This window comes from Streptomyces liangshanensis, from assembly GCF_011694815.1.
In the GTDB taxonomy this organism is placed as follows: Bacteria; Actinomycetota; Actinomycetes; order Streptomycetales; family Streptomycetaceae; genus Streptomyces; species Streptomyces liangshanensis.
Window position 1 is genome coordinate 5,691,156 of sequence record NZ_CP050177.1, and the last position, 57,671, is coordinate 5,748,826.

Consider the following 57,671-nt stretch of genomic DNA (forward strand, 5'->3'; position numbering starts at 1 on the left):
GCAGCTCGTCGAGAGGCAACCCGCCGGGCCCGGACGTGCCCGCGTTGTTGAAGAGCAGGTCCAGCCGCCCGTACCGCTCCCGCGCCGCCGCGAAGAGCGCGTCCACCTCCTCGGGGACGGTCACGTCGGTGGGGACGGCCAGCACCTCGGTGGAGGAGCCCGTGAGCGCCTCCGTCCCGGCCAGCCGTGACGCGGTCCGCCCCGCCAGGACCAGCGACCAGCCCGCGCGGCCCAGCGCGACCGAGACCGCGCGCCCGACGCCCGAGCCGGCGCCCGTCACCAGTGCGATCTTGTGCTTGGAGTTGATCTCCCGCATGGCGTTCATGGGCCCGCAGCGTAGTTGAGGTACAGATAGGCGAGGCACGTGGATCTCGTGGATCTCATCGCACCCGTCCCTGCCAGGACCGTCGTCAGGAGAGCCGACAGGGGAGGGGCACATGACCGCCGCACACCGCCACGCACCCGAACTCAGGGCCGCCGCCCAGCACCTCACGTCCCTGGCGCGCACCGGAAGCCTCCCCCGCCGCCGCGTCCTGAGCGGCGCGAGCGCCGCCACCGCCGCCGTCCTCGCGTTCGCCGTGAACCTCCCCGTCGCCGGTGTCGCGGGCGCCGCCGAGCTGGACGCCGGGAGGCTCACCGCCGACCCGTTCACCCTCGGCGTGGCCTCCGGCGACCCCCGCCCCGACGGCGTGTTCCTCTGGACGAGGCTCGCGCCCGACCCGTACGTACCGGACAGCGGCCTCCCCCAGGAGCGCGTCGCCGTGAGCTGGGAGGTCGCCCGGGACGCGGGGTTCGCCAGGATCGAGGCGCGGGGCGAGGCGACCGCGCACCCCGAGTTCCACCACAGCGTGCACGTCGACGTGCGGGGCCTCGACGCCGACCGCGTGTACTGGTTCCGCTTCCGTACCGGTCCGTGGATCAGCCCGGCGGGGCGGACCCGTACCGCCCCCGCGTCCGGCGCGCTCGTGAACCGGCTGCGGTTCGCCGCCGTCTCCTGCCAGGCCTACCACGACGGGTACTTCACCGCGTTCAGGCACCTCGCCGACGAGGACCTGGACGTCGTCTTCCACCTGGGCGACTACCTGTACGAGTACGCCGTCTCCGCCACCGGCGGCGCCCGCGACTACACCGACCGCACACTGCCCGCCGTCTTCAACCGGGAGACGGTCACGCTGGACGACTACCGGCTGCGGTACGCGCTCTTCAAGTCCGACCCGGACCTGATCGCCGCGCACGCCGCGCACCCGTTCGTCGTCACGTGGGACGACCACGAGACCGAGAACAACTACGCCGGCGCGATCCCCGAGAACGCCGTGTCCCCGGAGGAGTTCCTGCTGCGCCGGGCCGCCTCGTACCGCGCGTACTGGGAGAACCAGCCGCTGGCCCCCCTCATGGCGCCCACCGGCCCGGACGTGGTGCTCTACCGGCGGTTGGGGTACGGCCGGCTCGCCCAGTTCGACGTCCTGGACACCCGGCAGTACCGCTCCGACCAGGCGTACGGCGACGGCTGGCAGGTGCCGGGCCCGAAGTCCGAGGACCCGTCGCGCACCCTGACCGGCGAGACCCAGGAGCGGTGGCTGCTGGACGGCTGGAAGAGTTCGTCGGCGACCTGGAACGTCGTACCGCAGCAGGTGACCTTCGCCCGCCGCCGTACCGCCCCGACCGCCGGCTACAAGCTGTCGATGGACTCCTGGGACGGCTACCCGGCGTCCCGGCAGCGGCTCCTGGACGGTGCGGAGGCGGCCGGGCTCGCCAATCTGATGGTGCTGTCGGGGGACGTGCACACGGGGCACGCGTACGACATCAAGAAGGACTGGGACGACCCGGACTCCCGCACGCTCGGCACGGAGATCGTGGCGACGTCCGTCACCAGCGGCAAGAACGGCCGGGACCGGCCGGCCGACTGGGACACGTTCATGGCGGCCAACCCCCACATGAAGTTCTACAGCGGGCGGCGCGGCTACGTGACCGTCGAACTGGGCCTCACGCGGGCCCGGGCGGACTTCCGGACGGTGGACGTCGTCACGTCGCCGGGCGGCGCGGTGAAGACGGCGGCGTCCTTCGTGACGGAAGCGGGCAGCCCGGGCCTGTCGCCTGCCTGACCTCTGTTACGCAGCCGAAGCCGCAGCTTCCGGGAAGCGCACGCCGATCCGGTCCCGTACCGCGTCCAGCGTCCGCATCACGGCCAGCGTGCCCGCCAGCGGTACGAGGGGCGACTCCGTCTCCCCCGCCCGCAGGCAGCGCATCACCTCGGCCGCCTCGTACTGCATGCCCCACAGGCCGCCCGCGCCCGTCAGCCCCTCCTCCGTGATCTCCTCGGGCTCCGCGCCCGACCGCCGCAGGACGAGCCGGTCCGGCGAGAAGAAGCCCGCGGGAATCTCGATCCGGCCCTTCGTGCCGGTGACGGTGGCGGTACGGGGCGTGTCGGCCGTCACCGAGCAGGTGAGGAGCGCCGTCGCGCCCGCGTCCCAGCCCAGCAGGATCCCGGTGTTGAGGTCGGCGCCCTCGGGAGAGAGCAGGGCGTCCGCCTGGACCCGGTCCGGCTCACCGAGCAGCAGGTGGGCGAACGACACGGGGTAGACCCCGAGGTCGAGGACCGCCCCGCCGCCGAGCGCCGGGTCACGCAGCCGGTGTTCGGGCGGGAACGGGCCCTCCAGGCCGAAGTCCGCCTGTACGGTCCTGATCTCGCCGATCGCCCCGTCCCGTACGAGCTCCACCAGGCGCCGGATCACGGGGTTGCAGTACATCCACATGGCCTCCATCAGGAAGAGCCCCCGCTCCCCGGCCAGCGCCACCAGCTCGCCCGCCTCCCGGGCGTCGAGCGTGAACGCCTTCTCGCAGAGGACCGGCTTCCCGGCGGCGAGGGCCAGCCCGGCGGCGGCGCGGTGCGCGGAATGCGGGGTGGCCACGTACACGATGTCGACGTCCTCGTCGGCGACGAGCCCCGCCCAGGCCCCGTACGCGCGGGGTATGCCGAGCCGGCCGGCGAACTCCTTCGCCGAGGCCTCGCCGCGCGAGCCGACGGCCACGATCTCGGCGTCCGGCAGTTCGCCGACCTCGGTGACGAACCGTTCGGCTATCCCGCCCGTCGCCAGGACACCCCAGCGCACCGGCCGGTCGGCCGCCACCGGGGGCACCCGTACCGGCACCGGCCGTTCGTGTTCCGCTTCCCGGCCTGTTTCCGCTTCCGCTGTCATGTGCCGCCTCCGTCGTGGGTCCTGCGGGGAACGCGCGGGTCGCGCGGGGGTCCCGGATAAATCCGTCCTGATCACGCCGCCCGAGCTGAGAGCATAGGTGCGGATTCAACGACATGGAGATGCGGATGCCTGACGGCGGGCGGACCATAGAAGGACGAGACGGGCACAGAGCGGCGGGTCACCTCCTGCCGGGAGCGGCGGAGGGGGTGGCCGGGGGGAGGGCCGGGAACCCGACCGGGAGTCCGACCGGGACGGCCGTGAAGGTGCCGGCCCCGCGTCAGGCGCCTGACCGGTCGGCCGGGCGGCGCGGGGAAGCCGCCGTACCCGCCGCCCGCCGGGCCGGGATCCTCGTCACCCTCGTCCTGGGCGGGCTCACGGCCCTGCCGCCGCTCTCCATGGACATGTACCTCCCGGCGCTGCCCGACGTCACCGGTTCGCTCGCCGCGCCCGCCGCCACCGTCCAGATCACCCTGACCGCCTGCCTGATGGGCATGGCCCTCGGCCAGATCGTCGTGGGCCCCATGAGCGACCGGTGGGGACGCCGCCGGCCGCTGCTTCTCGGCATGGTCGTGTACGTCTTCGCCACCGCCCTGTGCGCCGTCGCCCCCAACGTCGAACTCCTCATCGGCGTCCGCCTCCTCCAGGGACTGGCGGGCTCGGCGGGCATCGTCATCGCCCGCGCGGTGGTGCGTGACCTGTACGACGGCGACGAGATGGCGCGGTTCTTCTCCACGCTGATGCTGATCTCCGGGGTCGCGCCGATCATCGCGCCGGTGATCGGCGGGCAGGTGCTGCGGCTCACCGAGTGGCGCGGGATCTTCGTCGTGCTCACGGTGGTGGGCGCGCTGCTCACGTTCGTGGTGTGGAAGTGGCTGCACGAGACCCTGCCCGAGGAGAGGCGGCACAGCGGGGGTGTCGGCGAGGCGCTGCGTACGATGCGGGGCCTGCTCGCCGACCGGGTCTTCATCGGTTACACGCTGGCGGGCGGTCTGGCGTTCGCCGCGCTGTTCGCGTACGTCGCCGCCTCGCCCTTCGTCGTCCAGGAGATCTACGGCGCCTCGCCGCAGATGTTCAGCCTGCTCTTCGGGATCAACTCCGTCGGGCTGATCGCGGTCGGCCAGATCAACGGCAAGCTGCTCGTCGGCCGGGTCAACCTGGACCGGGTCCTCGCCTTCGGGCTGACGGTGATCCTGTTCGCGGCGGTCGCGCTGCTGCTGATGACAACGGGCGTGTTCGGCACGGTGGGGCTCTTCCCGGTGGCGGCGGGCCTGTTCGTGCTGATGTCCGCGATGGGGCTGGCGATGCCCAACACCAACGCGCAGGCACTGATGCGCACCCCGCACGCGGCCGGGTCCGCGTCGGCGCTCATCGGCACGTCGTCGTTCCTGATCGGGGCCGTGGCCTCACCGCTCGTCGGCATCGGCGGCGAGGGGACGGCGGCGCCGATGGCCCTGGTCCAGGTGGTGAGCGCGGTCGGCGCGATCGGCTGCTTCCTGGGGTTGGTGCGTCCCTGGCAGCGGAGGTAGTCCGGGGCGGGGGCGTTCGCGCGGCGACTGTCCGGGGCTCCGGGTTCCGGCTCCGGGTTCCGGCCCCCGGCTCCGGTCCCGGGCTCAGGGGCGGTGCTGGTACGCGGTCAAGTGCGGGCGGTCCCGTGCGTCGGTCCAGGGGAAGAGGCCCATGCCCCCGGCGGTGCTGCCGCCCGGCAACCGGACGTTGGGGGCCAGTGCCACCGCCTCGGGCGTCGCGGCCGTCAGGTCCACCGCGACCGGGGTGCCGCCGCCCGCCAGCGCGTCCGTCACCGAGCGGGCCAGGGCCGCGCCGTACGCGGTGCCCTCGTCCGTGACGGCCGTCAGGGTCAGCGGCCCGGTGCCGTCCGCCGCCTCGAAGCAGTGGCCCTTCCCCGTCGCCAGGTCGAAGGCGAGGCGGCCGGCGATCAGGTAGCGGCCGGTGGGGGAGAGGGTGGGTTGCGGCTCGTCGACGGGCGCGAGCGCGGGCGTGCGGCAGCGCGTTCGTGCCAGCACCTTGCCGGTGGTCATGTCGTGGACGGCCCAGGTCTCGTGCGTGGCGGTGTCCTTGCCGCCCTTCTCGCCCTGCCACCGGGCGAGGATCCGGCCGGGGGCCACGGAGGACAGCACGCCGGAGGCGGGGGCCGTGCCCGCGGGGGCGACCGTACGGCTGAACCAGCCGCCGCGGACCCAGAACTCGGCCGCCCCGCCGACCAGTACGCCCCGCTCGGTGACGGCGCGCAGCTCGGTCAGCCGCCCGCACGCCCGGCAGTTCTTCGGCCGGCCGAGCGCTCCCGGCTCCACCCGGGACACCTCGCCGGTCGCCGGGTCGACCACCGCGCCGGTGGCCTTCCCGTCGCTGATCAGCAGGCGGGAGCCGGCGGCGGACACCACGGGGGCGGCGGGCCAGGGGACTTCGACGCGGCGCCGGGCGCCGGTGGCCGCGTCGTACACGTCGAGGGAGACGATCGTGTCGGTGGGGGCCGGGGCGGTGGCGCCGAGCTTTCCGTACGACCAGGTCACGAAGTACGCGCGGCTGTCGGCGCCGGTGACGGACAGCAGGCGCGGGGGGAGGCCGGGGGCGAACAGGGCGCGGGTGGCGGCGCCTTCCCAGCCGCGAGCGCCGGTCGCGGGGTCGAGGGTCCGTAGCCGGAAGCGGTTCTGCCCGGCGCTCTCCAGGTGGGCGAGGCGGGTGGCGGTACCGGATCCGGCGAGTGCGTAGGCGGGCGAGGCGCTGGTGATCTCCCAGCCGTGGGCGGTGTTGTAGGCGGGTGGGGTGGTGAGCCGGGTGAGGGGTGCGGTGCTCTTGCTCTCGCTCTTGCTCTTCGCTTCGACGCCGTCCGTCTGTGGGTGGTCGCTGTCGCGCTGGACCGCGAGGAGGACGAGGAACGCCACCACGATGCCGCCGGCCAGCAAGGACAGGCGTAAGGCCCGCTGTCTCATGGTCCCCCCGGAGTAGGTCGTCCGCGGGCCACGGGAGCGGCTGCGGGTCACTGATTGTCCTCAATCGCCGGACGGGCTCGATTGTGCCCGCTGCGGCCCGGATGCGCTGGCGCGGGCCGGTTGCCGGGGGTCGGGCAGGGGCCGCGTCCTGCACTGCATGTTTTACGTCGCGCGCAACCAGTTGTTGAGGGCAACCCCCATCACGCGACACAAAACACGCTCTACGTTCCGGACACGACCCCTGCCCGCCCCCCTTCCAGGCGCGCGTACAGGCAAATCAAGCCCGTCCGGCGTTTGAGGACATCTTTGACCGCAACGGTCACGCCCGACCGCAACCCCCTCAAGCCCGTCCGGCGATTGAGGACATCGGTGAGCCGCGCGGCATCGCGCGGGTGCGTACGATTTGGCGGTGAACGCCGAGACCCTCTCCACCACCGACGCCCTGCGCAAAACCCTCGCCGGCCTCCTGGACGGCCTCCCGCCGAAGCAGGCCGCGCAGGCCGTCGAGCGGCTCATCGCGAACTACCGGGGGACCACCCCGACCGGCACCCCCCTCCTGCGCGACCGGTCGGACGTCGCCGCCTACGCCGCGTACCGGATGCCCGCGACGTTCGAGGCGGTGCGGGCCGCGCTCGGCGCGCTCGCCGACGCCGCGCCCGGCTGGGCGCCTGCCGGTCACCTGGACGTGGGCGGCGGCACCGGCGCGGCGGTCTGGGCGGCGGACGCGACGTGGGCGGAGCCCCGTACCACCACCGTCCTCGACTGGGCCGAGCCCGCGCTGGCGCTGGGCCGCGAGCTGGCCGAGCGTTCCGGCCTCCCCGGGCTGCGTACGGTCGACTGGCGGCGCGCCAGGATCGGCACCCCGCTCGCGCTGCCCGACACCGACCTGATCACGGTCTCGTACGTGCTGAACGAGCTGACCGAACGGGACCGGGACGCGCTCGTCGACGACGTGGCGCGGGCGGGGCAGGCCGTCGTGATCGTGGAACCGGGCACCCCCGACGGCTACTTGAGGGTCATCGAGGCGCGGCGCCGGCTCATCGGGGCGGGGATGCGCGTCGCGGCGCCCTGCCCGCACGACGGGGCGTGCCCGATCGAACCGGGCACGGACTGGTGCCACTTCGCCGCGCGGGTCGCCCGCTCCTCGCTGCACCGGCAGGTGAAGGGTGGTTCGCTGCCGTACGAGGACGAGAAGTTCAGCTACGTCGCCGCGGTCCGCTTCGTACCGCACCCGGTGCGGGACCGGGTGATCCGCAAGCCGCAGATCCGCAAGGGCCAGGTGCTGCTGGAGCTGTGCTCCTCGTCCGAGGGGCTGCGTGGGGAGACGGTCACCAAGCGGCACGGCGGGCTGTACCGCGCGGCGCGGGACACGGCGTGGGGCGACGCGTGGCCCCCGCCCGGGCCCGGGGCCGACGACGCGGGGGAGCCGGACGACGCGTAGCGCCTCGGCGGGCATCCCTCAGCAAGGCCCGCCCCGTTGGACCCCGTTCGGGTGATTCCCGTGGCCGCGGGCCCCCGTCGCGAGCGGCGACATGGAGGGCCGCTACCCGTTGGTAGATTGACGCCATGGCCGACAGCAGGGCACCCGACCCCACCCGTCGCAGCGAACGGTCGCGCCGGGCGATCTACGCCGCCGCGCTCGCCCTGGTCACCGAGGTCGGCTACGCGCGGACGACCGTCGAGGCCATCGCGGCGCGGGCCGGGGTGGGCAAGCAGACGATCTACCGGTGGTGGCCCTCGAAGGGCGCCGTCCTCCTCGAAGCCTTCCTCGATCTCGCCGACCAGGCGGCCCGCGCCGCCGACGGCGGGGCGGGGCTCCACGGGATCCCCGACACCGGTGACCTGGCCGCGGACCTGAGACTGGTGCTGCGCGCCACGGTCGACGAGATGAACGACCCGGCGTTCGACCTCCCCTCCCGCGCCCTCGCCGCCGAGGGGATCGTCGACGCCGAGCTGGGCGCCGAGTTCGCCCGCAAGCTCCTCGAACCTCAGCTCCAGCTCTACGTGAAGCGGCTGCGGGCCGGTCAGGAGGCCGGTGACGTACGGCGGGACATCGACGTCCGTGTCGCCCTGGAGCTCCTCGTGGGCCCCCTCGCGCACCGCTGGCTGATGCGTACCCTGCCGCTCACGCACGCCTACGCGGACGCCGTCGCCGATCTCGCCCTGTACGGCCTCGCGCCCCGCCCCTGACCCGCGCCCGCCCGCCGCCCGCCCCCCGCCTGACCCGCTCGTGACCCGCCCTTGACCCGAGCCCGACCCGGGCCCGCCCCGCCGCCCGCGTGGGCCACCCCCGGATGGGGAGGGCGGCCACCAGGAAGGCAGGATGGTGCGACGATGGAAGAGGCCGCAGGGGCCGGCGTGAGGTGTGTGAGGGGATAGATGGGCGACGATTTCGGCCGCTACCGCGGCACGGAGAGCAGGATTCCCCAGTGGTTGCGCAGGCGTGCCAAGAAGAGCGCCGAAGCGCTCGACGGGGCGGCGGCGGACCGTGAGGCACTGCTGCTCGCCGTGGCCGACGCCGGTATGCCCGTCTCGCCCGCGGCCCACCCCGTCGGATACCGGTGTTCCTGCGAGCGGATCGGCTGTCCGACCCCGGCCAGGCACCCCATCTCGTTCGCCTGGCAGACCCAGTCGACCACCGACCGCCCCCAGATCGAGCGCTGGGCCCGCAACCAGCCGCAGGCCAACTTCATCACCGCGACCGGCATGATCCACGACGTGCTCGACGTACCGCTGGAGGCCGGCAGCCGGGCACTGGAGCGGCTCCTCGAACGGTCCGTGGACGTCGGCCCCGTGGCCGATTCCGGCGGCGACCGCATGCTCTTCTTCACCGCCACCCGGGGCACCCCGGAGGACGAGGACGAGTGGTGGCCCTGCGAACTGGACTGCCACCCCGAGACGATGGACGAGCACCCAGGGCTGCGCTGGCACTGCCGGGGCAGTTACGTCCTCGTACCGCCCGCCCGGCTTCCCGGCGACCTGGCGGTGCGCTGGCTCCGCGGCCCCGAGCACCCGCTGCCCGATCCCCTGACGCTGCTGGAGACCCTGACGGACGCCTGCGCGCGGTACGCGGGCGAGAACGGCGAACTGGACCCGCACGCGGTGGCCTGGCCCCTGGGCCGGTGAGCGACTCCGGCGCCCCCGGGCCGTGTGGGGTCCGGGCCGCCCGGGAGCCCTGACATCTGTCAGGGTCGCTCCTGCCCGCCTCTCTCCTACCCTTTCGCGCAGGACGCCCGGCACAGGGCGGAAGAGAAGGGGCAGGGCATGACAAAACTCTGGAAGGGCGCACTCGTCACCGGAGCGGCGGGGATCGCTCTGGTCGGCGGCGCCGGTCTCGCGACCGCCTCACCCGCGGCGGCCGCCGAGCGCAACGTGCTGCAATGCAGTGCCTGGGTCGCGGACGATCTCGCCATCGGCGACTGCTACAACCCCGGGACGCAGCTGCACGCGTTCTCCGTACGCGCCATCTGCGGCTGGGCCCCCGACGCCTACTCGAACTGGATCTACGTGAAGCCGGGCACGAGCGCCTCCGTCGGTGTGCGCTGCGGCCCGTTGAGCACCGGCGTCGGCGGCGTGGCGATCGAGTACGGCGGCTGAGCGATCCGGGACGCCCGGATCGGCGGCGGGGGCGGCGGACCACGGTCCGCCGCCCCCGCCACGTGACCGGACCCCGTGCCCGTACGCCCCGTTACGACCCCACGGCCCCCGTCACGCCCTGCAAGCGCCCTATGACGTCGACCTGCGCGGCGCCCGACCCGGTGCGGGGGACGGTCACCGCCTGGTTCGACATCCACTCCTTCGTCAGGGTGTTGGTCACCGTCGTGGTCATCAGCGCCTGAACGTCGGCGCTCACGCGCGGTCGCAGCCCCTTCGCCGCCGTCTGCCGGTCGAAGAAGCGCGAGGCGAAGAAGACCAGCGCGCCGCCGTCCTTCGTCGCCAGACCCAGCGGGGCGAAGTCCCCGTCCTTCAGGGGCTGGTCGACGTACTGCTGGGTGAACCCCGGTACCCGCGCCACCTTCTGACGCTCCGTCCGCCACCCGTCGGTGTGCGGCCCCGGCGCGAAGTGCGCGGGCTCACCGGTCTTCAGGTACGAGGTGTACTCGTCGCTCAGCACGTTCGGCGCCACCGCGAGGGCCTTGTCGTCGGGGCGTATCGCCTCGCCCCAACCGTCGCCGTCCGTCTTGAACACCGGTACCGCGCCCGTGGCGATGATCGTCAGGTACGCCACCTCCCACGCGCGGTCGGGGCCGTTGCGTACGAACACCAGCAGCCAGCGGTTGTCCTGCGGCCCGTTGTCGACGTCCCGGTTGCTGTCGGTGTCCGCGAGGAAGAACCGCGGCCACCCCGCCTTCTTGGGGATGGTGAACTTCGCGTCGGTCAGTTCCAGCGGTACGTGCCGGGGATTGCCGTCCGGGTCCGTGACGCTCCGCGACCTCAGGCCCGCCTGGTTGATCGCGCCGAGCGCTCCCGTGACCTGCCCCGCGTCCAGCTCGGGGTCGTACGCCCGGTCCGCCGCGTTGTACGCGTCGGTGAAGACCTTCAGCGCCCGCGCGGCCTCACTGCGCTGCGCCGTCGGTACGACCGCCAGCTCCCCGTGCACCGTCACGCACCCGCTCGCCGTCAGTGACAGCGACGTGACCGCCGCCAGCCCCACCACTGCCCGCATCGGCCTCATCATCGGTCGCCTTCTGCTCCTCGGCCCCGGCCCCGCCTCCAACTGACCGTCCGAACCATACCGGGGCCAGGAACAGCGCGAGTGTCGGGATCAGGTAGACGAGCCACACGACGAGCTGGACCACGGTGGGATCGGGCTGGAAGTTGAAGACGCCCTTGAGGAGCGTCCCGTACCAACTGTCCGGCGGGATCGTGGAGCTGATGTCGAAGGCCTTGTCCGACAACCCGCCGATGTGGTCGGCCTCCTGGAGGTCGTGCACCCCGTACGCCAGCACACCCGCCGCGACGACGACCAGCATCCCGCCGGTCCAGGTGAAGAACTTCGCCAGGTTGATCCGCAGCGCGCCCCGGTAGAAGAGCCAGCCCAGCACGACGGCCGTACCGAGCCCCAACAGCACGCCGATCAGCGGCTCGTACGTGCCGTCCTGCGACGCGCGCACCGACGCCCAGACGAACAGCGCCGTCTCCAGGCCTTCCCGCCCCACCGCCAGGAACGCCGTCGCGACCAGCGCGCCCGTGCCCATCGCCAGCGCCGCGTCGAGCTTGGCCCCCAGGTCCGCCTTGAGGTGGCGGGCCGTGCGCCGCATCCAGAAGACCATCCACGTCACCAGGCACACCGCGAGGATCGACAGCGAACCCCCCAGCGTCTCCTGCGCCTCGAACGTCAGCTCCTGCGCCCCGTACTCGAGCCCGAAGCCGAAGGCCAGCGCGAGCACCACCGCGACCGAGATCCCGATCCAGATGGGCCGCAGCGCGTCACGCCGACCCGTCTTCACCAGGTACGCCACAAGGATGCAGACGACGAGACTGGCCTCCAGGCCTTCTCGCAGACCGATCAGGTAATTGCCGAACACGGTGGGTCCCTTCCGCTCTCTCTGCCGCTCAGGAGACCAGCGCCCGGCCCCACCAGTCGCCCGTGTCCCGGACGCCCGGCGGGACCGCGAAGACCGCTGAACCCACGTGCTGGATGTACTCGTTGAGCGCGTCGGAACGCGCCAGTGACTGCTGTACGGGGATGAACGCGTCCCGCACGTCCCGCTGGTAGGCCAGGAAGAACAGGCCCGCGTCGAGGCGGCCGAGCCCGTCCGTACCATCCGTGAAGGAGTAGCCGCGCCGCAGCATCCGCACCCCGTGGTGCGCGTCCGGGTGCGCGAGGCGCACATGCGCGGTCGGCAGCATCGCCTTGAGGTTCGGCTTGTCGTGCTCGTGCGCCTTGCCGACCGGCGCGCCCTCGCCCTTGTCCCGGCCGAAGATGTCCTCCTGCTCCTGGAGGGAGGTGCGGTCCCAGCTCTCGATCCGCATCGAGATCCGGCGCGCGACCAGGTAGGAGCCGCCGGCCAGCCAGCCGGCCCCGTCCTTCGCGGACACCCAGACGTGCCGGTCGAGCGCGGCCGGGTCCGCCCCGTCGATGTTCTCGGTGCCGTCCTTGAACCCGAAGAGGTTACGGGGGGTCTGGGCACCCGGCGTCGTCGACGACGTCTTGCCGAAGCCCAGTTGGGACCAGCGCACCGCGACCTTGCCGAAGCCGATGCGCGCCAGGTTGCGGATGGCGTGCACGGCGACCTGCGGATCGTCCGCGCACGCCTGCACGCACAGGTCGCCGCCGGTGCGCGCCGGGTCCAGGTTGTCGCCGGGGAACCCCGGCAGGTCCACCAGCGCGTCGGGCCGCCGGTCCGCGAGGCCGAACCGGTTCTCGGCGAAGAGCGAGGGGCCGAAGCCGACCGTCAGCGAGAGCCGCGACGGCTTGAGCCCCAGCGCCTCGCCCGTGTCGTCGGGCGGCGCCTCGGCGACCCCGCCGTACGCGCCCTCTCCGATCGTCCGGCCCGCCGTCATCCGCTCGGCGGCCCGCGTCCAGTCCTTGAGGAGCTGGACCAGCTCGGCGCGGTCCTTCGTCGTCACGTCGAACGAGGCGAAGTGCAGGCGGTCCTGGACGGCGGTGGCGATGCCCGCCTGGTGCGTCCCGTGGAACGGGACCGCCGCGCCGCTCTCCGCGGCGGGCTCGATCCGGTCCCCGCCGCGCACCGCCGCGACGGTGCCCCCGGCCGCGACGGCACCGAGCGCGAGCCCGGCCCCGCCCCAGCCGAGGAGGGCACGCCGGGAGGGCGCGGCGCCGCTGTCGGCGGCGTCAGTGGCGCTCCCGGCACCGGCGGCGGTCCCGGGGCCCGCCCCTTCGGTGGCCTCCGGGGAGCCCTCGGTGGTCTGGTCGTCCACGGCGTGCCCATCCCCTGCTCGATGCATGACTTCGTGATGACGTGATGACGTGACGAGGCCGACTACTTGACGACGGCGGCGGCGAGCCGGGAGAGCGGCTCCGCGAGCGCGTTCACCGCGTCCGACAGCTCCTTGCGCTGCGGCTCGCGGACCGTGTCGTACGAGACGAACTCGCCCGAACCGGCCCCGCCCGCGCGGTACTTGTCGAGCAGCGTGTTCAACGCGGCGAACTGCTTGCCCAACTCGGTCACCAGCGCCGCGTCGTTCTTCACCGCGACCGGCTTGAGCAGCTCGTACGACTGCTGCGCCCCCTCGACGTTGGCCTTGAAGTCGACCAGGTCGGTGTGGCTGTAGCGGTCCTCCTCGCCGGTGATCTTGCCGGCGGCGACCTCGTCGAGCAGTTCCTTGGCGCCGTTGGCCATGGAGGTCGGCGTGATGACGGCCGTGCCGACGCGCTTCTGCCAGTCGGCCAGGTCCTTGTCCAGCTCGTCCGCGAGGCCCGGGGCGTCCGGGCTCAGCTTCTTGTCCTGCCAGAGTTCCTTCTCCAGCCGGTGCCAGCCGGTCCACTTCTGGCCCTTCTCCAGGCCGTCCGCGCGGGTGTCGACCAACGGGTCGATGTCACCGAAGGATTCGGCGACGGGCTCGGTGCGCTCCCAGCCGACGCGGGAGGGCGCGTACGCCTTCTTCGCCCCCTCGATGTCACCGGCGCGCACGGCGTCGGTGAAGACCTTCACCTTCGGCAGCGTCGCGTCGGCCTGCTCCTGGGCGTACTTGCGGTACGCGGCGACCGCGGCGTCCTTCTCCGGGCTGCGCGCGGCGGCCGTACCGCCGGTGACGGTGACCTTCTGCCGGATGCCGTCGCCCTTCATGCCGGGCTTGCAGGCGATTTCGTACGACCCCGACTTCACCTCGGCGGTCAGCGTGGCCTTGGTGCCGGGGCCGATGTTCTCCCGCTCGGTGACGATCCGGTCGTCCGGGAAGAGGAGGTAGACCTCGGTGACCTTCGAGCCCTTGTTCTCGACGGCCAACTCGACGTGGCCCGAGGGGAACTCCTTCTTCGACACGTCGCACGAGGTGTCGTCCGCCGTGACCCGGACCGCGCCGGCGGCTGCCTTGGAGTCGCTCTTCTCGGTACATCCCGTGACGGCGGTCAGGGCGGCCACCGCGGCGATCGCGGAGACGACGGAGAGGCGGGCAGGGCGCATACGGGACTCCACAAGAGCGAGGGCAGACGAGGGCGGCTACGGCAGGGGACGACAGGGACGACAGGGACGGGAACGGCGGTGAGGCAGACCTAACTTAACCAAGGCTTACCTGGCTTTTCGCCCTTCGTCCAGTGACACGGATCTCAGTCCGCGTGGCCGGACACGGCCTGGTCACAGGCGCTCCACGGTCAGGTCATGGACGGGTCAAGTGCGGGTCAAGGTGTCCATTTCGCCTGTTTCGGGGGGCCGTTCGCCGGGCCGGTCCCGGGGTGGTTGCTCAGGGCCGATGTCCTGTTCGAAAGAGCGGGGCCCCGGGTGTTTGAATGCGCGGGTGAATGACATCGACGTACTCAGCGTCTTCTGCGCGGCCGACGGCCGGCACGGCAACACCCTCGGTGTCGTGCGCGAGGGGCGGCGGCACCCCCGGCGCGCCGACCGGCAGGCGATCGCCGCCGAACTCGGCTACAGCGAGACCGTGTTCGTCGACGACCCCGAGCGCGGTGTGGTCGACATCTACACCCCGGGCCTGCGGCTGCCGTTCGCCGGCCACCCCCTCGTGGGGACGGCCTGGCTGCTCGACCTGGAATCCGTGAACCCGCCCGCGGGCGAGGTGTGGGTGCGCCAGGACGGCGAGTTCACCTGGATCACCGCCCGCCCCGAATGGGCGCCGCCGCGGATCCTCCGGCAGTACGGCTCCGTGGCCGAGGTCGACGCCCTGCCCGCCCCGCCGCCCGGCGAGGGCTGGCTCTACGCCTGGGCGTGGCAGGACGAGGCGGCCGGACGGGTCAGGGCACGCGCCTTCCCGCGCCGCGACGACGGCATCGCGGAGGACGAGGCGACGGGCGCGGCGGCGCTGCTGCTCACCGAACAGCTGGGCCGCGCGCTGAACATCACGCAGGGCCGGGGCTCCCAGATCCTCACCGCGCCCGCGCCCCGGGGCGAGATCGAGATCGGCGGCCGGGTCCGCCTGCACCGGACTCACTGAGGGCCGGCCGGGCGGGGCGGGCAGGCGTGTCGCCCGTCCGCCCGGCCCGAACGTCATACGCGCCGCCGGGCCTCGTACGGTCATACGGGCCGCCGGGCCTCGTACGGTCATACGCGCCGCCGGGCCCCGCACCTCACGCGCTGCGCGGGAACCGCTCACCCAGCTCGCGGAAGACCGCGCCGTTGAAGTCGAACGCCCGCTTGCACTCGTCGACGATCCGCTGCTTCTCCAGGTCGTCGGCCGCCACCGCGTCCAGCAGCTCGCGGTACTCGCGCTTGAACGCGGCCGGGTTCGGGATCCCCTCGAACACGTAGAAGCGCACCCCGTCCCCCTTCCGTGCGAAGCCCCAGGCCTTCTCGGCCCGGTCGCGGATGATCTGGCCGCCCGACAGGTCGCCCAGGTAGCGGGTGTAGTGGTGCGCCACGTATCCGCCGGGCCACACGCGGGCGCACTCCTCCACCCGGGCCGCGTACGCGGCGGTCGCGGGAAGTGGTTCCAGGCCCGTACGCCATCCCGTACCGCACAGATGCGCCAGGTCGCGTTCCAGCTCCGGGGTACGCGCCAGCTCGCGCCGGACGAACGGGCCGGCGACCGGATCGTCCGCCAGCGCCTCCGACGCGCCTTCCAGCGCCCGGTAGACGAACCACAACTGCTGCGTGTAGCGGGTGTACGCGTCCACGCCGAGCCGCCCGCCCAGCAGGTCGCCCATGAACGGGGAGGTCTCGGCCTGGGTGTGCTGCTCGTGCGACGCGACACGGATCAGGGTGGAGAAGGGCGTGGGCGGTGTGGGCGGTGTACCGACGGTGACGGCGTGTGCGTCCAAGGCGGGCCTCCGGGGACCGAGGGGGACGGGAGCACCGGAAGTGCCCACGGCGGCAGCGCAGGGGCTTGCCACCACGGATACTCATACTTAGGCTTACCTAAGTCAAGTGGTTCCCGACGTCCTGTCGGTAAAACGCTACCCGCGTCCCACCAGGGACGCTCGCGCTCGGAGGCCGCCCGGGAAGGGCCGGAAGGGCCGGGGGAGGGCCGGAAAAGGTCAGGGAAGCGTGAGGATCTCCGCGCCGGTGTCCGTCACCACGAGGGTGTGCTCGAACTGCGCCGACCGCTTGCGGTCCTTGGTCACGACCGTCCAGCCGTCGTCCCACATGTCGTGCTCGTACGTACCGAGAGTGAGCATCGGCTCGATGGTGAAGGTCATGCCGGGGCGGATGACGGTCGTCGCGTGCGGGCTGTCGTAGTGCGGGACGATCAGCCCGGAGTGGAAGGACGTGTTGATCCCGTGCCCGGTGAAGTCCCTGACGACGCCGTAGCCGAAGCGCTTGGCGTACGACTCGATGACCCGCCCGATCACGTTGAGCTGGCGTCCGGGACGCACGGCCTTGATCGCGCGGTTCAGCGCCTCACGGGTCCGCTCGACGAGCAGTTTCGACTCCTCGTCGACGTCGCCGCAGAAGTAGGTGGCGTTGTTGTCGCCGTGCACCCCGCCGATGTACGCGGTGACGTCCAGGTTCACGATGTCCCCGTCGCGGAGCACCGTGGAGTCCGGGATGCCGTGGCAGATGACCTCGTTGACCGAGGTGCAGAGCGACTTGGGGAAGCCGCGGTAGCCGAGGGTCGAGGGGTAGGCGCCGTGGTCGCACATGTAGGCGTGGGCGACCCGGTCCAGCTCGTCGGTCGTCACCCCCGGCGCGATGTGCTTGGCGGCCTCCTCCATCGCCCGCGCGGCGATGCGCCCCGCGATCCGCATCAGCTCAATCGTTTCGGCGGATTGGATCTCGGGCCCGGTGTACGGGGTAGGAGCGGGTTTCCCGACGTATTCGGGGCGCCGGATGTTTCCGGGAACGGAGCGTGCGGGAGAGAGCTCCCCTGGTACGAGCAGCGACTGGCCAGACATGCCAGCGAGTCTAACCAGCGTCACGACGACGGTCCGGGGGCAGCATGGCGTCAGGGACGTGAGGGACGACGACGTCATCGACGACGGCGCGCACGACGGCACGGACGACGAAGAGGAAAGGGAGCCGGGGATGGCCCTGTTCAAGAAGCGCACGGTCGGCAAGCCGGGCGAGTGGTACTACTGCCTGGAGCACGGCAAGGTCGAGGAGGGCCCCGAGTGCCCGGCCAAGGACCGCTTCGGCCCCTACGCGTCCCGCCAGGAGGCGGAACACGCGATGGACACGGCGAAGGAGCGGAACGCGGACTGGGAGAACGACCCGAAGTGGCACGACAAGCCGGGTGACAAGGGGTAGGGCGGCCTGTCCGGCGGCGGGGGGAGTGCGTACGGTCTCCGGGCCGCGCACCCGGAGTGCGCCCGCCCCCCCCGCCCCTCAGCCCGTCGGCATCGACGTCGTGGGCGGGGCCGGGTCCGTCGTGGGCGGCGCCGGGGTGTCCGCCTCCCGGATGACCGGCTCCTGGATGACCGCCTCCTGGTGGGCGCGGCGGCGCAGCGCGTCCTCGTCCGTGCTCGCGTCGTACGTCACCAGCCTCGGCAGGACCGCCGACAGCAGGCCCACCGACGCCAGGCAGGCCAGCCCGCCGCCCCACACCGCCGGGCGGGTGCCGGTCCAGCCGGCCATCGCACCCGCCCTGACCTGCCCGAGCTGCGGGCCGACGCTGTACGAGAGCACCTCGATGCCCGCCAGCCGGCCGCGCAGCTCCTCCGGGATCGTCTGGTTCCAGATCGTCGAACGGCCCAGCCCGCTCAGCATGTCGCCCGCCCCGGCGAAGCCCAGGCAGACCAGCACCACCCACACGTTGGAGAACCACCCCGCCGCCGTGATCGCCAGCCCCCACCCCGCCGCGCCGAACACCACGAACAGCCCGTGCCGCCGCACCCGCGAGGTCCACCCGCTGGTCAGGCTGAGGAGCACCGAGCCGACCGAGCCCGCCGCGTACATCAGCCCCAGCGACCACTCCGCGTCGAGGTCGTCCGCGAGGAACGGGAAGATCGAGTTCGGGAAGGCGAACAGCATCGCCGCCAGGTCGATCGCGTACGTACCGAGCAGGACGGGCCTGCTCCACGCGTACCGCGCGCCCTCCGCGATGCCCCGCAGCGACGGCTTCTGCGCGTCGTGCGCGGCCGGCGCGGGCGACAGGCGCAGGCACATCAGTACGGAGACGGCGAAGCCCAGGATCGTGATGCCGTACGCCGGGGCGTGACCGGCGAAGGCCACGACCACGCCCGCCAGCGAGGGCCCCGCGATCGCGCCCATCTGCCAGCGCACCGCGTTCAGCGCGGCGGCGGCCGTGAGCTGGTCGTGCGGGACGATCCGGGCCAGCAACGAGTCCAGCGCGGGACGCTGGAGCCCGGCCAGCGCCGAGACCCCCGCCGCCACCACGTACAGCGGCCACAGCAACGGCTCCGGAAGCAGCGCGTTCACCAGCAGCACCCCGGCCAGCACGCCGAGCCCGGCCTCGGTGAGCAGGATGACCTTGCGCCGGTCGACGGCGTCGGCGAGCGCCCCGCCGTACAGGCCGAAGACCACCAGCGGCACCAGCTCGACGGCGCCCATCGCACCCACCGCGAGGGGCGAGTCGGTGAGGTCCTTGATCTGGAGGGGGAGGGCGATCATCGCCATGAAGCTCGCGAAGTTCGTCACCAGCCCCTGGACCCAGAGCAGCCGGAAGTCCCGGGAGGAGCGGAGGGGGGAGAGATCCGGCAGGAGCGCGGCGAACATCTTGGTCACAGGGGGCCATGCTGCGGGCGGAAGGCTGTAGCGGGCAACCGGATTTCGCCGGGCGGACCGGTTCTCCGCCGACTCAAGGGCCCCGGTCCTCCCACCCGGCTCAAGGCGCCCGGCGCTCCCTCACCAGCGTGAAGGCGGCGGCGCCGTCAGTTGGTCCGCCAGCCGGGACAGCCGGTCGCGGAAGCGACGCTTCCCCCGCTGGGCCGGCAGGCTGTTCTCGCCGGCCGCCGCGCTCACCAGATGCTGCACGGTGTCCAGGTCCACGCCGTGCGCCGCGTCGGCGGCCGCCACCGTCAGCGCCTCGTGCGCCAGACCCCGTACCTCCGCGTCACCGCCGTCGAGCGACAGCACCGTCGCCCCCGCCCGCCGCGCGTCGTGCACCCGCTCCAGCAGCCCGGCGTCCGGCCGCTCCGGCGCCACCACCAACAGCGTCTCCCCGCGCCCCGCCGCCTCCAGCCGCCCGAGCCCGACGGCCAGATGGGCCGGGTCGCCGTCCCGGACCCGGTGCCGTACGAGCGTCGGATCCAGCTCGGGCTGCCCCGACCAGGCGGCCTCGTCCGTCAGGTGCGCGGCCAGGTGCCACGGCTCGTACTCCTCGGTCCCGACCAGCAACAGCCCCCCGCCGTGCGGTACGACGGAGGAGCGCAGGGTCCCCGCGAACCGCCGGGTCGCCGACAACCACTCCGTACCGGCCAGGACTTCACGTAACAGCGCGACACGTACGGCATCCATGGCGCGCATCCTGCCCGACACCCCGCCCCCGCCGCCCCCACTCCATCGCACCTCACCCGAACGGGACCGCGCGGGAGCGGGCGAGCTCGCGCGCGGGCGGGCCTACCTGTGAGTAGTGCGGCAAGTAGGCTCCGCCGTATGACTTCAAGTGACAGTGGCAGCGCGCCCAAGCCCCCCGCCAAGGACCCCTGGGACCTTCCCGACGTCTCGGGTCTGGTCGTCGGAGTGCTCGGCGGTACGGGAGACCAGGGACGCGGACTCGCCTACCGGCTGGGGCGGGCCGGACAGAAAGTGATCATCGGGTCCCGCGCGGCGGACCGGGCGTCCGCGGCGGCGGCCGAACTGGGGCACGGCGTCGAGGGCGCCGACAACGCGGAGTGCGCGCGGCGCAGCGACGTGGTGATCGTCGCCGTGCCGTGGGACGGGCACGCCGCGATCCTCACGTCCCTCCGCGAGGAGCTGGCGGGCAAGCTGGTCGTGGACTGCGTGAACCCGCTGGGCTTCGACAAGAAGGGCGCGTACGCCCTGACCCCGGAGGAGGGGAGCGCGGCCGAGCAGGCCGCCGCCCTGCTGCCGGACTCCCGGGTGACCGCGGCCTTCCACCACCTCTCCGCCCCGCTGCTCCAGGACCCGGCGGTCGAGGAGATCGAGACGGACGTGATGGTGCTGGGCGAGGTCCGCGCGGACACCGACATCGTGCAGGCGCTGGCGGCCCGTATCCCGGGCATAAGGGGTGTCTTCGCGGGGCGGCTGCGCAACGCGCACCAGGTGGAGTCGCTGGTGGCGAACCTGATCTCGGTCAACCGCCGGTACAAGGCGCACGCGGGCCTGCGGGTCACGGACGTCTGACGGCGTCCGGCGGGCAGCGGGCGTCTGGCGGCGTCCGGCGGCGGGACCGGGGTGGCGCCCCGGAGCCCGTCGCGGGCCCGGGGTGGGGGAGACTGACCCCGTACGACCGCGGTGCCGCCAGGCGAGCACCGCCGCCCAGGAAGCCCCCGACAGGAGCCGACCGTCATGCCCCGCCTCGCTGTGTACGCCCTCGCCGTCTGCGCCCTCTCCGTGGTCGCGGCCGTGGTCTCCTTCGTCCAGGGCAGCTTCCTCGGCGTCGTGTGGCTGCTGCTGGCCGGGCTCTCGTCCAACATGGCGTGGTACTACCTGCGCCGCGCCAAGGCACAGCGCGCGGCGGACGGGGCGTAGCCGCGGGCGGCCGCTGCTGGAGTTCCCGCTCCCCCTCCCGCTCCCGCCTCCCCTCCCGCTCCCGCTACGGCTGGCAGAACGGGCTCTGGTCGGTCCAGAAGCGGTAGAGGTTCTGGCCCCACGCCGTGATGTTGGTGTCCGACGGGATGCCGAGGCCGCTCAGGACCGTGTCGACCAGGTCGAAGAAGCCCGCGTTCACCGACGGGATGAACAGCACGGCGAAGACGGCGAGCAGGCCGAACTGCCCGAACGGTTCCACCTGCCTGCGGATCTTGTACGACAGCCAGGGCTCGATGACGCCGTAGCCGTCGAGGCCCGGGACGGGCAGGAAGTTCAGGATCGCCGCGGTGATCTGGAGCAGGGCGAGGAAGCCGAGGGCGTAGACGAAGGTCGCCGGCACGCCGTCCAGCGCGTGCAGCCAGAACGGGGCGGTGCAGGCGAGGGCGAACAGCACGTTCGTCAGGGGTCCCGCCGCCGAGATCAGGCTGTGCTTCCAGCGACCCTGGATGCGGTTGCGCTCGATGAAGACGGCGCCGCCGGGCAGGCCGATCCCGCCCATGATCACGAAGAGCACCGGCAGCACGATGCTGAGCAGCGCGTGGGTGTACTTGAGCGGGTTGAGGGTGAGGTACCCCTTGCCGCCGATGGAGATGTCCCCGCTGTGGAGGGCGGTGCGGGCGTGCGCGTACTCGTGCAGGCAGAGGGAGACGATCCAGGCGGCGGTGACGAAGAGGAAGACGGCGACGCCGGGGTTCGCGGAGAAGTCCGTCCACACGGCCCATCCCGAGACCGCCATGACGGCGGCGATGCCGAGGAAGACGGGGGAGATCCGCCGATCGCTGCTGCGCGTGGCTGCGGTGGTCATGGGTGGGTCTCCTGGGTCTCCTGGGCGGCGGATGCCGGTGCGGAACGACCGTACTCGTGACGCGCGGAAAACGCCCCGCCGGGCGGCCGGGTTCCCGCGGGGGGTGGGGCGCGGCGAGTGGGGGTGGCGGGCGGTGGTGGGTGGTGGGCGTAGGTGACGGGTGGCACGTGGCACGTGGCGGCGGGCGGTTGGCGGCCGGCGGGCGCGTACGTGGTGGCCGGTACCGGGCGGTTGGCGCACGGTGGTCGCTGCACGGCCGGCCGAGGTGGGCGCAGGCGGCGGGGTGGCGCGCGGTGGTAGGCGCAAAGCGGTCGGCGGGTGGAGGTGGGCACGCGATGGTCGGCGGGCGGGGCCAGCGGGCCCATACGTGGTGGTCGGTACGGGGGCGACGGTTGCGGGTGGCGGTGGGAGGGGCGCGGTGGGAGGTGCGTGACGGTCGCACGGGCAGGGCGGCGGACGGGGCTGGTGGCTGGCAGGCCCGTACGCGGTGCGGGTACGAGGCGCGCGGCGGACTGCGGCCAGCGGGCGGTGGGCTCGTACGTGGCGGCCGGACGGGGCGGGAGGTGTGGGGCACACGTTGGGCGACACGCGGCGGTCGGCGGCTGGTGGGTGTGTACGCGGTAGTTGGTACGGAGCAGGAAGTGCGTGGTGGTCGGCGGGAGCCGGGACGCGGGCGGCACGCGGTGGTCTGTGTGCGGTGGGCCGCACGCGGTGGTGCGCTGTCGGTGCTGGTCGGCGCCGGTGGGCGTGCACGCGGCGGCCGGTACGGGGCAGGAAGTGCGCGGAGGACGCGGGCGGCGGGCGGTGGTCGGTGGTGGCGAGTTCGTTCGCCGTGGTCGGTACAGGGCGGGAGACGCACGGTGTGCCGTACGCGGTGGTGCGCTGTGGGCGGAGGGCCGCGGCCGGTGGGCGTGTGAGTGGTGGCCGGTATGGGGCAGAAAGGCGCGGTGGACTGAGGTCGGCGGGGTCGTACGCGGCGGGAGCTACGCCGTGGGCGGCACGCATCGGCACGCTGCGGTGGGCGGCGGGAGGTGGGCTGCACCCTGGCGGTTGGCGGCCGGTGGGCGCGTACGTGGTGGCCGGTACGGGGTCGTTGGCGCGCGGCGGGTCGAGGCCGGCGCGCGGCGTTCGGCGGGCGCGGGCCATGAGGTATCCGAGGGTCCGCGCGGCGCGCGGCGGTCGGTGGGCGCCTTGGCGTGCTTGCGCCGCGGGACACCGGTGTCCCGCGTTCGCCCTGCCTGCCACGGCCCCGCCGACTCCGTCGATCCGGTGAGGCGGTGACAATGGACGGATGCGCTACCGACTCCTCGGCACCGCCCAGGCTTTCCACCACGACGGCACGCCCGTCGCGCTCGGTGGTGCGCGGCTGCGTGCGCTGCTGACCGTGCTGGCGCTACGGGCCGGGCGGAGCGTTCCCGTCGGGGTGCTCGTCGACGAGGTCTGGGACGGAGACCCGCCCGCCGACGCCGTGGCGGCGCTCCAGGCGCTGGTCGGCCGCCTGCGCCGGGCGCTGGGACGCGAGGCGGTGGTGTCCTCCGAGGGCGGGTACCGGCTCACCGCCGACGAGGACGACGTGGACCTGCACCGCTTCGGCCGCCTCGCGACGGAGGGCGCGCGGGCGCTGGAGGACGGCGACGCGGGCAAGGCCGCCGTACTCCTGGACGAGGCGCTCGCCCTCTGGCAGGGTCCCGCGCTCGCCGACCTGCCCGACCGTGCGTCGGAGGCGCTGCGCTGGGACACCCGGCGGCTGGAGGCCCGCAGGGCCCGGCTGACGGCGGCGCTCGCGCTGGGCCGCGCCGAGGAGGCCCTGCCGGAACTGGCCGCGCTGTGCGAGGAGTTCCCCCTCGACGAACCGCTCCAGGCCCTCCGCATCCGCGCCCTGCGCGACGCGTCCCGCACGGCGGAGGCGCTGGTGGCGTACGACGAGGTCCGCCGGGACCTGGCGACCCGCCTCGGCACGGACCCGGGCCACGAACTGCGCGCACTGCACGCGGAGTTGCTGCACGAGGGCGGTGGGCGGGGCCCGGGAGCGGGCCGACGGGACACGGGCGGCGCCGCACACCGTACCGCGCCACGCGCCGATTCCTTCCCGGCCGCCCCGGGCACGACGCCGCGCACGCACGACGCACGACCGTCGCCCGAACGCGGCTCCGCGCGGGGCGAGTCGGCCGACTGGCAGTCGGCCGGAGTCCGGCGGGACGGATCGTGGCCGGGCGCGGGCCCATCGGGTGGGGTGCGATCGGGGCAGGTGCGGGAGGACTCGGGCCCCGGCCCATCAGGGCGGGGAGAGGGCCAGGGAGCGCGGGGTCCGGACCACTGGTGGGCCGGCGAACAGCATGGCCGACAAGCTGACGGACAGCGTGGTCGACAAGGCGACGGACAAGGCGACGGGCAGGGTGACTGGCAGGTCGACGCACAGGGTCGCCCACAGCTAGACGGGCAAGCCACCGGTCCCGGCAACCAGCACGCGACCGCCCCCGAGGCTTCGCGGGACGCGTCAGCACACGCCGTCGTCCGGGGCAACCTGCGGGCGCGGCTCACCAGCTTCGTCGGGCGGGAGGCCGACATCGAGGCCCTCCGCGCCGACCTCACCGGTGCCCGCCTCGTCACGCTCCTCGGACCCGGCGGTGCCGGGAAGACCCGGCTGTCGCAGGAGGCCGCCGAACGCGCCTCCCACGCCTGGCCCGACGGCGTCTGGCTGGCCGAACTCGCCCCCGTGAACGACCCGGACACCGTCGCCGAAGCCGTCCTCACCTCGCTCGGGGCGCGGGAGACCGTGCTGCGCGGGGCGGGGGCGGAGGAGTTCAGGGCCGTCGACCGGCAGGTCGGCGAGCCGCTCGTACGGCTGGCCGAACACTGCGCCCGCCGCCACATGCTCCTCCTCCTCGACAACTGCGAGCACGTGATCGACGCCGCGGCCACCCTCGCCGAGGAACTGCTCTCGCGCTGCCCCAACCTGACCGTCCTCGCCACGAGCCGGGAGCCGCTGGGGGTGCCGGGTGAAGTGGTACGCCCTGTCGAGCCGTTGTCGCCCCGGTCCGCCCACCGGCTGTTCACCGACCGGGCCCGCTCGGTGCGCCCCGACTTCGATCCCGAGGCCGACCCGGAGGCCGTGGCGGAGATCTGCCGGCGCCTCGACGGGCTGCCGCTGGCCATCGAACTCGCGGCCGCCCGGCTCCGGTTGCTGTCCCCTCGGCAGATCGCCGACCGCCTGGACGACCGCTTCCGGCTGCTGACGAGCGGCAGCAGGACGGTGCTCCCGCGCCAGCAGACCCTGCGCGCGGTCGTCGACTGGTCCTGGGACCTGCTGGACGAGCCCGAACGCGCCGTCCTGCGCCGCCTGTCCGTCTTCGCAGGCGGCTGCGCCCTCCCGGCGGTGGAGGCAGTCTGCGCCGCCACACCCCCGGACACCCCTGCCACCCCCGCGGCCACGCCCCCTGCCGTCCCCGCGGGCATGCCCCCTGCCACCCCCGCCGATGGTCCCGCAGGCGCGCATTCAGCTGATCCCCCGCATCCCTCGGGCGGGAGGCCGGACGCTCCCGCCCGTCGCCCGGCTGCGACTCCGGGCGACCCCGCAGGTGGCGCCCCCACACCCCCGAACGCCCCCGCCGGTCACGCGGGCGTGACACCCGGCGACCCCGCCGGTCCCGCAGGTGATCCCGCGCATCCCCCCGGCGGGACGCTGGACGATCCCGCCCGTCGCCCGGCTGCGACTCCGGGCGACCCCGCAGGTGGCGCCGCCACGCTCCCGATCGATGACGCACGTCGCGCGTGCCTGCCCCCGGGCGAACCCGCCGACCCCTCAGGCATCGCCCCGGGCGGCTCTGCCGGTGCCACCGGCGTGACCCCGGGCGCCCCCGCCCGCCACTCCGCCGCCCTCGCGGCCGCCCCCGCCGCGCCCCCCACCCCCGACCCCGTTCGTCGGCTTGACGTGCCTGCTCTCCTCGGGTCGCTCATCGACAAGTCCCTTGTCGTCGCCGCCCCTTCGGCGGACGGGGACATGCGGTACCGGCTCCTGGAGACCGTCGCCGAGTACGCCTCCGAGCGGCTCGACCAGGCCGGGGACCGGGGCGCCACCGAGCGGCGGCACCTCGTGCACTACCGCGAGTTGGCCCGTACCACCGACCCTCTGCTCCGCGGCCCCGACCAACTCGCCGCCATCGCCCTGCTCCAGCTGGAGCACGAGAACCTCCGTACCGCCCTGCGCCGCGCCGTCGCCGCCCGCGACGAGCACGAGGTGCTCTGCATGGTCCTGTCGCTGGCCTGGTTCTGGTCGATGCGGGACATGCGCGCCGAGGGCCGCCAGTGGGCCACGGCCGCCGCGTCGCTCGGCCCCGACCCCTTCGCCCCGCCCGCCGAACCCGCCCCGCCCCTGTACCTCCGGTGCACGGACCTCCCGCCGCCCATGGCGGAGGACCAGCTGATCGAGGCCCGGCGCCAGGTACGCGTGGTCGAGATGGTCACCCTGGAGCACGCCGAGGACGAGTGGGCGGCCCCCGAGCGGCAGGACTGGCTGCGGAGCGTCGCCACCGTCTACCGGGCCGGGCTGCCGCAGACCTGCCGCTTCCCCGCCTCGCTCTGGTTCTTCTCGACCCTGATGAGCGGCGGCGACGCCCGCCTCAGGGAGGTCCTCGACGAGACCGTGGCGGCCTGCGAACGGTTCGGCTTCGACTGGGAGTTGGCCGGCGCGCTCCAGATGCGGGCCAACATCCTCGCCAATCGCGGCGCGTGGGCCGACGACGCCGACCGGGACGCCGACCGCGCCCTGGAGATCTACGACGCCCTCGGTGACGCCTGGGGCAGGACCGAGGCGCTGTCGGCGCGCGGCGAGGCGCGCGAGAGGCGCGGGCAGTACGAGCTCGCCGTCGCCGACTTCGCCACCGCGATCGGCCACGCCGAGAGCCTGGGCGCCCGGAGCCAGATCGCGGTACTGCGGGCGCGGATGGCGAGCAGCATGTTCGAGACGGACCGCGCCGCCGAGGGCGAGGCGATGCTGCGCGCCGTACTGGACGACAGCAACGACGTCTCGCACGAGTCGCTGATCGCGGCCCGGCTCTTCCTCGCGCTGCGGCTGGGCCGTACCGGGCGCAGGGAGGAGGCCCGGCAGCACCTGGACGTGATCGCGGAGGCGTTCCAGCACGAGACGCTGGCCGTGTTCCAGGGCTTCATCAAGGGGGCGTACGCCTGGCTGGACTGCGAGGACGGGCGGTACGCGGAGGCGCTCGAAGCGGTACGGGTCGCGCTGCGGGCGTCCCACTCGATCCTGACCCAGATGGTCGCTCCGCACATGGCGGCGGGCTACCTGATGACGGCGGCCTGGGCGTTGGCGGGGCTGGCGGGCCTGGCGGGGCAGGACAAGGAGCGGGCCCGCGAGGCGGCCCGACTGCTCGGCGCGTCCGAGGCGTTGACCCCCGAGGGCCATTTCCGCCCCCCGACGGAACAGGAACTGTTCGCCGCCTCGCGACGCGCCGTCCTGTCCGCGCTCGACGACGACGAGAAGGCCTTCGCAACGGCATACGCGGAAGGCACCCACCTCTCACTGGAAGAGGCCGCCGCCCGCGTGTGATGGCGTGGGGCGGTGGGTCGCGGCTGGCCGCCGGGGCCGGGCACCGAGGGCCGGCACCGAGGGTTGGAGGCCGCCGGCCGAGGCGGGTGGCCGGGGCCCCAGGTCGGGCGCCGGGCGCCGGGACGTGAGTTTGGCCTCTACGCGCCCTGCGCGCGTGCCTCGCTTGAGTGCACTGCTGCGTGCTCCGCCCAGGCGCCTGGCCCAGCTGGGCGCCACCCTGGCGCGATGGAAGGGCCGCTGCTCGTGTCCGGACCAGGGTGGGGAGCGATGGCCTGTCCGCGAGCGCGAACGGTCCACCTCACCCCGCCCACCTGGGCCCCCGCCCAGGCGCGCCGCCCTGTCACGGTGCCCCGGTCCAGTTGACTTCCGGCCGCCCCCGCCGGGCCCAGCCGGGTCCCCTCGCCCCGGCCCGGCGCCGCGACGGAGCGGCTGCCGGCGGCCGGATCAGGCTGGGCCGCCTCACCCGGCAGGTCAACCACGTCCAAGTGCGCCCTGGTCGAGCCGGGTCCCCCCCGCCCAGGCCCGGGGCTACGGACTGGGCCGCTGCCCGCATGCGGATCAGGTGGGGAGTTGACGGTCTGTCCGCATGCGCGAACGGGCCCGCGCCGCCCCGCTCGGGCCGCGCCGCCCGGCAGGGCCATCTCGCCCCATCCCGCCGCCTCGCAGGCCACCCCCACCTGGCAGGCGTCATCGCCCGGCACCGGCACGGTCACCTCGCCTCGCAGGGCCGCCCCGTCCCGTACGGCCACCTTGCGCGGCAGGGCCGCCTCGTCCAGCGGGGTCACCCTGCCCCGCAAGGCCACCCCTGCTGGCAGAGGTGGCCCGCCCAGCCGTCCCACCCGGCAGGGCCACCCCGCCCCGCAGGAGTCACCCCGCCCGGCAGGGCCGCCCCGTCCCTCAGGGCAACCTCACCCCGCACCCCCGCCCAGCAGGGCCGCCTCACCCAGCAACCCCGCCCCGCAGAGCCCCCGCCCCGCAGCGCCCTCCCCGCAACCCCCCTCGCCTCAGGACTTCTTGCGGAAGCGTGCCACCGCCAGTGGCATCGAGATCAGGGTGATCCCCGCCGACCACGCCAGCGTCAGCCACACCGAGTGTCCGACCGGCTGGTCGTTGATCAGGCTTCGGGCCGCGTCGGCCAGGTTGGACAGGGGGTTGTAGTCCGTGAAGGACTGGAGCCAGCCCGGCATCGTGGACGGCGGGGCGAAGATCGAGGAGCCGAACTGCAGCGGCATCAGGACGAGCATCGCCGCCCCCTGCACCGCCTGCGCGGTCTTCATCGTCAGCCCCAGCAGGATGAAGATCCACATCAGCGAGGCGCCGAACACCGTGGACAGCCCGATCGCCGCGAAGAGGTGGAACACCGAGGACTTGATCTCCAGGCCGAGCAGGAAGCCCATGCCGAGCAGGATGGCCGTGGCGACCAGCATGCGGCCCATCTCCACGACGATCTTCGCGATGAGGACCGACGAGCGCGCTATCGGCATCGTACGGAACCGGTCCATGACCCCCTTGCGGAAGTCGTCGTTGACGCCGGTGCCCACCGCCATGGCGATGTTCATGCCCATCATCGCCATCAGGCCGGGCACCACGTAGTTGACGTACTCGTCACGGCTCCCGCCGAGGCTGGCGCCCACGGAGCCGCCGAAGACGTACACGAACAGCAGCGTGAAGATGATCGGCATCAGCAGGACGTCGAACATCGACTCCGGGTCCTGCTTGATCTGGAGCGCGTTGCGGCGCACGAGCGCGCCGATGTGCCGCAGGTTCGCCCGCAGTCCGATCCGTGCGTCGTCCACGGAGGCGGTACCGGTACGGCCTCCGGCGGAGGCGGCGCGCGGCGAACGGTCTCCCGGCTCGCCGGCCGGCGTCCCGGGGGTGGATGTGGGCAGTGTGGTCGTGCTCATGCTGCGACCTCCTCGGGCGTCGTGTCGGAACCGGCGGTAGCGCCGGTGGTGGTCGCGTCGGAGGGGGAGGTCTTCTGGCCGGTGATGGCCAGGAACACCTCGTCCAGGCTGGGCAGATGCGTGCCGATGTTGGCGATGCCGAAGCCGCGCTCGCCCAGCAGGCCGATGACCGCGGTCAGTTGCTCGTCGCTGAGGATGGCCACGTGGACCAGCCCCTCGGCGGCGTCGGCCTGCGCACCGGCCAGGCCGACGAGGCCGCTGTCGGTCAGGGCCTGTGCCATGGAGGCCAGTTGGGCCGGATCGGCGGGGCGGATCTGGAGCGTACGGCCACCGACCCGCGCCTTCAGCTCGTCGACACCGCCGCTGGCGATGATGCGCCCGCGGTCGATGACGGTCAGCTCGTTCGCCAACTGCTCGGCCTCTTCCATGTACTGGGTGGTGAGCAGGACCGTCGCCCCCTCGGCGACCATCCGCTGCACCTCCTCCCAGACCTCGTTACGGGTCCTGGGGTCGAGCCCCGTCGTCGGCTCGTCCAGGTACAGCACGGCCGGGTGGCCGATCATCGAGGCGGCCAGGTCGAGCCGGCGGCGCATGCCGCCGCTGTACTGCATCGCGGGCCTCTTCGCGGCCTCGGTGAGGGAGAAGCGCTCCAGCAGCTCGTCGGCGCGGCGGCGGGCGTCCGCGCGGGACAGGTCGAGGAGCCGGCCGATCATGTAGAGGTTCTCCCAGCCGGAGAGCTTCTCGTCGACCGAGGCGTACTGACCGGTGAGCCCGATCGTGCGGCGCAGCTGCCGGGGCTGGCGGAGTACGTCGTACCCCGCGACCATCGCGGTGCCCGCGTCCGGCTGGACGAGGGTGGAGAGGATGCGGACGAGCGTCGTCTTGCCGGCGCCGTTGGGCCCGAGCACACCGAGAACGGTGCCCTCGCGGACATCGAGGTCGATGCCGTCCAGGGCCTTGGTGTCGCCGTAGTGCTTGACCAGCCCCCGCACCTCGACGGCGTTGCCGGTGCGGCCGCCGTTGGGGTTCTTGTCGATTCGCGTCATGCCCCTATAGGACCAGCCGCCACCGACAACGCGCCTACAGATTTCCGACAGGCATGCGACAGCCCGCCGACGGGGGACGATCGGCGGGCTGTCGTTCGCGCGGCAGTGGTCAAGGGGAGGGGGGGAGGGGCGGGCGGGAGGCGCGCCCCTCCCAGACTGCCGGGCGGATGGCGGATGGCGGTCGGCCGACGGCTCAGTGGAAGGTGTGCTCTTCCTGCGGGAACGTGCCTGCCACGACCTCGTCGGCGAACGCCTTCGCCGCGTCACCGAGGGTCTGCCGGAGGTTCGTGTACTGCTTGGTGAAGCGCGGCACCTTCCCGCCGGTCAGTCCCACCATGTCGGTGTAGACGAGGACCTGCGCGTCGGTCTCGATCCCCGCGCCTATCCCGATCGTCGGGATGTGCAGGATGCGGGTCACCTCGGCGGCCAGCTCCGCGGGTACGAGCTCCAGCACCACGGCGAACGCGCCCGCGTCCTGGACGGCCTTGGCGTCGCGCAGCATCTGCTGGGCGGCCTCCTCGCCACGGCCCTGCACCCGGTAGCCGAGGGTGTTGACGGACTGCGGGGTGAGCCCGATGTGGCCCATGACCGGGATGCCGGCCTGGACGAGCAACTCGATCTGGCCGTGCGAGCGCTCGCCGCCCTCCAGCTTGACCGCGCCGACGCCCGCGTCCTTCACCAGGCGCGTGGCGCTGCGCAGGGCCTGGACGGGCCCTTCCTGGTACGAGCCGAAGGGCAGGTCCGCGACGACCAGGGCGCGCTTCGTGCCCCGTACGACCGCGGCGGACAGCATCGTCATCTCGTCGAGCGTGACCGGCACGGTCGTCTCGTACCCGAGGTGCACATTGCCCATGGAGTCGCCGACGAGCATCACGGGGATGCCCGCCTCGTCGAAGACGGAGGCCGTCATCGCGTCGTACGCGGTGAGCATCGGCCACCTCTCGCCGCGCTCCTTGGCGGCGGCGAGGTCGTGCACGGTGACGCGGCGGGAGCTCTTGCCGCCGTAGAGCGATGGGGGGGTGCCCGCGGGGCGCCCCGCGGGAGATTCCTGTTGGTTCTGCTGGCTCTGCTTGTTCTGCTGTTCCTGCTGGTCGTGCGCAGCCTGAGCAGTCATGGCCGATGGCCCTTTCGTCATCTCGAGGCACCCTGACGGTGTCCCCGGACCACACCCATGGTGGCATCCCGGAGCGGTCCACGGGAAGTGGGGATGTCGGGCCCGGGTAAAGACTTTCCAATACGAGACGGTCTCGTATCGAAACGCCGTTACGCTGCTCGCCATGTCCACACCGTCCGGCGGGCCACCCGCCGCCGCATCCCGTGTCCCCGAAGCCGTCCACCGCCGCCGCTGGGCGATCCTGGGCGTGCTCATGTTCAGCCTGCTCATCGTCGTGCTGGACAACTCGATCCTGAACGTGGCGGTCAAGACCATCGCCGCCCCCGCGCCCGAGGGCATCGGCGCCACCCAGAGCCAGCTCGAATGGGCGATCAACAGCTACACGCTCGTCTTCGCCGGGCTCCTCTTCACCGCCGGCCTCCTCGGCGACCGCATCGGCCGCAAGAAGGTGCTGCTCTTCGGCATCGCGGTCTTCGGCGCCGGCTCGGCGCTGGCCGCCATGTCCGGCTCACCGGCCGAACTGATCGGCTACCGCGCCCTGATGGGGTTCGGCGCCGCCTTCGTGATGCCCGCCACCCTCGCCGTCCTGATGAACGTCTTCGAGCGTGACGAGCAGCCCAAGGCCATCGGTATCTGGGCGGGCAGCGTCGGGCTCGGCATAGCCATCGGCCCGATCACCGGCGGCCTGCTGCTGGAGCACTTCTGGTGGGGCTCGATCTTCCTGGTCAACGTCCCCGTCGCCGCCGTGGCCCTGGTCGCGATGGTCCTGCTGGTGCCGGACTCCCGGGATCCGCGACCCGGGCGGCTCGACCCGGTGGGCGTACTGCTCTCCATCGTCGGACTGGTCCTGCTGGTGTACGGGATCATCCGCGGCGGCGAGCTGGCCGACTTCACCAAGGTCTCGGTGCTGGCGCCGCTGCTGGGCGGGGTGGCCGTCCTGGCCGGCTTCGTGTGGCACGAGAAGCGCAGCAGCCACCCGGCGATCGACGTCACGTACTTCAAGAAGCCGGCCTTCGCCGCCGCCGTCGCCGCGATCGCGCTGGTGTTCTTCGCGCTGATGGGCGTGACGTTCTTCTCGGCGTTCTACCTCCAGAGCGTGCGCGGCTACACCGCGCTCCAGTCCGGGCTGCTGATCGTGCCCCTCGCCGCCGCCCAGATGATCTTCGCGCCCCGTGCGCGGCTGGTCGTCGACCGGTTCGGCGCGCGGGCCGTCTGCACCGTGGGCATGGTGCTGGTGGCGGCCGGGCTGGCCGCGTTCGCCCTGTTCACGGCGGGCACGCCGGTGTGGGTGCTGTGCGTCGACTACTTCGTGCTCGGTACGGGCATGGCCCACATCATGCCGCCCGTGACCGTGGCGATCATGCAGGCGCTGCCCCGCGAGAAGGCCGGCTCGGGCTCGGCGATCAACAACACCTTCCGCCAGGTGGGGGGCGCGCTGGGCGTCGCGGTCCTGGGGTCGGTGCTGTCCGCCTCGTACCGCGGCGACATCGAGAGCCACCTCGGCGCGCTCCCCGCGGGGGCGCGGGACGCGGCGGGGGAGTCGATCGAGGCGACGCTCACGGTCGCGGGCAAGCTGGGCCCGGCAGGGGCCCCGCTGGTCGAATCGGCGCACGACGCGTTCCTGCACGCGATGCACCTGACCGCACTCGGCTCGGCGGCGGTGGCGCTGATCGGGGTGGCGGTGGTCGCCCTCTTCCTCCCGGGCCGCACCCCGGCGGCGAAGGCCCCACAGGAGGACCGCCCGGCGACCCGCGAGCCGGCTGCGCGCGGCTGAGGGGGGTGGCCGCGGGGCGGCCGGGGGGCGGTGATCGGTGGTTGGTTGGTGGGGGGCCGGTGGGTCGGTGACCGGCCGGTGAGCGGTCGGCGATCGGCCGGTGAGCGATCGGCGATCGGCCAAGGACCGGGGGCGCGGTCAGCGTCCCGGGGGCCGACCGGCGGGTGGCGATCAGCTGATGACCCGCGGGGGTGGTCAGCGGCTGCCTGGCGACCGGTCGGCGACGGGCGGGACTGGGTTGGCGATCAGCCGAGGACCGGCTGGAGTGGTCAGCGGCCCGGGGCCGCCCGGCGGTCGGTCGGCGACCGGCCAGCGGGTCAGCGACCGGCTGGCGGTTGGTCGGTGACTGGCGGGTCACCGGCCCCGGGGGCCGGTCGGTGGTCGGTGATCGGCCGAGGACTGGCCGAGGTGGTCAGCGGCCTGGGGACCGGCGGTTGGTCGGCGACAGGTCGGTGGGTCAGCGGCCGACTGGCGATCGGTCGGCGACGGGCCGGTTATCGGCCCCGGGGGCCGGCCGGGTTGGCGATCAGCCGAGGACCGGCTGGGGTGGTCTGCGGCTCGGGGACCGACCGGCGGTCGGTCGGCGACGGGCCGGTGGGTCAGTGGCCGACTGGCGGTCGGTCGGTGACGGGCGGGTTATCGGCCCCGGGAGCCGATCGGTGATCGGCCGACGGCCAACGATCGCCTGACGACCGGCCGGCCGACGACCGGCGAGCGCTCGGTGACGGGTCAGCGACTGACGGCCGGTGGCTCGGTGGCCGACTGGTGATCGGTCGGTGATGGGCCGGCGATGGCCCGGCGGCCGACGGCGACTGGTTGCTGGTGGCCCGCCGATCGGTTGACGACCATCGGCGACTGGCCCGCGGCCTGTTCAGCAACCGGCCTGTGGCCGCCCGCCGCAGGTTTCGCGGGCGGCCCGTCGTGGCCCCGGGGCCGGGTCGGGGGTGGCTGTCGGTGTTCGTGGCGGGGGTGGTGGGTGAGAATCGGGGGGTGGGGTGGGCTGGACGGCGAGAGGTGGCGTACGTGCGGGACCAGGAGTACGGACAGGGCGGCGAGCACCGGCGCGGCAGGCCTCGGAGCGAGGCGGTCGAACGGGCCATCCTGGAAGCCGTCGTGGCCCTCCTGGAGGATGGCGTGCCGCTGGGCACGCTGTCCATCGAGCGCATCGCGCGCACGGCCGGGGTCGGCAAGGCCACCATCTACCGGCGGTGGCAGGGCAAGGAGGCCCTCTTCGTGGACGTCCTGCGCGAGATCGAGCCCCCCGAGCCCACCCTCCCCGGCAAGTCCCCCCTCGCCGACCTCACGGTCCTGCTGGAGTCCCTGCGCACCCGCGGCCTCGCCCAGCGTTCCTCCGCGTTCCTGCACAGCGTCTTCGCGGAGATGAAGAGCAGGCCCACGCTCTGGGCCGAGTACCAGCGGACCGTCATCGAACCCCGCCGCCAGGCGATGCTCGCCGTGCTCCGCCGCGCCGTCGCGGAGGGGGAGTTGCGCGACGACCTCCCGGTGGACCTGATGTACGACCTGCTGGTCGGCGCCATGCTCGTACGGACCCTGCACCGCCCCGACGCGCCACTGCCCGAGGATCTGGCCGAACAGATCGTCGGGGCGGCGCTGGAGGGGCTGGGCGCGCGCAAGGCCTGACGCCGCCGCGCGCGGAAGGCGTAACGCCGGGCCCCGCCGGGTCAGCCGGCCTCCGCCGGACCAACCGGGCCAACCAGCGTCCGCCCCCGGGCCAACTGGCCCCGCCCCGGCCGACCGACCCCCGCCGGACCAACTCGTCCACGTGACGTTCGCAACACCACAATCGTGCGGGTTCTGTCACAACCGGTCGTGATCTGCCCGTGATCGGAACCCCTCCGCGCGCCGGTTTCGTCCTCCTGGCAGTACGGCCGTCCCGGACGGCAGAGAAAGCGGCCGCGTATCCCCTAGGGTCGGGGGCGGGCGTGCACGGCAAGGCAGTGAGGGCAGCGGACATGACGCAGGAGTACACGGCGGAGTCGGTGGAGACCGGCGCGGACGCGGAACACCAGCGCGCGGGTGCGGGAGCCCGGGTCCGGACCGTGCTGTCCCGATGGCGCGGCGGCCGGAACATCTGGCGGCGCGGCATCGTCCTCGCCGTTCTCGCGTTCCTGGTCGCGCTGTTGATGATCCTGCACGCCCAGATCCCCAACCGGATCGGCAACCTGGGCAGCCTCACCGAAACCTTCCTGCCCTGGCTCGGCCTGGCCGTGCCGGTGATCCTCGTCCTCGCCCTCCTGCGGCGGTCCGCGACCGCGCTGGTCGCCCTTCTGCTGCCCGCGGTCGTCTGGGTCAACCTCTTCGGCGGCCTCCTCGCCGACAAGTCCGCCGGGGGCGGCAACTTCACCGTCGCCACGCACAACGTCAACGCGGACAACCCCGATCCGACGGGTACGGCCCACGAGGTCGCCAAGTCCGGCGCGGACGTCCTCGCGTTGGAGGAGCTGACCGAGACCGACGTACCGACGTACGTGAAGGCGCTGGCGGCGACGTACAAGTACCACTCCGTGCAGGGCACGGTCGGGTTGTGGAGCAAGTACCCGATGTCCGGCACCCGCCCGGTCGACATCCGGCTGGGCTGGGTCCGCGCGATGCGGTCCACGATCACCACGCCCATGGGGCGGGTCGGCGTGATCGTGGCGCACCTGCCGTCCGTACGGGTCAAGCTGCACGCCGGCTTCACCGCCAACCAGCGCGACAACAGCGCGGACGCGCTCGGCGAGGCCATCAGCCGCGAGCCCGTCGGCCAGGTCATCCTGCTCGGCGACCTCAACGGCACCATGAACGACCGCTCCCTGAACGCCGTCACGTCCCAGATGCGCTCCACGCAGGGTGCGGCGGGGCACGGGTACGGGTTCAGCTGGCCGGCCTCGTTCCCGATGGCGCGCATCGACCAGATCATGGTGAGGAACATCGAGCCGACGGCGTCCTGGACCCTGCCGAGGACGGACAGCGACCACCTGCCGATCGCCGCGCGCGTGGAGTTGAAGGCGGACTAGGACGCGGGGCGGAACCTGGCGTTCATCCGGGGGTTCTTTCGCGGGAAGAAACGTCTGAGAGACTTTGTTCAGCCGAGGTACTTACTCGCTGGCGTCTTCTCGTCGTCCCCCTTCCCTCGTCCCGCTTCCCCGGAAAGGCCCTCCTTCCATGCCCTTGGCGCTACTGGCCCTCGCTGTAAGTGCCTTCGGTATCGGTACCACCGAGTTCGTGATGATGGGCCTGCTGCCCAACGTCGCGGACGACCTCGGTACCTCCGTACCCACCGCCGGCTACCTCGTGTCCGCCTACGCGATCGGGGTGGTCCTCGGCGCCCCGCTCCTCACCGCCGTCGGCTCCCGGATCCCGCGCAAGCGGATGCTCCTGCTCCTGATGGGGTTCTTCGTCGTCGGCAACCTCGCCTCCGCGCTCGCCCCCGGCTTCGGCTGGCTGCTGGCGGGCCGGCTGCTCGCGGGGCTGCCGCACGGCGCGTTCTTCGGCGTCGGCGCGGTGGTCGCGTCGCGGCTGGTGGAGGAGGGGCGGCAGGCGAGGGCGGTGGCGACGATGTTCCTGGGCCTGACCGTCGCGAACATCGTGGGCGTCCCGGCCGCGACCCTGCTGGGCCAACACCTCGGCTGGCGCGCCACGTTCCTCGTCGTGACCGTGATCGGCCTGGTGGCGCTGGCCGCACTGGCGAGGCTGGTCCCGTACGTACCCCTCGACGCGCACCAGAGCCTCGGCCGGGAGCTGCGTGCCCTCGGGAACCGTCAGGTGCTGCTCGGCCTCGCCACGGCGGTCTTCGGCTTCGCCGGGGTCTTCGCGGTGTACTCGTACCTCGCCTCGATGACCACGGAGGTCATGGGCTTCGGGGAGTCGTCGGTGACGGTGGTGCTCGCGCTGTTCGGCATCGGCATGACGCTGGGGGCGCTGGCGGCGGGGCCGCTGACGGACCGGGCGCTGCGGCCGACGCTGTACCTCTCGCTCGCCACGCTGGCGGTGGTGCTGGTCGCGTTCCGCTTCACGGCGCACGTGCGGTGGGCGGCGCTGGTGACGGTGGTGGTGCTGGGCGCGGTGGGGTTCCTGACGACGACGCCGCTTCAGATGCTGGTCATGCGGAAGGCGAAGGACGCCCCGACGCTGGCCTCGGCCTCCAACCACTCGGCCTTCAACCTCGCCAACGCGGGCGGCGCGTGGCTGGGGGGTGCGGCGATCGCCGCGGGGTGGGGGTGGATGTCGCCGGCGCTGGTGGGGGCGGTGCTGGCGGTGGTGGGGTTGCTGATCGCGCTGGTGGCGGGGCGGATGGACGCGTCCGGGGCGGCGCGGGGGCCGCGGTCGAGGCTGGTCGCGAAGGGCACCCCCCACCCCCGAGAACCGGCCTCCACCCACTGACGCGCCCCACGCCTCGTCCTCAATCGCCGGACAGGCTTGCGGGGACGCCCAACTGTTCAGGGCGCTGCGCCCGCCCGCCGCGCCTTGTCCTCAATCGCCGGACAGGCTTGAGAGGGCGCCCCGCTCGTCAGGGCGCCGCGCCCGCCCACCTCACCTCGTCCTCAATCGCCGGACGGGCTCGAACGGGCGCCCAACCCGTCAAGGCGACGCCCGCGCCCGCCCCGCTCCGTCCTCAATCGCCGGACGGGCTCAAGGAGGCGCCCAACCCGTCGGGAGCACGCGCGGGCATTGTCAGCCCGTCCGGCGTTTGAGGACGGACCGCAACCCGGTCGGAGCCGAGCATGACCAGCACCCCAGCCGCCCCCAGCCCGTCCGGCGCTTGAGGACAAACGGTCACCCCGGCGGCCCCGGGCTCGACCAGCCCGCCTCAGCCCGCGCGCCCCGGCGAAGGACCCCCCCAGCCCGTCCGGCGCTTGAGGACAAACCGGCCCGCGGACCGACCCGCGCCGCACGCACCCCCGCCCAGGCACCCCCCACGCCCTCACCCCGAAGGGGCCTCCCGCCACCGGTTCGTGATCGGCAGCCGCCGGTCCTTGCCGAAGCCCTTCGCCGAGATCTTCGTCCCCGGCGGGTACTGCCGCCGCTTGTACTCCGCCACGTCCACCATCCGCAGCGTCCGCGTCACCAACTCCTCCTCGAAGCCCGCCGCGACGATCGCGTCCTTCCCCGTGTCCCGGTCCACGTACAGCTCCAGGATCCGGTCCAGGACGTCGTAGTCCGGCAGCGAGTCCGTGTCGACCTGCCCCGGACGCAGTTCCGCGCTCGGCGGCTTGCTGATGGAGTTCTCCGGGATCGGCGGCACCTGCCCCCGCTCCTCCGCCGCGCGGTTGCGCCACCGTGCCAGCCGGAAGATGGTCGTCTTGTAGACGTCCTTGATCGGCCCGTACGCGCCGACCGAGTCCCCGTACAGCGTCGAATACCCCACCGCCAGCTCGGACTTGTTGCCCGGCGCCAGCACGATCTGGCCCTCCTGGTTGGAGACCGCCATCAACGTCGTGCCGCGCAGGCGCGATTGGAGGTTCTCCTCCGCCAGCCCCGTCAGGCCCAACGCGTCCATGTACGCGTCGAACATCGGCTCGATGACCACGGTGCGCAGGTTGAGGCCGGTACGGCGGGCCAGTTCCGCCGCGTCGTCCTTGGAGTGGTCCGAGGAGTACTTGGACGGCATGGAGATGCCGTACACGTTCTCCGCCCCCACCGCGTCGCACGCGATCGCCGCGACCAGCGCCGAGTCGATGCCCCCGGAGAGCCCGATCAGGACGGACCGGAAGCCGTTCTTCGCCGCGTACGCCCGCAGGCCCACCACCAGCGCCGAGTAGATCTCCTCGTCGTCCTCCAGCCGCTCCGCGTACCCGCCGGACAGTTCACGCTCGTACGCAGGCAGCGGCTCCTCGGAGAGGACGACGTGGTCGATCACCAGCCCGTCGTCCACCACACCCGACGGCGGCGCGGCGGGCGCGGCGGGCAGGTCCAGATCGAGCACCACACAGCCCTCCGCGAACTGCGGCGCACGCGCGACCACTTCGCCGTCCTTGTCGACGACGATCGAGTCCCCGTCGAAGACCAGCTCGTCCTGGCCGCCGATCATCGCGACGTACGCGGTGGTGCAACCGGCCTCCTGGGCGCGCTTGCGCACCAGGTCGAGGCGGGTGTCGTCCTTCTCCTTCTCGTACGGGGAGGCGTTGATGGAGATCAGCAGCCCGGCACCGGCGGAACACGTCGCCGGGACCCGCCCGCCGTCCTGCCAGAGGTCCTCGCAGATCGCCAGCGCGATGTCGATGCCGTGGACCCGTACGACGGGGAGGGTGTCGCCCGGCACGAAGTACCGGAACTCGTCGAACACCCCGTAGTTCGGCAGATGGTGCTTGGCGAACGTCAGCGCCACCTCCCCGCCGTACAGCACCGCGCCCGCGTTCTGCGGCGCGCCCGCGGGCTGGCCGTACCGGGGCTGGGCCTTCTCGGAACGGTCGAGGTAGCCGACGATCACCGGCCGGTCCCCGAAGCCCTCGGCGTCCAGGCGCCCCGCGAGGGCGCGCAGCGCGTCCCGGGAGGCCTCGACGAAGGACGACCGGAGGGCCAGGTCCTCGACGGGGTAGCCGGTCAGCACCATCTCGGGGAACGCGACGACATGCGCCCCCTGCTCGACGGCGTGACGGGTCCAGTGCACGATCGCCTCGGCATTCGCGGCGAGATCGCCGACGGTCGAGTCGATCTGATTCAGAGCGAGGCGTAGTTGAGGCACGGGACCAGTGTAATCGTCTTTCTGACGCGATGTCGTCCGCCGGGGTACGGATGTGTCGGGCCCCACTCCACCACCGCCGCCCACCCGACGCGGGGGCCCGCCTTGCGGCACGGGGCGGGCTCACGGCGTGGGCCGGGTCGCACTCTGGTGGGGGGCGGGGGCGACGCCCGCCCGGCGCGATACCCCACATGGTGCGGCTCTGCCCCACACCCCGGGCCCGCCTCATGGCGCTGGGACCGGCCCCAGCCCGGCGGCGACGCCCGCCTGGCGCGGGTCAGTGGCGATACCCGCCTGGCGCGGGTCCGGCTCGTGCTCCGGGTCCGACTCACGATGCGGGGTGTTTCCGCTCCGGCGGCGGATGGCGTCACGCTGCGGGGCGGTCCCGCTCAAGCGGGGTGACGCCCGCTTGGGCGCGGGTCCGCCTGACGGCGTGGGTTCGCCCTGCGCTGCGGATTCGCGCCACGCCCTGGGGTCTCCTCACGCCGCAGGGCGTGCTTGCCTTGCGGGCGCGGGCCGAGGGTGTGCGTGATGCGGTACGGGGCGGCCGTATCTGCGGCGGGGGCGCTCGTGGTTTTGTCGGGCGTGCTGAGCCCCGTACCTGGGCGTACGCGGACATCGGCCGCCTACGCCCACCTCGACCGCCCCGGTCCGCGTCAGCCGCGTGCGTACACCTGCTCCACCCACGCGCCCATCTGCGACTCGGTGAGGTGTCGGGCCAGGTCAGCCTCGCTGATCATGCCGACCAGCCGCTTGTCCTGGATGACCGGGAGCCGGCGGATCTGGTGGCTCTGCATCTCCTGGAGCACCTCGCCGACGTCCGCGTCCGAGTCGATCCAGCGCGGAGTGCCCTGCGCCAGGTCGCCCGCGGTGATCTTCGACGGATCGTGGCCCATCGCCACGCAGCCGACGACGATGTCGCGGTCCGTGAGAATGCCCGCGAGCCGCTCGTCCTGGTCCGCGATGAGCAGCGACCCGACCTCCATCTCCCGCATCAGCTGCGCGGCGCGGTCGAGGGTCTCGTGGGCGGGGATCCACTGGGCCCCCGGGTGCATGATGTCCTTGGCGGTGGTCATGGGGTCGTACCTCCTGCGTGCCCTAGCCGTACTCCCCGAGCCACCCCCATTGTCAGGGGGCCGTTCGGATGACGCGACCGCGCGGGAGCGGGGGTAGCCGTAGCCCGGACCCCGTACACCGGGCCTCGGCGCACAGCGGCCGGACAGCGACGGGCGGGCCGCCGGGACTAGGACGAGAACCCCCGCCCGTACCCGACAACCCGCCCGGTGATCCGCCTGGCAAGCCCGCGCCCAGCGGACCCCGCCCGGCGCCCAGCCCGACGACCTGCCCGACGGGCGCGCCCCCAGGACCCAATCCGACGACCGCGTCCGGCGACCCCGCCAGGCAGCACCACCAAAGCTTCGCCTCACCCCCGAGGCTTCGCCCCCCGCTCCCTCAGCAGATCCGCCATCAGCCGGATCTCCGACCCCTGCGCCGTGACCATCCCCTGCGCGAGGTCACGCTCCGTACCCGCCGCGCACAGGTCCACACACCCCTGCGCCATCATCACGCCACCCTTGTGGTGGTCGGTCATGAGCTGGAGGTACAGCACCTCGGCCGCCTTCCCGCGCGCCGCCCGCAGCCGGTCCAGCTCCGTGGTGGTGGCCATGCCTTCCATCAGCGCGCCGTCGTGCGGCTCGAACATGGCGTGGCCCGCGCCCATCCGCATGTCCATCGGCATCCACGCCATCGGCTCGATGCCCGACTCGACCTTCGGCAGCTTCCACATGTCCAGCCAGCCCAGCAGCATCCCGCGCTGGTTCGCCTGGGTGTTGGCGATGTCGTACGCCAGCCGGCGCACGTCCTCGTCGTCCGTGTTGTCCCTGACGATGAACGACATCTCCACCGCCTGCTGGTGATGGAGCGCCATGTCCCGCGCGAAGCCGGCGTCGGGGGAGCCCGCCGAGGGGGTACGGGGCGCTCCCGTACCGTCGTCACGCCCCGCCGACGCCACCGTCGCCGCGCCGGCGAAGAGCAGCGCCAGCACGACGGCCGCGATCGCCGCCCACTGCGTACGGTTCACGGAGGCCACGACCCCGAGCCTCACTGCGCGCCCATTCCACCCGTGCAGGCGGCACCCGGCTCGGGGGTCTGCGCGCCCTGCACGTACTTCGTCAGGAACTGGTCCACCCGCGGGTCCGACGCCTTGTCGACCGTGAGCTGCTTGCCCCACGCGCTCAGCATGATGGTGCCGGCCTGGTCCTTGTACGGGCTCATCAGCGTGTACGAGGTCTTCTCGACCTTGTCGCTCAGCGCCTTGACGTCGGCTTCCGAGGCCTTGTCGTTGTACGTGACCCAGACCGCGCCGTGCTCCAGCGAGTGCACCGCGTTCATGTCCGGGATCGGGTCCTTGTAGACGTCCCGGTCGCAGTTCATCCAGACCTGGTTGTGGTCACCGCCGACCGGCGGCTTCATCGGGTACTTGACCGCCGTGGTGACGTGGTTGCGCGTGAGCTTCTTGGCGTCCCAGGACTTCTCGCCCTTCACGGGCTCCTTGGCGGCGGCCTGCTCCTGTTCCTTCTGGTCGGACTCCTTGTTCAGGATCACGGCGCCGAACCCGACGAGACCCGCCACGACCACGGCGCTCACCGTGATCGTGATGATGCGACTGCGCCGCTCGTGAGCCTGTTCGGCGCGGCGCATGCTCTCTATTCGGGCCTTGCGCTCGGCGGACTGGGACTTGGAAGCCATGGTGTCTGTCCTTCTGGGGGTGACTGCGTACGTACGTGACGGGGGCGTTGATCTCGTGAACCCGCGCGCGTTCGCCGTCTCGCCGGGGTACGGCGTGGACGTGCCGGACGGCGGATGTCGGATGCCGGATGGCGTACGGCGGACCGCGGCGGATTCCGGTCCGGACTAGGTCCGCAGTACTTGAAGGACGTGGAGGTCCGGTGCGCGGGCCCGCGCACCGGGGCGGGGGAGCCGGCCGTCGGGGGCCGTCGGTTCGACGCGCGGGTGCGGGACTCCGGAGGCCAGCGGCGCGGCCGGCGGCGGTACGGTGAGCACGGCCGGGCTCAGGTGCGGGAAGTAGCCGCAGTCGTTGCCGTCGTACGGGCAGCTGTACCGGGCCACGGGCTTGTTCACGGGCGTGAACGGGGCGGCGGCGCGGTGATGGCCGACTCCGGCGGGGCCCCGGGCGGACTCGCCGTCGGCCCCCTCGCCGACCTTGTCGACGCCCAGACAGACGAAGAGCGCGGCGAACAGCGTCGCCATGGCACTCAGCAGTGCCATGGGACGCGTGATGCGCGTGCGGCGGGCTCCCCCCATGAGCGCAGATCGTAGTGCGTACTACCCCGGAAGCAGCAGTGCGGAGCGGCTTCCGGCCGAGGAACGGGCCGACGGTCCCACCCGATGCGGTACGAACCGGGCGCGGGCGCGGTACAAAGAGGCATGGCCGACCCCGCAGACCCACCCCGCCGAGCCGGCCACCCCCCCAACCCGCCGGCCACCCCGAACCCGCCGGCCACCCCCAACCCGCCGGCCACCCCGAACCCACCCCACCCGGGCACCCCGGCCCCCGATCAGGCCGGGTCGGTCCAGAGCGACGAGAGCGCCACGGACCCGGCCCCCGGCGACGTGGACGCCGTGACGCATGCCGTGCTCGCCGCGTCGCGGGTGCTCGTCGGCATCTCCGTGCGGGCGTTGGAGGTCGTCCCCGACCGGGTGACGCTCCCGCAGTACCGCCTGCTGGTGGTCCTCGACACCCACGGCGACGCCAAGCTCGTGGAGGTCGCCGAGCGGCTCGGCGTGAACCCCTCCACCGCGATGCGCATGCTGGACCGCCTGATCGCCGCGGGCCTCGCCGCCCGGCGGAGCAACCCCGCCAGCCGCCGCGAGACCCTGCTGCGGCTCACGCCGGACGGCCGACGCCTGGTCGACGAGGTGTCGGCCGCCCGCCGCCGCGAGATCACGACGATCGTCGAGCGGCTCCCGCCGGAACAGCGCGCCCACCTGGTCACCGCGCTGACCGCGTTCACCGAGGCGGGCGGGGAACCCGCGGACCCGGTCGGGGACGCGGAGCCGTACCCTCTGGGCTGGTCGGACACCCACACCAGACCCGGCGACGCCTGAGCCGACCGCGCGCCGCCGCCACTCCCGCAACAGGAGCGTTGTCGGAGGTACCGGCGTACCCGCCGAGCAGGCACTATGGGGCAGAGACCCGTACATCCGCGCGACGGAAGGCGTTGGACCGGGGTTCGCAACGCGCCGGAAATCGTGTGGTGGGATGCTCGTGTGCCCCAACGTGCCCCTCGGCATGGGAGCAGGTGGCCTGACCAGCAAGGATGGGTAGGACAGCGATATGGACAAGCAGCAGGAATTTGTGCTCCGCACACTGGAGGAGCGCGACATCCGCTTCGTACGCCTCTGGTTCACCGACGTGCTCGGCTTCCTGAAGTCGGTCGCCGTGGCGCCCGCCGAGCTGGAGCAGGCCTTCGACGAGGGCATGGGATTCGACGGCTCGGCCATCGAGGGCTTCGCCCGCGTGTACGAGTCGGACATGATCGCCAAGCCCGACCCGGGCACCTTCCAGATCCTGCCCTGGCGCGCCGAGGCCCCCGGCACGGCGCGGATGTTCTGCGACATCCTGATGCCCGACGGCTCGCCGTCCTTCGCCGACCCGCGCTACGTGCTCAAGCGGATGCTGGCCAAGACCTCGGACCTCGGATTCACCTTCTACACCCACCCCGAGATCGAGTTCTTCCTGCTGAAGGACAAGCCGCTGGACGGCTCGCGGCCCACCCCCGCCGACAACTCCGGCTACTTCGACCACACGCCCCAGAACGTCGGCATGGACTTCCGCCGCCAGGCGATCACGATGCTCGAATCCATGGGAATCTCCGTGGAGTTCAGCCACCACGAGGGCGCGCCGGGCCAGCAGGAGATCGACCTCCGTTACGCGGACGCGCTGTCCACGGCCGACAACATCATGACGTTCCGTCTGGTGATGAAGCAGGTCGCGCTGGAGCAGGGCATCAACGCGACGTTCATGCCCAAGCCCTTCTCGGAGTACCCCGGTTCGGGCATGCACACCCACCTGTCCCTCTTCGAGGGCGACCGCAACGCGTTCTACGAGTCGGGCGCCGAGTACCAACTCTCCAAGGTGGGACGCTCCTTCATCGCCGGCCTGCTCAAGCACGCCGCGGAGATCTCGGCCGTCACCAACCAGTGGGTCAACTCGTACAAGCGCATCTGGGGCGGCTCCACCCGCACCGCGGGCTCGGGCGGCGAGGCCCCCTCGTACATCTGCTGGGGCCACAACAACCGCTCCGCGCTGATCCGGGTCCCGATGTACAAGCCCGGCAAGACCGGCTCGGCCCGCGTCGAGGTCCGCTCCATCGACTCCGGCGCCAACCCCTACCTGACCTACGCGGTCCTCCTCGCGGCGGGCCTCAAGGGCGTCGAGGAGGGCTACGAACTCCCGGCCGGCGCCGACGACGACGTCTGGGCCCTCTCCGACGCCGAACGCCGCGCGATGGGCATCGAACCCCTCCCGCAGAACCTCGGCGAGGCGATCTCCCTGATGGAACGCAGCGAACTGGTCGCCGAAACCCTCGGCGAACACGTCTTCGACTTCTTCCTCCGCAACAAGAAGCAGGAGTGGGAGGAATACCGCAGCGAGGTAACCGCCTTCGAACTCCGCAAGAACCTCCCGGTCCTGTAAGAGCTTCCATGACCCGGGCCAGTGGGGAAATGCCACTGGCGCCAGCGGTCTCAGTGTCGCGGGCTGCGAACCGCGTGGCGCGCGAATCTTGGAACGGCTCCGGCTCCCGCACCGACTGGTGCGGGAGCCGGAGCCACATGCGTTCGTCAGTCGCTGCTTTCCTTCCGGGCGTCCTCCGTGGCGTCCTTGACGATGTTCGCTGACGGGACGCGCGACATGTCCCAGGGTTCGTCCCGCATCTCGCGCATGTCCCGGTCGAAGGAACGCAGTTCCTGACGAAATTCACGCACGTACGAAGCCGCGCGCTGAACCAGAAAGATCACGTGATTCCCTCACGTGCCCCCGAGCGGCCCTCCGGGCATTTCCCGGCGGTACCGCCGCCCCAGGCGGGGACGGGTGGGTGGGGGCGCTACCTCACGCCGTCAGGGACGGAGCGGGAGGGAGGGCGTGGAAAGTGGTGGCGGAAAGCCGTCCAGGAAGAATGTGACGACTATCCGCGAGAGTGCCCAGACGGATATTGCAGCGAACATGCCAACAATTAGCATTACCGCGCGCGGCTGGAGAACGAACAGAGCCGGGTCGAACAACGTAGCCCCCTTTCGATGGTGCGAGACCCTAGCAGCTCAATCTCGAACTGCCTCATCTTCCAGGTCAGTTCTTGATCGTGAGGCCAGTAGGCCCATGCCTCGCGTAGAGGCCGTCCACAGTTCCCCGCGTACGTCTTTCGCTGCTGGGCGTTTGAAATGGTGGGGGGTCAGGTTTCCATGGCCGTCGCCGTGGGGTGGAAGCCCAGGCGGGTGTAGATGCGGGCTACTTGGGGGTCTGTGGCGCTCAGGAAGATGGTGTGGGCGCCGCGGGTGCGGGACTCTTGGATCAGGGTTGCGGTTACTGCCAGGGCCAGGCCTCGGCGGCGGGCCGTGGGGAGGGTGGCCACGGCGCAGATCTCGGTGATGCCGTCGACCACTCCCGGCAGCAGGCCCGAGCTGAGGGCGATGCCGTTCTCCACCGCCGCGACCAGGGTCGTACGGCCCTCGCGGATGCGCATGGCCATGAGGGTGATCGCCGTGGCGTGGTGCTCCTCCGCCTCGGGGAGTTCCGCCGGGCCGACCTCGCCCACGTGGGTGCCCAGGTTCGCGAAGGCCAGGTGGGCGGTGGCCACCGCGCTGGGGAGCCAGGGGGCGTCCGGGGTCACCGTGAGGATCTCGACGCCCTCGGGGGTGAGGTCGGCCAGGGGTGGTGTCGGGGCGTTCTCGGGGAGCACCAGGAGCGGGCGGGGTGTGACCGGCAGGTCCGTCGCCTCCACCGCCGCGCGCAGGTCCGGGGCCGACTCGTGGACCCACTCGAAGCTCTCCGGGAGGCCCAGTTCGCGCTGGCGCGCCCGGACGGCCGCGACATCCGCCGGGGTCACCGGTCGGCCCCGCCAGCCCCGCGTCGGGCGGGCCTGGAGCGGGCTGCCCCCGTCCTCCCGTACGAACAGAGTCAGCGGACCGAAGTCCTCCGCCCGGCCCACCCGGCGGGGCAGGGCGTCCAGGTAGTGGTCGATCCGGTCGAGGGCGGAGGGATGGGTGGGGGAGGCCGGTCGGTTCGTGGGGGGCGCTGCGTGTTCTGTCACCTCGGAAGCACATCATCGGGGGGCCGTTGCCGACCAGTGATTTCCAGTGAGGGGAGGGGAGGGCCGCCCCGTCAGAAGCGCCAGCGCGTCTGGCTGTACGGCGCCTTGCCGAAGCCGAACGCCGTGCGCGGCGCGACCTCGTGGACCACGGCCACGTTCCCCCGGTCGCCCGCGAAGCCGCCGTCCCGTACCTCGAAGTGCCAGTCGGCCCCGTACTTCGCCTCCCACGCCCCGGCCAGCGCGGTCAGCCGCGCCTCGTCCGTCACGCGGACCGCCGTGCCCTCGACCACCAGGTCACAGCCCCCGGCGAGCGCGTTCGTGCCGGTCGTCAGGACCACCTCCGGGTTCGCCGCGAGGTTCCGGCTCTTGCGCTCCTCCGCGCCGGTGCAGAAGTACAGCGCGCCGTCCGCCCACACCGCCAGCAGCGGCGTGACGTGCGGGCGGCCCTCGGGCCGTACCGTCGTCAGCCAGAACAGCTCCGCGGCCGTCAGCAGCGCCACCGCCTCCCGCCAGGGCGTGGCCGTCGCCCCCGGCTCGCCGTAGCGGGTGTCCAGTTCCTCCGTGCGGGGTTCGGTCGGTTCGATTCGGGCCATCGTCTGCTCCTGGTTCGGTCGGATGGAAGGGGAGGGGAGGGGACGGGAGGGGAGGGGAGGGGACGGAAGGCGAGGGCCGCCCGTTCCCCGGAAGTCGTCGCGCCTCCTCCCGACCGCACCGGACGCGCCCGGTCCCGGCTTCCCCTCCTGCGGTTACGCTCGATCCCTCAGCTTGATCGGAAACACTGGCGGGAACGCGGACGGGAGACGGTGACATGACGATGCCGGGGCGCAGGAGCAGTATCTTCACCCGTCTGCTCCGCCACGGCTTCACCGATCCGTCCGGTGCCGAGCGGCTCCTCGACGTCCCGGAGATGGCGACCGTACGGTCCGACCCGCTCTTCCTCGACGCGCTAGGCGCCACCGCCGACCCGGACCTGGCGCTGCGCGGTCTCGTACGGCTCATCGAGGCGGCCAACGCGGGGGAGCGGCGGATCCTGCTGGACACGCTGCTCACCGCCAAGCCCCTGCGGGACCGGCTGCTCGGGGTGCTCGGCGCGTCCGAGGCGCTCGGCGACCACCTCGCCCGGCACCCCCACGACTGGCACGTCCTGGTGACGTACGAGTCGGCGGACCTGCACCCCGGCGTCGCGGAGTTCGAACGCGGCCTCGCCGACGCCACCGATCCCGTCTCCCTGCGCATCGCCTACCGCCGCTGCCTCCTGGCCATCGCGGCCAGGGACGTGTGCGGCACCATCGACGTCGCCGAGACCGCCGCCGAGCTGGCCGACCTCGCCACCGCCACCCTCCGCGCCGCCCTCGCGATCGCCCGCGCCGCCGCGCCCGAGGACGCCGCCGCCTGCCGGCTCGCGGTCATCGCGATGGGCAAGTGCGGCGGCCACGAGCTGAACTACATCTCCGACGTGGACGTGATCTTCGTCGGCGGCCTCCCCGAGGCCCCCGCCGGCACCCTCGCGGGCGACAACGCGGCCGCCCCCCTCAACACCGACGAGGGCAAGGCCGTCCAGGCCGCCACCCGCCTCGCCTCGCACCTCATGCGCATCTGCTCCGAGACCACCGTCGAGGGCGCCATCTGGCCCGTCGACGCCAACCTCCGCCCCGAGGGCCGCAACGGCCCCCTCGTCCGCACCCTGAGCAGCCACCTCGCCTACTACCAGCGCTGGGCCAAGACCTGGGAGTTCCAGGCGCTCCTGAAGGCCCGCGCCGTCGCCGGGGACGTCCCGCTCGGCGCCGAGTACATCGACGCCGTCTCCCCGCTCGTCTGGCAGGCCGCCGACCGCGAGCACTTCGTCCCCGACGTGCAGAAGATGCGCCGCCGCGTCGTGGACAACATCCCCGCCGCCCAGCTGGACCGGGAGCTCAAGCTCGGCCCCGGCGGCCTGCGCGACGTCGAATTCGCCGTCCAGCTCCTCCAGTTGGTCCACGGCCGCAGTGACTCCACCCTCCGCAGCGGCTCCACGCTCGACGCGCTCGGCGCACTGGCCGCGGGCGGGTACGTGGGCCGGGCCGACGCCGCCCAACTGGACGACGCCTACCGCTTCCTGCGCTCCATGGAGCACCGCATCCAGCTCCACCGGCTGCGCCGCACCCACCTCGTGCCCGAGGACGAGGGCGACCTGCGCCGCCTCGGCCGCTCCCTCGGCCTGCGCGGCGACCCCGTCGTCGAGCTCAACAAGGCCTGGAAACGGCACGCTTCGGTCGTACGGCGGCTGCACGAGAAGATCTTCTACCGGCCGCTGCTCGACGCCGTCGCCCAACTCGCCCCCGGCGAGACCCGGTTGAGCACGAAGGCGGCCCGCCAGCGCCTCGAAGCGCTCGGGTACGCGGACCCGGCGGCCGCCCTGCGCCACCTGGAGGCGCTGTCGTCGGGCGTGAGCCGCAAGGCGGCGATCCAGCGGACCCTGCTGCCGGTGCTCCTCGGCTGGTTCGCCGACTCCGCCGACCCGGACGCCGGCCTCCTCGGCTTCCGCAAGGTGTCCGACGCCCTCGGCAAGACCCCCTGGTACCTGCGGCTCCTGCGCGACGAGGGCGCGGCGGCCGAGAACCTCGCCCGGGTCCTGTCGGCGGGCCGCCTCGCCCCCGACCTGCTCCTGCGCGCCCCCGAGGCCGTCGCGATCCTCGGCGACCCGGGCGGGCTCGTGCCGCACGGCCGCGCGCACCTGGAGCAGGAGGTCATCGCGGCGGTGGGCCGCGCCGAGACAGCCGAGGGCGCCGTCGCGGCGGCGCGCGGGACGCGCCGCCGGGAGCTGTTCCGTACGACGGCCGCCGACATCATCGGCTCGTACGGTACGGAGGACAGTCCCGCCGAGGAGGACCCGGGCGCCCTGGTCGACCGCGTCGGCAACGCCCTCACCGACCTCAACGCCGCCACCCTCGCCGGCGCCCTGCGCGCCGCCGTCCGCGGCCGGTGGGGCGACACCCTCCCGACCAGGTTCGCCGTCATCGGCATGGGCCGCTTCGGCGGCCACGAGATGGGGTACGGCTCCGACGCGGACGTCCTCTTCGTCCACGAGCCGCGCGAGGGCGTCGGCGAGCAGGAGGCCGCCCAGGCGGCGAACGCCGTGGTCGCCGAGATGCGCCGCCTCCTCGAAGTCCCCGGCTCCGAACCGCCGTTGCTGATCGACGCCGACCTGCGCCCCGAGGGCAAGAGCGGCCCCATGGTCCGTACGCTCGCCTCCTACGCGGCGTACTACCGGCGCTGGTCGCTCGTCTGGGAGAGCCAGGCGCTCCTGCGCGCCGAACCGATGGCGGGCGACGCGGACCTCGGCCGCCGGTTCGTCGAGCTGATCGACCCGATGCGCTACCCGCCCGAGGGCCTGGGCGAGGACGCCGTACGCGAGATCCGCCGCCTCAAGGCGCGGATGGAGACGGAACGGATGCCGCGGGGCGCCGACCCGACCCTGCACACCAAGCTGGGCCGCGGCGGGCTCTCGGACGTCGAGTGGACGATCCAGCTGCTCCAGATGCGGCACGCCTGGGCGGAGCCGGGGCTGCGGACCACCAGGACCCGCGGGGCACTGGCGGCGGCGCGGGCGGCGGGGCTGCTGTCGGCGGAGGACGCGCAGACCCTGGACGACGCGTGGGTGCTGGCGACGCGGGTCAGGAACGGCGTGATGCTCGTACGGGGCAGGCCGGGCGACACCTTCCCGTCGGACGGCCGCGAGCTGGGCGCGATGGGGCGTTACCTCGGGTACGGGGCGGGGCCCACCCGGGGCCAGACGCAGGAGGTCCACAGCGGGGACATGCTCGACGACTACCGCAGGACGACGCGCCGGGCGCGCGCGGTGATGGAGAGGCTGTTCTACGGGGCGGAGTGAGGCGGCGGGGGCGGGCCCCCGGGGCCGTGAGGAGGCGGGGGCGCTAGGAGGTGACTACAGAGCGTCACGCGAACCCCGTCGCTTCAGGCAGCCGCCGGCCGCCGCCCCTTGCGATGCGGGTCGTCCACGTACCGCGGCAGGTTGTACGGCAGCGATCCGTACCAGAGGTACGAGACGGTGAAGCCGAAGGCCAGGCACACCAGGCCGCCCACCGCGTCCAGCCAGAAGTGGTTCGCGGTGGAGACGATCACCAGCAGGGTCACCACCGGGTAGAGCAGGCCGAGGATCCGCACCCACGGGACCTTGCACAGGGCGAAGATCGTCAGCCCCGACCAGGTCGACCACCCGATGTGCATCGACGGCATCGCCGCGTACTGGTTCGACACGGTCTTGAGGTTGTCCGAGGACAGCGAGCCCCAGGTGTGGTGCAGGGCGACGGTGTCGATGAAGTGGCCGTTGGTCATCAGCCGGGGCGGCGCGAGCGGGAACAGATAGTAACCGAGGAGGGCCACGACGGTGGTCGCCAGCAGGACGAGGCGGGCCGCCGCGTACCGGCCGGGATGTCTGCGGAACAGCCAGATCAGCACCCCGAGGGTGATGATGAAGTGCAGTGTCGCGTAGTAGTAGTTCATCCCCACGATGAGCCAGGTCACCGAATTGACACCGTGGTTGACGGCCCGCTCGAACCCGAGTCCCAGGGTGCGTTCCGCGTGCCAGATCCAGTCGGCGTTCCGCAGGGCCTTGGTCCGCTGTTCGGGTACGGCGTTGCGGATCAGCGAGTAGATCCAGTAACTCACCGCGATCAGCAGGATTTCGAACCAGAGGCGGGGCTTGCGGGGTGTCCGGAGCCGCCGGATGAACGTGTGCTTCTCCACCGGTTCGGTTTCCGTGTCCCTCGCTGTGTCTGTCGTGTCAGCCACCTCGTCGGTGAAGGGCGACGAGCCGGCCTTCCGGTCCGCCTGCGCCTCCACAGTCGATTCACCCATGCCAGGAGTCTGCCAGATCCGGACTCCTCGACCGATCATCCCCCGGTCGGGTCGGTCCCGCATTCCCTACGCCCTGAGGACGACCTCGGACGGCGTACGGACGGCGTGCGCACCCCTTACGGGCGCCGCCCCGGCCCCGACGCGGTCGACCCGCGCACCACCAGTTCCGGCATGAAGACGAACTCGCTGTGCGGGGCCGGGGTGCCCCCGATCTCCTCCAGGAGCGTACGGACCGCCGCCTGGCCCATCGACGGCACCGGCTTGCGGACCGTGGTGAGCGGCGGGTCCGTGAAGGCTATGAGGGGGGAGTCGTCGAAACCGACGACCGAGAGGTCCCGCGGCACGTCCAGGCCCAGGCGCCGCCCGGCCCTGATCGCGCCGAGCGCCATCATGTCGCTCGCGCACACCACCGCCGTGCAGCCCCGCTCGATCAGCGCGGTCGCCGCCGCCTGGCCACCCTCCAGGGTGAACAGCGACTGCTGGATGAGCTCGTCCGTCTCCGCGTCCGACAGGCCGAGCAGCTCGCGGACCGTGGTCCGGAACCCCTCGATCTTGCGCAGCACCGGTACGAACCGCTGCGGCCCCACGGCCAGGCCGATCCGGTGGTGCCCGAGCGAGACGAGGTGCGTCACGGCGAGCCGTACCGCGGCCCGGTCGTCGGGTGAGATGAAGGGGGCCCGCACCTTCGGCGAGAAGCCGTCCACCAGGACGAACGGCACCCCCTGGGCGCGGAGCCTCTCGTACCGCCCCATGTCCGCCGACGTGTCGGCGTGCAGTCCGGAGACGAAGATGATGCCGGAGACGTCCCGCTCGACGAGCATCTCGGTCAGCTCGTCCTCGGTGGAGCCGCCGGGGGTCTGGGTCGCCAGGACCGGGGTGTAACCCTGACGGGTGAGCGCCTGCCCTATGACCTGGGCGAGCGCCGGGAAGATCGGGTTCTCCAGCTCCGGGGTGATCAGGCCGACCAGTCCCGCGCTGCGGCGGCGGAGGCGTACGGGGCGTTCGTACCCGAGGACGTCGAGTGCGGCGAGTACGGATTCGCGGGTGGCCGCCGCAACCCCGGGCTTGCCGTTCAGAACGCGGCTGACCGTCGCTTCGCTGACCCCCGCCTGGGTTGCGATGTCGGCAAGCCGTGCGGTCATGGGAGTGGACTGTACCGGTGGTTCAGCGGATTGCCCACCGGGTGGCCGGGGAGCGGGCGGGCACCCTTCTTGCAAGATCTTGCGAAACCTTTCTGCCCTGTCCGCGCCGGGTTTCCGTGCCACGTCAGGTCGTACGGGCCCACCACGCCTGGGTACTTGTAACAATCGGCGCGCCCGGCGGAAATCCTCCGCAAGGTCTTTCGGGCTTCTTGCAACGCTGTTACCTTCACGTCCGACCCGGAGCCGCAACGGAGCGGTACGGCAGTTGAAGGAGTTCGGATGCGACGTGGCATAACGGCCGCCGCCCTGGCCGTGACCCTGGCTCTCGCGGTGACCGCCTGCGGTGGTGACGACGCGTCGGGCGGCGGCAAGAGCGCCGGGGGCGAACTGTCGGGCAAGGTCACCTGGTGGGACACGTCGACCGTCGGCAGCGAGGACAAGGTCTTCGAGGAGCTCGCCGAGGGCTTCGAGAAACTGCACCCCAAGGTCGACGTCGTGTACGTCAACGTGCCCTTCGGCGACGCCCAGAACAAGTTCAAGAACGCCGCGCAGGCGAACTCCGGCGCCCCCGACGTCATCCGCTCCGAGGTCGCCTGGACCCCCGAGTTCGCCGACCTGGGCTACCTCGCGCCGCTCGACGGCACCCCGGCGCTCAAGGACGGCGCGGACTTCCTGCCGCAGGCCGCCGCCTCCACGCGTTACGCCGGCAAGACGTACGCGGTGCCGCAGGTCATCGACTCCATGGGCCTCTTCTACAACAAGAAGATCTTCAAGGAGGCGGGCGTCGAAGTCCCCGCGACCGTCGACGCGTTGAAGGCCACCGCCAAGACGGTCAAGGAGAAGACCGGGAAGACGGGGCTCTACCTGCGCGGCGACGACGCGTACTGGTTCCTGTCGTTCCTGTACGGCGAGGGCGGCAACCTCGTGGACGCCGACAGCAAGACCGTCACGGTCGACAACGCGGCGGGCGTCAAGGCCCTGACCGTCGTCAAGGACCTGGTCGACTCGGGCGCGGCCCGGACCGACGCCACCGACGGCTGGGAGAACATGCAGGCCGCGTTCAAGGACGGCCGGGTCGCCATGATGATCAACGGCCCGTGGGCCGTCACCGACACCTACGCCGGGGCGCAGTTCACCGACAAGGCCAACCTGGGCATCGCGCCGGTCCCGGCCGGATCCGCCGCCCAGGGCGCCCCGCAGGGCGGCCACAACCTCGCCGTGTACGCGGGCTCCGGGAACCTCGACGCCTCCTACGCCTTCACCGAGTACATGACGTCCGCGGCGAGCCAGACGCGGATCGCGGAGAAGCTGAGCCTGCTGCCCACCCGTACCTCGGTCTACACCCGGCCCGGAGTCGCGGACAACGAGATCGTCGGCTTCTTCAAGCCCGTCGTGGACAAGGCCGTCGAGCGCCCCTGGATCCCGGAGACCGGCAGCCTCTTCGCGCCGCTCGTCACCGAGTACACCAAGGTCCTCACCGGCCAGACCACCCCGGAGAAGGGCGCCGGCGCCACCGGCGACGCGTACCGCAAGCTCCTCAAGGGCTGGAAGTAACAGGAAGGCGGGCCGGCTGATGGCCGTCCAGACCGGCCGGCCGGTGGCGGGGACCCGGGGCGGGAAGACCGCCCGAGGCCCCCGCCCCGGGCCCGGCACCCCCTCCGGCGGGCTCCGCCGCGCCGTCTCCACGCACTGGTACGCGTGGGCCATGGTCGCCCCGGTCGTCGCCGTCATCGGCGTGATCATCGGGTATCCGCTGGTACGCGGCGTCCACCTGTCGCTCACCGACGCCGACGAACGCAACGTCGCCCGCCACATCGGCGTCAACAACCTACCCGCCACCTACGAGTTCGTCGGACTCGACAACTACCGGGCCGCCCTGACGGGGGATCAGTTCCTCTCCACCCTCGGCTGGACCCTGGTGTGGACGGTGTCCTGCGTCGCCGTCACCTTCGCGCTGGGCCTCGGCCTCGCCACGCTCCTCAACCGCCGGATCGCGGGGCGCTCCCTCTACCGGATGCTGCTGATCCTGCCCTGGGCCGTGCCGGGCTTCGTCTCCGTCTTCGCCTGGCGCTTCCTCTACAACGAGGACCGCGGGCTCCTCAACAAGCTGCTCGCCGGCGGCGGCATCGACGCCGTGCCCTGGCTCAACGACCCCACCTGGGCCAAGTTCTCGGTCATCGCCGTCAACATCTGGCTCGGGGTGCCGTTCATGATGGTCGCCCTGCTCGGCGGCCTCCAGTCCCTTCCCGGCGAGCTGTACGAGGCGGCCGAGATGGACGGCGCCGACGCCTGGCAGCGGTTCGTCCACATCACCCTGCCGGGGCTGCGGCCCGTCAGCACGACCGTGATCCTGCTCTCCACCATCTGGACCTTCAACATGTTCCCGGTGATCTTCCTGCTGACGCGCGGCGGACCCGGCGAGGCCACCCAGATCCTGGTCACGCAGGCGTACAAGTTCTCCTTCGAGATCAGCCCGCGCGACTACGCGCAGTCCTCCACCTGGGGCGTGCTGATCCTCGTCCTGCTGATGCTCTTCGCCGCGCTGTACCGGCGCGTCCTCCGGAACCAGGGAGACAGCTGGTGACCCTCGCCGCGCCGAACCCCGCCCCGAAGCCCGGCCGCCCGAACCCCGGCCGCCCGAACCCCGCCCCGACACCCGCGACCGACCCCGCGGCCGCCACCCCGTCCGGAGCCGGGCGGATCACCTCCGCGACCGGCGGCGGTCACCGGAACCGCCGTTCGCCGCTCGCGTCCGTCGCCCTCCACGCCACCCTCGTCGTGGCGTCGGTGATCGCCGTCTTCCCCGTGCTGTGGGTCCTGCTGACCTCCCTCAAGCCCGCCGCCCACGCCACGACCACGGACTTCCTCAGGGACACCACCCTCGACAACTACACCGGGCTGCTGCGCGACACCCCGTTCCTGACCTGGTTCGGCAACTCCGTGCTCATCGCGGGACTCACCACCGTGCTCGGCGTCTTCGTCGCCGCCACCACCGGCTACGCCGTCAGCCGCTTCCGCTTCCCCGGCAAGCGCGGGCTGATGTGGACCCTGCTCGTCACCCAGATGTTCCCGGTCGCCGTCCTCATCGTGCCGATCTACAACATCATGGCGGGCCTCGGCCTGCTCAACGACCCGGTCGGCCTGGTGCTCACGTACCTCACCATCGCCGTCCCGTTCTGCGCCTGGATGATGAAGGGCTTCTTCGACACCATCCCCCGCGAGATAGACGAGTCCGGCATGGTCGACGGGCTCACCCCCTTCGGCACCTTCCGGCGGCTCGTCCTGCCGCTCGCCAGGCCGGGGCTCGCGGTGACCGCCTTCTACTGCTTCATCACCGCGTGGGGCGAGGTCGCCTACGCCTCCGCCTTCATGGTCGGCGACGAGAACCTCACCCTCGCCGGCGGCCTCCAGAAGTTCGTCAACCAGTACGGCGCCCAGTGGGGCCCGATGTCCGCCGCGTCCGTACTCATCGCCGTCCCCGCCGCGCTGGTCTTCCTCTTCGCCCAGCGCCATCTCGTCACCGGCATGTCCGCCGGTGCGGTCAAGGGCTGACCCCGCCGGGGCCGGCACCACCGCACCCCTCAGACACCCCAGGAACCACATGACCCAGCACCTCACCGCCCCCACCGCCCGCCCGGCCGCCGCGACGTCCGCCGACGCCCCGGGCCACCACCCGGGCTGGTGGCGGGACGCGGTGATCTACCAGGTCTACCCCCGCAGCTTCGCCGACGGGAACGGCGACGCGATGGGCGACCTCGACGGGGTACGCCGCCGGCTCCCCTACCTCAGGGACCTCGGCGTCGACGCCGTCTGGCTCAGCCCGTTCTACGCCTCCCCGCAGGCCGACGCGGGCTACGACGTCGCCGACTACCGGGCCATCGACCCGATGTTCGGCACCCTCCACGACGCCGACGCGCTCATCAGGGACGCGCACGGACTCGGCCTGCGGATCATCGTCGACCTGGTGCCCAACCACTCGTCCGAGGACCACGCCTGGTTCAGGCGCGCCCTCAGCGAGGGCCCGGGATCCGCGCTGCGGGCCCGCTACCACTTCCGCCCCGGCAAGGGCGCGAACGGCGAACTCCCGCCCAACGACTGGCAGTCCGTCTTCGGCGGGCCCGCCTGGACCCGCACGACCGACCCCGACGGCACCCCCGGCGACTGGTACCTCCACCTCTTCGCCCCCGAACAGCCCGACTTCGACTGGACCCACCCGGCCGTCGCCGACGAGTTCCGCTCGATCCTGCGCTTCTGGCTCGACCGGGGCGTGGACGGCTTCCGCATCGACGTGGCCCACGGGCTGGTCAAGGCCGACGGCCTCCCCGACCTCGGCGGCGACGCCCAACTCCGGCTGCTCGCCAACGAGATCACGCCGTTCTTCGACCAGGACGGCGTCCACGAGATCTACCGGCAGTGGCGCACGATCCTCGACGAGTACCCGGGTGAGCGCATCGCCGTCGCCGAGGCCTGGACGCGGACCGTGGAGCGCACCGCCCGCTACGTACGCCGCGACGAGCTGCACCAGGCCTTCAACTTCCAGTACCTGGCCACCTCC

47 protein-coding genes (2 of these 47 cut by a window edge) are annotated in these 57,671 nt (G+C 72.6%); 22 read left to right on the forward strand and 25 right to left on the reverse strand.

The window, feature by feature from the left end:
• A protein-coding gene (locus HA039_RS24715; RefSeq protein WP_243869724.1) for an SDR family oxidoreductase crosses the window boundary here: on the reverse strand, nt 1–325 show its 5' end (the start). It extends 452 nt beyond the left edge of the window; 325 of the gene's 777 nt are visible here — the first part of the coding sequence; it begins with the start codon at nt 323–325; the stop codon falls past the left edge of the window.
• Nucleotides 326–437: 112 nt separating this feature from the next.
• On the opposite strand from HA039_RS24715, the gene HA039_RS24720 reads away from it, so the two are divergent.
• A complete protein-coding gene (locus tag HA039_RS24720) occupies nt 438–2,102 on the forward strand; it encodes an alkaline phosphatase D family protein (RefSeq protein WP_167033526.1) in 1,665 nt (554 codons plus the stop codon).
• A 6-nt stretch (nt 2,103–2,108) separates the two neighbouring features.
• Here HA039_RS24720 and HA039_RS24725 read toward each other — a convergent pair whose 3' ends face one another.
• Nucleotides 2,109–3,197: a Gfo/Idh/MocA family protein gene (locus HA039_RS24725; RefSeq protein ID WP_167033528.1), complete on the reverse strand. Its 1,089-nt coding sequence runs from the start codon at nt 3,195–3,197 to the stop codon at nt 2,109–2,111.
• A 125-nt stretch (nt 3,198–3,322) separates the two neighbouring features.
• Here HA039_RS24725 and HA039_RS24730 point away from each other — a divergent pair, with 125 nt between their 5' ends.
• A complete protein-coding gene (locus tag HA039_RS24730; RefSeq protein ID WP_425086382.1) occupies nt 3,323–4,723 on the forward strand; it encodes a multidrug effflux MFS transporter in 1,401 nt (466 codons plus the stop codon).
• Between the two features lie 84 nt (nt 4,724–4,807).
• Here the strand turns inward: HA039_RS24730 and HA039_RS24735 are convergent, their stop codons facing one another.
• The gene (locus HA039_RS24735) at nt 4,808–6,145 is read right to left on the reverse strand and encodes a hypothetical protein (protein WP_208298705.1); all 1,338 of its coding nucleotides are present in this window, start codon (nt 6,143–6,145) and stop codon (nt 4,808–4,810) included.
• A gap of 409 nt (nt 6,146–6,554) precedes the next feature.
• Here HA039_RS24735 and HA039_RS24740 point away from each other — a divergent pair, with 409 nt between their 5' ends.
• The 4 genes from HA039_RS24740 to HA039_RS24755 all read left to right on the forward strand — a co-directional run bounded on the left by HA039_RS24740 (nt 6,555) and on the right by HA039_RS24755 (nt 9,742).
• Complete coding sequence (locus HA039_RS24740; RefSeq protein WP_167033529.1) at nt 6,555–7,586, forward strand: small ribosomal subunit Rsm22 family protein; 1,032 nt, start codon at nt 6,555–6,557, stop codon at nt 7,584–7,586.
• Between the two features lie 125 nt (nt 7,587–7,711).
• Complete coding sequence (locus HA039_RS24745; protein ID WP_167033532.1) at nt 7,712–8,335, forward strand: TetR/AcrR family transcriptional regulator; 624 nt, start codon at nt 7,712–7,714, stop codon at nt 8,333–8,335.
• Between the two features lie 189 nt (nt 8,336–8,524).
• Entirely contained in the window at nt 8,525–9,271 is a 747-nt protein-coding gene (locus tag HA039_RS24750; protein WP_167033534.1) for a bifunctional DNA primase/polymerase, read from the forward strand.
• 138 nt (nt 9,272–9,409) lie between these two features.
• Complete coding sequence (locus tag HA039_RS24755; RefSeq protein ID WP_167033536.1) at nt 9,410–9,742, forward strand: hypothetical protein; 333 nt, start codon at nt 9,410–9,412, stop codon at nt 9,740–9,742.
• Nucleotides 9,743–9,833: 91 nt separating this feature from the next.
• On the opposite strand, the gene HA039_RS24760 is transcribed toward HA039_RS24755, so the two are convergent.
• From HA039_RS24760 to efeO, 4 genes are all read right to left on the reverse strand, one after another.
• The gene (locus HA039_RS24760; protein WP_243870251.1) at nt 9,834–10,820 is read right to left on the reverse strand and encodes an SCO2278 family lipoprotein; all 987 of its coding nucleotides are present in this window, start codon (nt 10,818–10,820) and stop codon (nt 9,834–9,836) included.
• On the reverse strand, nt 10,702–11,673 hold the full coding sequence (efeU, locus tag HA039_RS24765; RefSeq protein ID WP_167033540.1) for an iron uptake transporter permease EfeU: 972 nt from the start codon (nt 11,671–11,673) through the stop codon (nt 10,702–10,704). The genes HA039_RS24760 and efeU overlap by 119 nt, the downstream gene beginning before the upstream one ends.
• A 28-nt stretch (nt 11,674–11,701) precedes the next feature.
• Nucleotides 11,702–13,030 (reverse strand): iron uptake transporter deferrochelatase/peroxidase subunit, encoded by a 1,329-nt coding sequence (gene efeB / locus HA039_RS24770; RefSeq protein ID WP_243869728.1) that lies wholly within the window; start codon nt 13,028–13,030, stop codon nt 11,702–11,704.
• 62 nt (nt 13,031–13,092) lie between these two features.
• The gene (efeO, locus tag HA039_RS24775) at nt 13,093–14,235 is read right to left on the reverse strand and encodes an iron uptake system protein EfeO (protein WP_167033544.1); all 1,143 of its coding nucleotides are present in this window, start codon (nt 14,233–14,235) and stop codon (nt 13,093–13,095) included.
• Between the two features lie 331 nt (nt 14,236–14,566).
• Here efeO and HA039_RS24780 point away from each other — a divergent pair, with 331 nt between their 5' ends.
• Nucleotides 14,567–15,220 carry a PhzF family phenazine biosynthesis protein gene (locus tag HA039_RS24780; RefSeq protein WP_243869730.1) on the forward strand — a complete coding sequence of 218 codons (654 nt, stop codon included), beginning with the start codon at nt 14,567–14,569 and terminating at the stop codon, nt 15,218–15,220.
• Nucleotides 15,221–15,353: 133 nt separating this feature from the next.
• Here HA039_RS24780 and HA039_RS24785 read toward each other — a convergent pair whose 3' ends face one another.
• Nucleotides 15,354–16,043 carry a biliverdin-producing heme oxygenase gene (locus tag HA039_RS24785; protein ID WP_167033548.1) on the reverse strand — a complete coding sequence of 230 codons (690 nt, stop codon included), beginning with the start codon at nt 16,041–16,043 and terminating at the stop codon, nt 15,354–15,356.
• Nucleotides 16,044–16,259: 216 nt separating this feature from the next.
• Nucleotides 16,260–17,117 carry a type I methionyl aminopeptidase gene (map, locus tag HA039_RS24790; protein ID WP_167033550.1) on the reverse strand — a complete coding sequence of 286 codons (858 nt, stop codon included), beginning with the start codon at nt 17,115–17,117 and terminating at the stop codon, nt 16,260–16,262.
• Between the two features lie 130 nt (nt 17,118–17,247).
• Here map and HA039_RS24795 point away from each other — a divergent pair, with 130 nt between their 5' ends.
• Nucleotides 17,248–17,469, forward strand: a complete 222-nt coding sequence (locus HA039_RS24795) for a hypothetical protein (RefSeq protein WP_167037561.1) — start codon at nt 17,248–17,250, stop codon at nt 17,467–17,469.
• 78 nt (nt 17,470–17,547) lie between these two features.
• On the opposite strand, the gene HA039_RS24800 is transcribed toward HA039_RS24795, so the two are convergent.
• Nucleotides 17,548–18,897, reverse strand: a complete 1,350-nt coding sequence (locus HA039_RS24800) for an MFS transporter (protein WP_167037564.1) — start codon at nt 18,895–18,897, stop codon at nt 17,548–17,550.
• 129 nt (nt 18,898–19,026) lie between these two features.
• Nucleotides 19,027–19,638, reverse strand: coding sequence for a hypothetical protein (locus tag HA039_RS24805; protein ID WP_167033552.1), 612 nt, complete (start codon nt 19,636–19,638; stop codon nt 19,027–19,029).
• Nucleotides 19,639–19,776: 138 nt separating this feature from the next.
• Between HA039_RS24805 and npdG the strand changes: the two genes are divergently transcribed.
• Both npdG and HA039_RS24815 read left to right on the forward strand, forming a co-directional pair.
• Nucleotides 19,777–20,487, forward strand: a complete 711-nt coding sequence (npdG, locus tag HA039_RS24810) for an NADPH-dependent F420 reductase (protein WP_167033554.1) — start codon at nt 19,777–19,779, stop codon at nt 20,485–20,487.
• Between the two features lie 165 nt (nt 20,488–20,652).
• Nucleotides 20,653–20,835: a hypothetical protein gene (locus HA039_RS24815; RefSeq protein WP_167033556.1), complete on the forward strand. Its 183-nt coding sequence runs from the start codon at nt 20,653–20,655 to the stop codon at nt 20,833–20,835.
• A 64-nt stretch (nt 20,836–20,899) separates the two neighbouring features.
• On the opposite strand, the gene HA039_RS24820 is transcribed toward HA039_RS24815, so the two are convergent.
• Nucleotides 20,900–21,700: a site-2 protease family protein gene (locus HA039_RS24820; RefSeq protein WP_167033558.1), complete on the reverse strand. Its 801-nt coding sequence runs from the start codon at nt 21,698–21,700 to the stop codon at nt 20,900–20,902.
• A gap of 1,291 nt (nt 21,701–22,991) precedes the next feature.
• Between HA039_RS24820 and HA039_RS34655 the strand changes: the two genes are divergently transcribed.
• Nucleotides 22,992–27,266: an AfsR/SARP family transcriptional regulator gene (locus HA039_RS34655; RefSeq protein ID WP_208298706.1), complete on the forward strand. Its 4,275-nt coding sequence runs from the start codon at nt 22,992–22,994 to the stop codon at nt 27,264–27,266.
• 1,004 nt (nt 27,267–28,270) lie between these two features.
• On the opposite strand, the gene HA039_RS24830 is transcribed toward HA039_RS34655, so the two are convergent.
• From HA039_RS24830 to panB, 3 genes are all read right to left on the reverse strand, one after another.
• Nucleotides 28,271–29,170: an ABC transporter permease gene (locus HA039_RS24830; RefSeq protein ID WP_167033560.1), complete on the reverse strand. Its 900-nt coding sequence runs from the start codon at nt 29,168–29,170 to the stop codon at nt 28,271–28,273.
• Nucleotides 29,167–30,216, reverse strand: a complete 1,050-nt coding sequence (locus HA039_RS24835; protein ID WP_167033562.1) for an ATP-binding cassette domain-containing protein — start codon at nt 30,214–30,216, stop codon at nt 29,167–29,169. Before HA039_RS24835 ends, HA039_RS24830 begins: the two co-directional genes overlap by 4 nt.
• A gap of 193 nt (nt 30,217–30,409) precedes the next feature.
• A complete protein-coding gene (gene panB / locus HA039_RS24840; RefSeq protein WP_167033564.1) occupies nt 30,410–31,330 on the reverse strand; it encodes a 3-methyl-2-oxobutanoate hydroxymethyltransferase in 921 nt (306 codons plus the stop codon).
• A 163-nt stretch (nt 31,331–31,493) separates the two neighbouring features.
• On the opposite strand from panB, the gene HA039_RS24845 reads away from it, so the two are divergent.
• The 4 genes from HA039_RS24845 (at nt 31,494) to HA039_RS24860 (ending at nt 37,487) form a co-directional block, all read left to right on the forward strand.
• On the forward strand, nt 31,494–33,104 hold the full coding sequence (locus HA039_RS24845; protein WP_167033566.1) for an MFS transporter: 1,611 nt from the start codon (nt 31,494–31,496) through the stop codon (nt 33,102–33,104).
• 1,023 nt (nt 33,105–34,127) lie between these two features.
• On the forward strand, nt 34,128–34,745 hold the full coding sequence (locus tag HA039_RS24850) for a TetR/AcrR family transcriptional regulator (RefSeq protein ID WP_167033568.1): 618 nt from the start codon (nt 34,128–34,130) through the stop codon (nt 34,743–34,745).
• 332 nt (nt 34,746–35,077) lie between these two features.
• Nucleotides 35,078–36,121 carry an endonuclease/exonuclease/phosphatase family protein gene (locus tag HA039_RS24855; protein ID WP_167033571.1) on the forward strand — a complete coding sequence of 348 codons (1,044 nt, stop codon included), beginning with the start codon at nt 35,078–35,080 and terminating at the stop codon, nt 36,119–36,121.
• 148 nt (nt 36,122–36,269) lie between these two features.
• The gene (locus HA039_RS24860; protein WP_167033573.1) at nt 36,270–37,487 is read left to right on the forward strand and encodes an MFS transporter; all 1,218 of its coding nucleotides are present in this window, start codon (nt 36,270–36,272) and stop codon (nt 37,485–37,487) included.
• A gap of 541 nt (nt 37,488–38,028) precedes the next feature.
• Here HA039_RS24860 and HA039_RS24865 read toward each other — a convergent pair.
• From HA039_RS24865 to HA039_RS24885, 5 genes are all read right to left on the reverse strand, one after another.
• Nucleotides 38,029–39,789: an NAD+ synthase gene (locus HA039_RS24865; protein WP_208298708.1), complete on the reverse strand. Its 1,761-nt coding sequence runs from the start codon at nt 39,787–39,789 to the stop codon at nt 38,029–38,031.
• Nucleotides 39,790–40,442: 653 nt separating this feature from the next.
• Complete coding sequence (locus HA039_RS24870; protein WP_167033575.1) at nt 40,443–40,862, reverse strand: CBS domain-containing protein; 420 nt, start codon at nt 40,860–40,862, stop codon at nt 40,443–40,445.
• Between the two features lie 347 nt (nt 40,863–41,209).
• Entirely contained in the window at nt 41,210–41,866 is a 657-nt protein-coding gene (locus HA039_RS24875) for a DUF305 domain-containing protein (protein WP_167037570.1), read from the reverse strand.
• Nucleotides 41,867–41,886: 20 nt separating this feature from the next.
• Entirely contained in the window at nt 41,887–42,534 is a 648-nt protein-coding gene (locus HA039_RS24880) for a DUF3105 domain-containing protein (protein ID WP_167033577.1), read from the reverse strand.
• A gap of 165 nt (nt 42,535–42,699) precedes the next feature.
• Nucleotides 42,700–43,074: a hypothetical protein gene (locus tag HA039_RS24885; RefSeq protein ID WP_243869732.1), complete on the reverse strand. Its 375-nt coding sequence runs from the start codon at nt 43,072–43,074 to the stop codon at nt 42,700–42,702.
• Nucleotides 43,075–43,233: 159 nt separating this feature from the next.
• Here HA039_RS24885 and HA039_RS24890 point away from each other — a divergent pair, with 159 nt between their 5' ends.
• Complete coding sequence (locus HA039_RS24890) at nt 43,234–43,914, forward strand: MarR family winged helix-turn-helix transcriptional regulator (protein WP_167033581.1); 681 nt, start codon at nt 43,234–43,236, stop codon at nt 43,912–43,914.
• 229 nt (nt 43,915–44,143) lie between these two features.
• Nucleotides 44,144–45,505 carry a glutamine synthetase family protein gene (locus tag HA039_RS24895; RefSeq protein ID WP_167033583.1) on the forward strand — a complete coding sequence of 454 codons (1,362 nt, stop codon included), beginning with the start codon at nt 44,144–44,146 and terminating at the stop codon, nt 45,503–45,505.
• Nucleotides 45,506–45,651: 146 nt separating this feature from the next.
• Here the strand turns inward: HA039_RS24895 and HA039_RS24900 are convergent, their stop codons facing one another.
• From HA039_RS24900 to HA039_RS24910, 3 genes are all read right to left on the reverse strand, one after another.
• Nucleotides 45,652–45,795: a hypothetical protein gene (locus HA039_RS24900; protein ID WP_167033585.1), complete on the reverse strand. Its 144-nt coding sequence runs from the start codon at nt 45,793–45,795 to the stop codon at nt 45,652–45,654.
• Nucleotides 45,796–46,259: 464 nt separating this feature from the next.
• On the reverse strand, nt 46,260–47,117 hold the full coding sequence (locus HA039_RS24905) for a GNAT family N-acetyltransferase (protein ID WP_167033588.1): 858 nt from the start codon (nt 47,115–47,117) through the stop codon (nt 46,260–46,262).
• A gap of 71 nt (nt 47,118–47,188) precedes the next feature.
• The gene (locus HA039_RS24910) at nt 47,189–47,710 is read right to left on the reverse strand and encodes a pyridoxamine 5'-phosphate oxidase family protein (protein ID WP_167033590.1); all 522 of its coding nucleotides are present in this window, start codon (nt 47,708–47,710) and stop codon (nt 47,189–47,191) included.
• A gap of 215 nt (nt 47,711–47,925) precedes the next feature.
• Here HA039_RS24910 and HA039_RS24915 point away from each other — a divergent pair, with 215 nt between their 5' ends.
• Nucleotides 47,926–50,988, forward strand: a complete 3,063-nt coding sequence (locus tag HA039_RS24915; RefSeq protein ID WP_167033592.1) for a bifunctional [glutamine synthetase] adenylyltransferase/[glutamine synthetase]-adenylyl-L-tyrosine phosphorylase — start codon at nt 47,926–47,928, stop codon at nt 50,986–50,988.
• An 83-nt stretch (nt 50,989–51,071) separates the two neighbouring features.
• On the opposite strand, the gene HA039_RS24920 is transcribed toward HA039_RS24915, so the two are convergent.
• Both HA039_RS24920 and HA039_RS24925 read right to left on the reverse strand, forming a co-directional pair.
• Nucleotides 51,072–51,974, reverse strand: coding sequence for a phosphatase PAP2 family protein (locus HA039_RS24920; protein WP_167033594.1), 903 nt, complete (start codon nt 51,972–51,974; stop codon nt 51,072–51,074).
• 116 nt (nt 51,975–52,090) lie between these two features.
• On the reverse strand, nt 52,091–53,116 hold the full coding sequence (locus HA039_RS24925) for a LacI family DNA-binding transcriptional regulator (RefSeq protein WP_167033596.1): 1,026 nt from the start codon (nt 53,114–53,116) through the stop codon (nt 52,091–52,093).
• 279 nt (nt 53,117–53,395) lie between these two features.
• Between HA039_RS24925 and HA039_RS24930 the strand changes: the two genes are divergently transcribed.
• The 4 genes in view from HA039_RS24930 to HA039_RS24945 are tightly spaced (at most 49 nt apart) and all read left to right on the forward strand, a layout consistent with a single transcriptional unit that may run on beyond the window.
• A complete protein-coding gene (locus HA039_RS24930) occupies nt 53,396–54,670 on the forward strand; it encodes an extracellular solute-binding protein (RefSeq protein ID WP_167033598.1) in 1,275 nt (424 codons plus the stop codon).
• A 19-nt stretch (nt 54,671–54,689) separates the two neighbouring features.
• Complete coding sequence (locus tag HA039_RS24935) at nt 54,690–55,700, forward strand: carbohydrate ABC transporter permease (RefSeq protein WP_167033600.1); 1,011 nt, start codon at nt 54,690–54,692, stop codon at nt 55,698–55,700.
• On the forward strand, nt 55,616–56,668 hold the full coding sequence (locus tag HA039_RS24940; protein ID WP_425086425.1) for a sugar ABC transporter permease: 1,053 nt from the start codon (nt 55,616–55,618) through the stop codon (nt 56,666–56,668). The genes HA039_RS24935 and HA039_RS24940 overlap by 85 nt, the downstream gene beginning before the upstream one ends.
• A 49-nt stretch (nt 56,669–56,717) precedes the next feature.
• Nucleotides 56,718–57,671, forward strand: the 5' portion of a protein-coding gene (locus HA039_RS24945; RefSeq protein WP_167033602.1) for a glycoside hydrolase family 13 protein. Its footprint extends 735 nt past the window's final position; 954 of the gene's 1,689 nt are visible here — the first part of the coding sequence; its start codon is at nt 56,718–56,720; its stop codon lies beyond the right edge, outside the window.

Bases quoted from the DNA above. Each gene is read 5' to 3' on its own strand.
- HA039_RS24720 (WP_167033526.1), top strand. From the start codon at position 438: ATGACCGCCGCACACCGCCACGCACCCGAACTCAGGGCCGCCGCCCAG.
- HA039_RS24725 (WP_167033528.1), bottom strand. From the start codon at position 3,197: ATGACAGCGGAAGCGGAAACAGGCCGGGAAGCGGAACACGAACGGCCG.
- HA039_RS24730 (WP_425086382.1), top strand. From the start codon at position 3,323: ATGCCTGACGGCGGGCGGACCATAGAAGGACGAGACGGGCACAGAGCG.
- HA039_RS24735 (WP_208298705.1), bottom strand. From the start codon at position 6,145: ATGAGACAGCGGGCCTTACGCCTGTCCTTGCTGGCCGGCGGCATCGTG.
- HA039_RS24745 (WP_167033532.1), top strand. From the start codon at position 7,712: ATGGCCGACAGCAGGGCACCCGACCCCACCCGTCGCAGCGAACGGTCG.
- HA039_RS24750 (WP_167033534.1), top strand. From the start codon at position 8,525: ATGGGCGACGATTTCGGCCGCTACCGCGGCACGGAGAGCAGGATTCCC.
- HA039_RS24755 (WP_167033536.1), top strand. From the start codon at position 9,410: ATGACAAAACTCTGGAAGGGCGCACTCGTCACCGGAGCGGCGGGGATC.
- HA039_RS24760 (WP_243870251.1), bottom strand. From the start codon at position 10,820: ATGAGGCCGATGCGGGCAGTGGTGGGGCTGGCGGCGGTCACGTCGCTG.
- efeO (WP_167033544.1), bottom strand. From the start codon at position 14,235: ATGCGCCCTGCCCGCCTCTCCGTCGTCTCCGCGATCGCCGCGGTGGCC.
- map (WP_167033550.1), bottom strand. From the start codon at position 17,117: ATGTCTGGCCAGTCGCTGCTCGTACCAGGGGAGCTCTCTCCCGCACGC.
- HA039_RS24795 (WP_167037561.1), top strand. From the start codon at position 17,248: ATGGCCCTGTTCAAGAAGCGCACGGTCGGCAAGCCGGGCGAGTGGTAC.
- HA039_RS24800 (WP_167037564.1), bottom strand. From the start codon at position 18,897: ATGTTCGCCGCGCTCCTGCCGGATCTCTCCCCCCTCCGCTCCTCCCGG.
- HA039_RS24805 (WP_167033552.1), bottom strand. From the start codon at position 19,638: ATGGATGCCGTACGTGTCGCGCTGTTACGTGAAGTCCTGGCCGGTACG.
- npdG (WP_167033554.1), top strand. From the start codon at position 19,777: ATGACTTCAAGTGACAGTGGCAGCGCGCCCAAGCCCCCCGCCAAGGAC.
- HA039_RS24815 (WP_167033556.1), top strand. From the start codon at position 20,653: ATGCCCCGCCTCGCTGTGTACGCCCTCGCCGTCTGCGCCCTCTCCGTG.
- HA039_RS24820 (WP_167033558.1), bottom strand. From the start codon at position 21,700: ATGACCACCGCAGCCACGCGCAGCAGCGATCGGCGGATCTCCCCCGTC.
- HA039_RS34655 (WP_208298706.1), top strand. From the start codon at position 22,992: ATGCGCTACCGACTCCTCGGCACCGCCCAGGCTTTCCACCACGACGGC.
- HA039_RS24830 (WP_167033560.1), bottom strand. From the start codon at position 29,170: ATGAGCACGACCACACTGCCCACATCCACCCCCGGGACGCCGGCCGGC.
- HA039_RS24835 (WP_167033562.1), bottom strand. From the start codon at position 30,216: ATGACGCGAATCGACAAGAACCCCAACGGCGGCCGCACCGGCAACGCC.
- panB (WP_167033564.1), bottom strand. From the start codon at position 31,330: ATGACTGCTCAGGCTGCGCACGACCAGCAGGAACAGCAGAACAAGCAG.
- HA039_RS24845 (WP_167033566.1), top strand. From the start codon at position 31,494: ATGTCCACACCGTCCGGCGGGCCACCCGCCGCCGCATCCCGTGTCCCC.
- HA039_RS24855 (WP_167033571.1), top strand. From the start codon at position 35,078: ATGACGCAGGAGTACACGGCGGAGTCGGTGGAGACCGGCGCGGACGCG.
- HA039_RS24860 (WP_167033573.1), top strand. From the start codon at position 36,270: ATGCCCTTGGCGCTACTGGCCCTCGCTGTAAGTGCCTTCGGTATCGGT.
- HA039_RS24870 (WP_167033575.1), bottom strand. From the start codon at position 40,862: ATGACCACCGCCAAGGACATCATGCACCCGGGGGCCCAGTGGATCCCC.
- HA039_RS24880 (WP_167033577.1), bottom strand. From the start codon at position 42,534: ATGGCTTCCAAGTCCCAGTCCGCCGAGCGCAAGGCCCGAATAGAGAGC.
- HA039_RS24885 (WP_243869732.1), bottom strand. From the start codon at position 43,074: ATGGCACTGCTGAGTGCCATGGCGACGCTGTTCGCCGCGCTCTTCGTC.
- HA039_RS24890 (WP_167033581.1), top strand. From the start codon at position 43,234: ATGGCCGACCCCGCAGACCCACCCCGCCGAGCCGGCCACCCCCCCAAC.
- HA039_RS24895 (WP_167033583.1), top strand. From the start codon at position 44,144: ATGGACAAGCAGCAGGAATTTGTGCTCCGCACACTGGAGGAGCGCGAC.
- HA039_RS24910 (WP_167033590.1), bottom strand. From the start codon at position 47,710: ATGGCCCGAATCGAACCGACCGAACCCCGCACGGAGGAACTGGACACC.
- HA039_RS24915 (WP_167033592.1), top strand. From the start codon at position 47,926: ATGACGATGCCGGGGCGCAGGAGCAGTATCTTCACCCGTCTGCTCCGC.
- HA039_RS24920 (WP_167033594.1), bottom strand. From the start codon at position 51,974: ATGGGTGAATCGACTGTGGAGGCGCAGGCGGACCGGAAGGCCGGCTCG.
- HA039_RS24925 (WP_167033596.1), bottom strand. From the start codon at position 53,116: ATGACCGCACGGCTTGCCGACATCGCAACCCAGGCGGGGGTCAGCGAA.
- HA039_RS24930 (WP_167033598.1), top strand. From the start codon at position 53,396: ATGCGACGTGGCATAACGGCCGCCGCCCTGGCCGTGACCCTGGCTCTC.
- HA039_RS24935 (WP_167033600.1), top strand. From the start codon at position 54,690: ATGGCCGTCCAGACCGGCCGGCCGGTGGCGGGGACCCGGGGCGGGAAG.